Raw genomic sequence first — 57,671 nt, forward strand, 5'->3', positions numbered from 1 at the left:
GCCGAATCCCGCCAGTTGCGCAATCGCTTCGACCGGCTGACGCGTGGTTTCCAGCATGCGTTGCGCATAGGCCAGACGCTGCCCGAGCAACCATTGGCTGACAGTGGTTCCTGTCAGTTCACGAAAGCGCCGCGTGAAATTGCGCCGGCTCATGGCCGCGCGTTCGGCCAGCGAGTCGAGTGAATGCGGCTCCGCCAAGTTGGCCACTGCCCAGTTCAGCAAATCTGACAGTCGATCACCGCCCGGCGCATCGTGCAGCGGTTGCTCGATGTATTGCGCCTGGCCGCCCTGCCTGTGCGGCGCAACCACCAGCCGCCGTGCAATGCGGTTGGCCACCTCCGCGCCATGCCAACGGCGCACGAGGTGCAGGCAGCAGTCCAACCCGGCGGCCGTGCCTGCGGATGTCACCAGACGGCCGCCGCCAGCGTCCAGATAGAGCACATCGGGCACAAGCTTCACACGCGGGTAGCGCTGCGAGAACGCATCGGCGGCGCTCCAATGCGTCGTCGCCTCATGGCCGTCGAGCACGCCTGCTTCGGCCAGCACAAACGCGCCCAGGCACAGGCCGACCACCGTTGCGCCGCGTTCGTAAGCATCCCGTACCGCATTCACCATGGCCGCCGGCGGGCGCTCCTGTGTATCCCGCCAGGACGGCACGATCAGTACGTCGGCGCGGGCGGCATCTTCGAGTGTGAGATCGGTCTGCACGGCAAACCCGGCCGTGGTGCGCAGACCGCCCTTCCTGGCGGGCTCCCCGGCACAGATCCGCAGATTGTAGGACGGCAGCCCGGCCCAGACGCGATCTTCAAACACAAGACACGGCACGGACAGGTGAAACGGGCTGATGTCGTTGAAGGCCAGAACGGCGATTTCCTGGGGATGCTGAGGTTGCAGGGGATGCTGAGGTTGCATACGGGCTCCGCGCTTTGGCCCGATTCTTTCGATAAACGTCTTTCGGGCCACTGTCGGGAAGGATAGTCATCGGCGAAGATGCTGTCCACGGGCCCATGCAAATGCCCGATCCAACCCACCTTGAGGAGTCAGCCATGACCACGAACAATGCCCCGAAACGCGCCCTGATCGTCATTGATGTGCAGAACGAATACTTCACGGGCGGCCTGCCGATCGAGTATCCGGACCCGCAGCAGACGGTCGCAAACATCGGTGCCGCCATGGATGCGGCACGCGAGGCGGGCATTCCGGTGATCGTCGTGCAGCAGACCTCGCCGGCCAGCTCGCCGCTGTTTGCCATCGACACCGACGGCTGGCAACTGCACCCCGTGGTGGCGTCGCGTCCGCATGACCACTATCTGCGCAAGCTGCTGCCCAGCGCCTATCCCGAGACGGACCTGGCGCAATGGTTGGCTGCTCGCGGCATCGATACGCTGACCGTGGTCGGCTACATGACGCACAACTGCGATGCGTCCACCATCAATCACGCCCTGCACAACGGCACGGCGGTGGAGTTTCTGCATGACGCGTCGGGCGCGGTGCCGTATCAAAACCAGGCCGGCTTTGCGAGTGCGGAAGAGATCCACCGCGTGTTCAGCGTGGTGCTGCAATCGCGCTTCGCGGCGGTGATGTCGACCCAGGAATGGGTGCACAGCGTGAAGACCGGCGCGGTGCCGGTGCGTGACAACATCTACAAGTCGAATCAGCGGGCGCGCGGGCTGCTCCAGGACGAGGTGGCGCAGCAGGCTGCCTGATCGGTCAGCCGGCCACGCTGTCTTCGGCCGGCAGAAACCCGCGGAAGGACACTTCTACCTGCTCCACCATCGACGCCGATGTGGCTTCGCGCAGGGCCGCCAGCAATGCATCGAACGCGCCCTCCACCGAGGCGCGGTCGGTGGCCTCGACAAGGCGCTGGCGGATCGGGTGCTCGGCCGAGCTGAATGTGCGCGCCGCAATATCCATGAGGTACATGCGCGCCGCCGCCAGCGAACGCTTGCGCGCCGGTGCGGCAGGTGCAGCGGGCTTGGGCGCCTCGGGTTGCGGCTCGGCCACCTGAACGAAGACGGGCTCGCTGGCAACATCGGTTGCGCGTTGGATGAAACCGGCCTGCACCAGATCGAATACGGCCTGCGCTTCCAGTCCGAGCTGGCCGGCACGCACGGCAAGGTCCTCGCCCGTGACTTGCCCATCCACCATGATGAGAAGCGCGCGGCTTGAGCGACTGAGCGCGCCGCCGCGCGTAGCGATTTCACGTCGCCCCGCGTCGGTTTTTTCGAATCGTGCAGATAACCCTAACCCCTGCATGGCAGCCCCCTATCCTCCCCCGAAGATCGGTCCAACATAGGGCGGGTTGTTTGCAGAATCGTGAAATCGCAACCCTCCCCCACCAGCCGGGGGGCGGCAAACGCTTGCGCTCTGGCAGGTGTCGGCAAATCCAAACACCCTCCCCCGAAGTGGGGCTGACAACACGCGCTATTGCCTGCGCCTTCTTCCGGCTCTACCATGCGTTGTTACCGGTACCAAAATTGCGTCACAGGCTTCCGGAAAGCGCCACGCCAATTCCCCGCAGAGGGAATCCCAGTTGCATATAACGACCGAGACACCATGCCCGCCCAACCTCCCCGCAGACTGCGCAGCCAGCTTTGGTTCGACGATCCGAGCCACGCAGACATGACCGCCCTCTACGTAGAACGCTTCATGAACTACGGCTTGACGCGTGAAGAGCTGCAGTCTGGCCGGCCGATCATCGGCATTGCGCAGACGGGTAATGATCTGGCCCCTTGCAACCGGCACCACCTTGAGCTGGCGCAGCGTGTGAAGGCCGGCATACGCGACGCGGGCGGCATCCCGATGGAGTTTCCGGTTCACCCGCTGGCCGAGCAGAGTCGCCGCCCGACCGCCGCGCTCGATCGCAATCTCGCCTATCTCGGCCTGGTCGAGATCCTGCACGGCTTCCCACTCGACGGCGTGGTACTGACAACGGGTTGCGACAAGACCACGCCCGCCTGCCTGATGGCCGCCGCCACGGTCGACCTGCCGGCAATCGTCCTGTCTGGCGGGCCGATGCTGGACGGCTGGCACGAGGGCAAACGGGTCGGCTCCGGCACCGTGATCTGGCATGCGCGCAACCGGCTGGCCGCAGGCGACATCGACTACGAAGGCTTCATGGAGCTGACCACCGCGTCGTCGCCGTCGATCGGCCACTGCAACACGATGGGCACCGCGCTTTCGATGAACAGCCTGGCCGAAGCGCTGGGCATGTCGCTGCCCGGGTGCGCCAGCATTCCGGCGGCGTATCGCGAGCGTGGGCAGATGGCCTATGCCACGGGCAAGCGCATCGTCGACCTCGTGCACGAAGACATCCGTCCCTCGACGATCATGACGCGCGCGGCGTTCGAAAACGCCATCATGGTGGCCTCGGCGCTTGGCGCGTCGACCAACTGCCCGCCGCACCTTATCGCCATCGCGCGCCACATGGGCGTGGAATTGAGCCTCGAAGACTGGCAGCGCCACGGAGAGTCGGTTCCACTGCTCGTGAACTGCATGCCGGCCGGGGAATACCTGGGGGAGAGCTTCCATCGCTCTGGCGGCGTGCCCGCCGTATTACGCCAGCTTGACGCGGGCGGGTTGCTGCGCCGCGATTGCCCCACCGTATCGGGCCGGACGATCGGTGCAATTGCCGATGCCGCGCCCGACGCCGACCGCGATGTCATCTTCCCTGTGGACGCGCCGCTCAAGCATCGCGCGGGCTTCATCGTGCTGTCGGGCAATTTCTTTGACAGCGCCATCATGAAGATGTCGGTGGTAGGCGAGGCATTCCGGCAGACCTACCTGAGCGAACCCGGCGCGGAAAACGTCTTCGAGACGCGCGATTGTCTTTGATGGCCCCGAGGACTATCACGCCCGCATCAACGATCCGGCGCTGGCGATTGACGAGCGCTGCATCCTCGTCATCCGCGGCTGCGGAACCGTCGGTTATCCGGGCAGCGCGGAGGTCGTCAACATGGCGCCGCCGGCGGCACTGGTCAAGCAGGGGATCGAATCGCTGCCGTGCATGGGCGATGGCCGGCAGAGCGGTACCTCGGCCAGCCCATCGATCTTGAACATGTCTCCGGAGGCTGCTGCCGGTGGCGGGCTTGCGCTGCTGCGCACGGGCGATCGCATCCGCGTGGACCTCAATGCACGCAGGGTCGATGTCTTGGTCGATGCGGAAGAGCTGGAACGCCGCCGTGAAAGCGCGACCTTCAGCGTGCCGCAGTCGCAAACGCCCTGGCAGGAAATCTATCGGCAGTTTGTCGGGCAGCTTTCGACGGGCGGATGCCTGGAGCCGGCAACGCTGTACCTGAACGTCATCGAGACGCGCGGCAATCCACGGCACTCGCATTGACGCTGCGCATGAAGCCGCCGGCTATGCGCTCTCGCGCTCGACAACGCTGAAGTCGATGCGTGAGAGCTTGCGCGTGCTCGTGGCCTCGCCAACGCCGAGCGCATCGAGCAAGACCTCGCCCGTGCGCAGGCCGATGCCATACGCGTCGACGGAAATCGTCGTGATGGTCGGATGGCAGCACCACGCGACCTCAAAATTGCCGAAGCCCGCAACAGCAATGTCACCGGGCACGGACAAGCCGCGCCGGTGGCATTCCATGATGGCGCCAAATGCGGACATGTCGCTCACGCACATCACGGCATCAGTGTCGGGCCAGGCATCGAGCAGCGCGGCCATCGCCGGGCCGCCGTGGCTCATGGTGATGGGCGATTCGCCCAGGCGGATCACACGCGGCTCGCCCAGGCCAAGCGCCTTGATCCCGCTCATGTACCCGCGCATGCGGTCGGTGCCGCGCCGGTCCAGTTCGCTTGCCCCGCACAGGAAACCAATGCGCCGGTAGCCCCGCTGATGCAGGTGATGCAGCATCGCGAGCGAGGCCTTGGCGTTCGAGAACCCGACCGCGCGATCGATCGGGCGTTCAGGCAGATCCCACATCTCGACGATGGGGATGCCGGCGCGCTCCAGCAACGCACGCGTGCCTGGACTGTGATGGCGCCCGGTCAAGGCAATGCCACGCGGCTGATGGCGCAGCAGCGACCGCACCAGCGCCTCCTCCTGATCGAGGTGGTAGTCGGTATCCCCCAGCAGCAGTTGCAGACCATGCGGCGCCAGCGCATCGCTCAGCCCGCGTACAGTATCGGCAAAGTTGGAACTGGCCAGCGAAGGCACCAGCGCGGCGACGAATTCCGATCGGCCGCTGGACAGCATCCCAGCCGCAGCCGTAGCAACGTAGCCGAGTGCATCGATAGCCTCTTGCACGCGCGCCCGGGTCTCGGGCGACACGCTGCCGCCTGCCAGCACCCGCGACACGGTCATCTTCGACACGCCGGCAACGCGCGCAACATCGGCCATGCGAGGAGGAGTGGTGCCGGTGGTCATGAGATACGTCTACGCGCCGAGGGGAGAAAAGAGGAAAGAAAAAGAGGTGTGGCGATCATAGCGGAACCGGCCACGACGCAGCCCGCCGCTATGCCTGCGCGAGCGCGCGGCCGATGCGGTCCGCCATCCCCGCAACACCGACGACGAGGCGTTTCTCCCTGCGGGCGTCCAGTCGGCTGACGGGCACGCTCGAACTCACCGCAACGCGTTTCCCGAGCGGCGTGATGCCCACAAACGCCGCGAAGCAGGCAAGCCCCGCCACCACCTCTTCACGCTCTGTCGCCAGCCCCCGCAGGCGAATGCGCTCAAGCTCGTCGAGCAAATCGGCACGCCGCGTGGTGGTGTGCTCCGTCATGGCGGCAAGACGCGCCGGCAGCAGCGCATACACCGCTTCGTCATCGAGGCTCGCCAGCAGCGCCTTGCCCAGCGCGCAGCAATGTGCCGGCAGGCGCAGACCGACATCCGAGACCAGGCGCACCGGCCGCGGCGCATCTTCCCGCGCGATGTAGACGACTTCCGTGCCGTCAAGCACGGCAAGCTGCACGACTTCGTTGTGCATGGCCACGAAGGCGGCGGATTCGCGCCGGAACGCTGCCAGCAAGCTGTCGTGGCGGAAATAGGCGTTGCCCAGCTCGAACAACGTCAAGCCGATCAGGTAGCCGTCTGCCCGCTTTTCGATCCAGCGACGCCTTTCGAGCGACTCCAGCAGCAGGTACAACGTGCTTCTGGACATGCCCGTCGCCTGCGCCAACGCGGCTGGCCGCAAAGGAGACGTCGCCGCGCAAAGTATCTCCAGCACGTCATGAATGCGCTTGAGCGCTGGCACCTCATAGTCTGTCTTCACTGGAAACCTGCCCTGTTCATGAGTGGCTCGATTGTCCAACAGGTTGGAAATTGCGTCACAGCGTTGGACACCCTGCATCGCCGTCTCTACGATCACGCGGGTTCCCTCGCAACAGGGGTGTCCTACTCACGGAGTGCACATGACCGACATCGCCAACTACTTGCCGCACGATCTTGAGCATGCAACGCTCGTCGGTCGGGTGTGGCGCACAACGGCCAACGGCGAGGGGCCATCCGTCGTGGTGGTACGCAACGGTGTCGTTTTCGATATCACGGAAGCGGTGCGGACCGTGTCGGATCTGTTCGAGCATCCTGACGCACTGGCCGTCGCCCGGCAGGCACCCGGGGAAGACCTGGGCCGCGTCGAAGTGCTCGTCGAACGTTCCTTGGCCGCCGATCGTGCAGGCAACGCGCCCACCCTGCTCGCCCCGAATGATCTGCAGGCGATCAAGGCCTGCGGCGTGACGTTTGCCGTCAGCCTGATCGAGCGAGTGATTGAAGAACAGGCCGGCGGCGACCCGGCCAAGGCCCGCGACGTGCGGGAGTCCATTGTCGGCGTGGTGGGCTCCGATCTCTCGAAGATCAAGCCCGGCTCCGATGCCGCCATGCGGCTCAAGGAAGAACTGCAGCGCCGGGGCGCGTGGTCGCAATACATGGAAGTCGGCATCGGCCCCGATGCGGAAGTGTTTTCCAAATCGCAGCCGATGTCGGCAGTCGGGTTCGGCGCCGATGTGGGCCTGCATCCGGCCTCGCGGTGGAACAACCCCGAGCCGGAAATCGTGCTCGCGGTCAGCAGCGCCGGGCATGTCGTGGGAGCGGCGCTGGGCAACGACGTGAACCTGCGCGACATCGAGGGGCGCTCGGCGCTGCTGCTGGGCAAATGCAAGGACAACAACGGCTCCTGCGCCATCGGCCCGTTTGTGCGCCTGTTTGACGAGCACTTCACGATCGACACGATTCGCACGACGCAGGTATCGCTGCGTGTTGAAGGCGCCGACGACGGCTTCACGCTCGACGGCGTGAGCCACATGAGCGAGATCAGCCGCGACCCGCTCGACCTCGTGGCCCAGACCTGCGGGCCGCACCATCAATACCCGGACGGCTTCATGCTGTTTCTCGGCACGATGTTCTCGCCGATCAAGGACCGCGACGCGCCGGGCGCCGGCTTTACGCACCACCTCGGCGACCGCGTGACGATCAGCGCCCCGCCCCTCGGCGCACTGGTCAACACGGTCCGTCTGTCGACGGAAATCGCGCCGTGGACGTTCGGTGTCCGCGCCCTGTATCGCAACCTCGCGGCACGCGGGCTCGTCCGTCAGGACTGATCGATCATCGCGGCTGAAAAATTCACGGCACATTCCGCGGAAGGCAGACCCTTGACCGGCGCGCGAAACGCAAACAATCCGCCGGCAAGCGGCTGCGCATGCAACGCCTCGTCCGTCAGGCCCTTTCGGGCGGTGGTTGCATAGACCGTCTGCAGGTCATCGCCGCCGAACGCAAGCTTGGTGATGTTGGAACACGGAAAGTCGACACGCCCGATGCATCGGCCGTCGGGCGAGAACCGTTCGATCCGCCCTCCGCCGAACAGCGCGACCCACACGCATCCTTCCTCGTCGACAGCCATGCCGTCCGGGTAGCCGGAGCCGTCGATGTTGGCGAAGACGCGCTTGCGTTCCAGGCTACCGTCGTCGCCAAGGTCGAAGGCATAGACCACACGCTGCAAGGTATCGGTGTGATAGAGCGTGCGGCCGTCCGGGCTCGCGGTCGGGCCATTCGTGATCACGTAGCCCGAATCGCGCACGCTCAGCCCACCATCCGCGCCTACCCGGTAGAGCTGCCCGCTCGGCTCGCGCTCCGCATCGTCCATCGAACCGAACCACAGCGCGCCGCTGCGGTCGACATAACCATCATTGAGACGATTTCCCGGTCTGTCGGTCTCGACCGGCAACACGCGGCTGAAGGTGCCGGTTTCGAAGCTGAACCGATAAAGGCCGCCTTGTACGCCGCAGATCCAGCTGCCGTCAACGCTGGGCAGCGCAAAGCCGATCTGCCCCGGCGCGACCCAGCTGCGCCGCACACCGGTTTCGTGGTCATATCGGTAGACGCGTCTGCTTTTGATATCGACAAAGACGACGCAGCGCGAAGCGGCGTGCCAAACGGCGCCTTCGCCGAGCGTTGCACCTACGCGCCACACGCATTCGGGTATGAGGGGCGCCGTCATCCGCCGTACCATCCGGCATCGACAAAATATTCACGCGCCGTGCACCGCGCGGCATCGTCTGACGCAAGAAACAGCGCCATACGTGCCACATGTTCGGGCTCGACACGCTCATGCAGGCATTGCTCGCCCAGCAGCTTGGCTTCGCTCTCGGGCGATTGCCAGAGCGCCATCTGCCGCGGCGTGCGCACCGCGCCGGGCACGATGCAATTGACGCGAATGCCGAATCCGCCAAGGTCACGCGCAAGGCCGCGCGTGAGGCCCTCGATGCCGGCCTTGGCCGTCATGTAGATGGCGAGGTCCGCCTGGGCAAGGTGCCACGAGATGGACCCAAGGTTCAGGATCACGCCGCGCCCCAGCTTCTTCATGCTGGGCAGCACGGCCTGCGCGCAGAAGAACTGATGGCGCAGGTTCACCTCGATGCGGTTGTCCCAATAGGCCTGGGTCACGGTTCCGATCTGATGGCGGTCATCATTTGCGGCGTTGTTGATCAGGACTTCGATGGGGCCGGCGTCGGCCTCAATGTCCGAGAACGTGGCGTTCAGCACATCGATATCCCGCAAATCGCAGAGGCGGAAGACCGGCGGATGCACGCACTCGCCAAGCGACGCCGCCAGCGCTTCTGACTCCGCACGCGCAATATCCAAAAACGTGACACGCGCGCCCTGTTTGGCAAAGCCTTCGACGATGGCAGCGCCAATGCCGCTACCGCCGCCGGTAATCACAACGTTCTTGTTAACAAGGCTCGGATAAATCGCATAAGACATAAGAGATTCCAGTGACAGCAAAAGAGATAAAGCCTGTAGCGCAGCCTCAGCGGCGGCCCGAGCGCGAGATGACATCGACCCAGACGGCCAGCACGAGGATGCTGCCCTTGACGATCATCTGCCAGTACGCGTCCACGTCGAGCATGGACATGCCGTTGTCGAGGCTCGCCATGACCAGCGCACCGACCAGCGCTCCGTAGACCGTACCCGCACCGCCGCGCATGGACGTGCCGCCGATGAAGCAGGCCGCAATGGCATCCAGTTCGCCCATGGTTCCGGCGGAGGGCGAACCGGCAGCAAGACGCGCCGTATTGACGATGCCGGCAAACGCGCACATCAGGCCCATGAGCCCGAAGATGGCAAGCTTCACGCGATCGGTGTTGATGCCGGACAGGCGCGTGGCCTCGAGGTTTGAACCCACGGAATAGATACGGCGGCCGAAAACCGTCTGGCTGGCGATCCAAGAAAAAATACCGAGCAACGCCAGCACGAGCAGCACGGGCACCGGGATGCCGCCATAGCTGTTGAGCGTGGCGACAAACGCCACGATGACTGCGCCCGCCACAACAAGCTTGGCGGCGTCTTGCCAGAGCGGCGCAACGTCGAGCTCATAGCGGCGATGCTCACGCCGCTGCCGGATCACCACGAAGATCAACAGGCAGAAGATCAGCACCGCCATCAGGTCGCCCACGTGGCGCGGCAGGTAACCCTGGCCGATCAGCACGAAACTGTCCGATACCGGCGCAATCGTCGACCCATGCGTGAGACCCAGCAGAATGCCGCGATACGCCAGCATGCCGCCCAGGCCGACGATGAAGGACGGCACGCCCCGGTAGGTCGACCACCATCCGTTGAACAGGCCCATGGCCACGCCGAGCAGCAGCACCACGGGCACCGTCGCCATGACCGGCCAGCCCAGTCCTTGATCCAGGATGGCCGCCACGCCACCGAGCAAGCCGAGCAACGAACCGACCGATAGATCGATCTCGCCCGCGATGATGACGAACACCATCCCGCAGGCCAGCATCCCCGTGATCGACATCTGGCGCAGCAGGTTGGACAGATTGCGCGGCGAGGTAAAGGCGCCGTTGGTCAGCATCGAAAAGAACAGCCAGATTGCCGCCACGGCGATCAGCAACGCCAGGATCTTGTAGCGTGCGAACAGTTGCCTCAGGCGCTGGCTTGCCTTGAACGTATTGCGCGAATCGCCGACCCCGCCGGCGGCTTGTGGGCTGGTTTGAGAAGTCATGCGTGACCTGCCTGATGGAAAGTGGCTGCGTGCCTGGGTGGGTTCCGGACTGGCTGAATGGCGGCGGTCAGAATGTGTTCCTGCGTCAGTCCGTCGTTCACGAAGTCGCCACGCAGTTCGCCCTCGCCGATCACGAGCACGCGGTCCGAAATGCCAAGCACTTCGGGCAGCTCCGACGAAATCACGATGATGGCCATGCCGCGCTTGGCGAGGTCGCCGATCAGCTTGTAGATTTCGTACTTGGCGCCGACGTCCACGCCGCGGGTCGGCTCATCCAGAATCAGGACGCGCGGCTCCGTGAGCAACATTCGGGTGAGGACCGCCTTCTGCTGATTGCCGCCCGACAGGCTGGCTATGGGAAGCATCGGATGCGCGGCACGCACGGCAAGCCGCCGCATCTCCTTGCGGATCGTGTCGAGTTCGGCCGCGCCGTCAATGCGCCCAAGACGCGCGAAACGCTGCAGGACGGCCAACGTGATGTTGTGCCCCACGCTCATCAGCGAGACGATGCCGTGACGCTTGCGGTCTTCCGGCACCATCGCAATGCCCGCACGAATGGCGTCTAGCGGCGCGCGGATTTTTAGCGGCTTTCCGTCCAGCACCAGCTCCACCTCACTGGCACCTTCGTACGCGCCAAACACCGCCTGCATCAGCTCGGTGCGCCCTGCCCCGACCAATCCCGCCACGCCGAGAATTTCGCCACGCCGCACCGAAAAGGACACATCGTCGACCCGCTTGCGAGCCGGGTTGTTGGCGTCGTAGCAAGTCACATTGCGAGCTTCGAATACAACTTCCCCGATGGGATGGGGCTCGCGCGGAAACAGTTGCGTGATCTCGCGGCCGACCATCTGCGCGATGATGCGGTCGGTCGTCAGATCACGCATCGGCGCGGTCGAAACATGGCGGCCATCGCGGATGACGGTCACGGTGTCGCACACCGCCTCCACCTCATCGAGCTTGTGCGAGATGTAGACGCACGCAATGCCGCGCGCTTTCAGGTCGCGCACGATGTCGAGCAGGATGCGCGTCTCAGCCGCCGTAAGCGACGACGACGGCTCGTCCAGGATCAGCAGCTTGGCGCGCTTGTTGAGCGCCTTGGCGATTTCAATCAACTGCTGATGGCCGCCGCCGTAGTGCATCACGGGCAGCGCCACGTTGATGCCCTGGATGTTCAGGTCGCGCAGCAGCTTGTCGGCGCCCTGGTACATGGCCGCGTAATTCATTCGGCCGCCCGGCAGCGTGATTTCGTTGCCCAGGTAGATGTTTTCGGCCACCGACAATTCCGGCACCAGCATCAGTTCCTGATGGATGATGACGATGCCGGCGCGCTCGGTGTCGCGAATACCGCTCGCGTGCAGCGGCCGCCCCTCCCAAAGGATTTCGCCATCCCAGGTGCCGCTCGGATATACACCGGAAAGCACCTTCATGAGCGTGGACTTTCCGGCGCCGTTCTCGCCGCACAGGCCCACACACTCGCCCGGCCTCACGACCAGGTTGATACCGTCCAGCGCCTTCACACCGTCGAACGTCTTGACGATGCCGCGCATCTGCAACAGTGGTTCAGACATGCCCCGTCCTTGAGGTACGAACGCGGCCGGCGATGCAGCGTTGGCTCATCGCCGGCACAAAGCGGCCCTGGCTGCGGGACCTTACTGGCCGCCGATCTGCGCCTGCGTGTAGAAGCCGTCTTTCACCACCAGGTTGACGTTGTCCTTCGTGAGCTGGGTGGGCTGCAGCAACACCGTGTCGACCTTCTTCTTGCCGTTGTCGTACTGCGAGTTGTATTTCGGCTTGTCACCCTTGGCGAGCGCCACCGAAAGCTGCGCAGCCTCGGTAGCAATCAGCTTGAGCGGCTTGTAGACCGTCATCGTCTGCGTACCGGCAATCACGCGCTTGACGGCGGCAAGGTCGGCATCCTGCCCTGACACCGGCACCTTGCCGGCCAGCTTCTGCGCAGCCAGCGCCTGGATCGCGCCACCGGCCGTGCCGTCGTTGGAGGCGACCACGGCATCGATCTTGTTGTTGTTCGCGGTCAGCGCGTTTTCGACGATACCCAGCGCCGCAGAGGCGCTCCACTCCGGCACCCATTGCGAGCCGACCACCTTGATGTCGCCGCGGTCGATGGCCGGCTGCAGCACCTTCAACTGGCCCTGCCGCAGCATCTTGGCGTTGTTGTCCGTCGGCGCGCCGCCCAGCAGGAAGTAGTTGCCCTTCGGGCGCACGTTGAAGACGCCCTGCGCTTGCAGCTCGCCCACCTTCTCGTTGTCGAACGAAATGTAGGCATCAACGTCGGCATCGAGAATCACACGGTCATACGACACCACCTTGATGCCGGCCTTCTTGGCTTCGGCCACCACGTTGGTCAGCGCCTTGGAGTTGAACGGCACGATGACGATCACGTCGACACCGCGCGAGATCAGGTTCTCGATCTGCGAGATCTGGCGTTGCTCGCTGGCGTCCGCCGATTGCACCGACACCTTGGCACCCAGCTTTTCTGCGGCGGCGACAAAGTAATCGCGGTCGCGCGACCAGCGCTCTACGCGCAGGTCGTCGATACAGAAGCCAATTTCCGGATGCGCCTTGCTGGCGTGCGCCAGCGGCGCGGCCATCGACAGGCTGGCGAGCACTGCACCGCAAAAGGCGGCCCTCAGAACACAACGGCGTTGGTTCGATTTCATGTCTCACTCCATCTTCTTTTGTTGGTGGGTACCGACGTGGCGTCTGCTCCGCCGCAATAGATTTCGGCCGGCTCGACGGCAGTGGCATGGTGCATGCGCCGCCTTGGCACCGGCAATTACGAAATTGCCCAACCGCCCTAACATTTCTTGCCACCCGGCGGGCATCGTCTGACAGCGCCGCACGCAGCCCATAGAATGTGCGGGCGAGCGGCACGCCCCAGCACCGCCGCCATATGGCAAACCCTTGCCACCGCGAGCGCCCAACAGCCCATGCATCGTCAATTGCCCGATCCATCGCAGCACGCGCGGATTCATCGCATTGCGCTGCTGTTCAACGCCAACAAGGTGTACGACCGCGAGATCATCGCGGGCATTGGCGACTACATGCGCTCCACCCGCGTGACGTGGGACTTGTTTCTGGAAGAAGATTTCCGCTGCCGGCTGCCCGGCATCGAGCGCTTTGACGGCGACGGCATCATTGCGGATTTCGACGACCCCGCCGTCGCCGAAGCGCTGCGTGGTTGCCCGCTACCGGTGGTGGCCGTCGGCTCTTCGTATGAAGACCCGGCGCACTACCCGGCAAAGGAGCCGTATGTCGCCACGGACAACGGCAAGCTGGTCGCGCTGGCCTACCGGCACCTGATCGAAGCCGGCCTGCAGCACTTTGCGCTGTACAGCCTGCCCCAGGCGTCGGAAAACCGCTGGGCACAGCAACGCGAACTGGCCTTTACGCGCTTGCGCCGGCAGGACAATCCCGCCGCGCCCGTTGAGCGGGAGATTTACCGGGGCCTATCGACCAGCGCACCGACCTGGCATCAGGCGATCAGCCAGTTGATCGAATGGCTGCGCGGCTTGCCCAAGCCCATCGGCATCATCGCCGTGACGGATGCGCGGGCGCGGCATCTGCTGCAAGCCTGCATGACGGCAGGGTTCGCCGTGCCGGAAGAGATCGCCATCATCGGCATCGACAACGATCCGCTCACGCGCACGCTGAGCCGCATTCCGCTGTCGTCGGTCATTCAGGGCACCGTGGAGATGGGGCGCACCGCCGCACATCTGCTGCACCAGATGCTAGGCGGCGCGCGCCTGGCAGGCCGGCAGATTCTCGTGCCACCCGTGGGCATCAATGTGCTGGCGTCGTCCCGCCATCAGCCGCTTGCCAGCCCGTATGTCATGCGGGCGCGGCACTTCATTCGGCAATACGCCTGCCAAGGGATCAAGACCGAGCAGGTCGCGGACTACGTCGGTATCTCGCGGTCATCGCTCGAAGAACACTTTCGTCGTGAATTGAATTGCACCGTGCACCAGGAAATCCTTCGCCATAAGCTCGACGCAGCCAAGCACATGCTGGCCAGCCGTGATGTCGCCACCGCCGAGGTGGCGGTGCGCTGCGGCTTTACCTCCCCGCAATACATGCATGCCGTATTCCGCCGCGAGCTGGATTGCACGCCGCGCGAATACCAGGAACGCGCCACCATGGAGAGCCAATCATGAGCATCGCGCCCGCGCTGTCCGCACATGCGCCGCTCGACGGCGCCATCTCGTCAGCAACATGGGGGCACTTGCCGGACGGCGAGCCGGTTCGGCTGTTCACGCTGCGCAATGCCTTGGGCATGCGCGTTTCGATCAGCGACCTCGGGGCGACGCTCGTCTCCTGGCAGGCGCCGGACCGCGGCGGGCGTCTGGGCGAAATTCTTCTGAACCATGCGACGCCTGCCGCCTACCTTCAATCTGGGGGCTATCTTGGCGGCTTGATCGGTCGCTGGGCCAACCGGATTGCCGGCGCGCGCTTTACGCTCGACGGCATCGACTACGCGCTCGACCGCAACGAGGGCGGCAACCTGCTGCACGGAGGGGCGAGCGGGTTTCATCGGGCACGATGGGACGCCGACGATCAGGACGGCGCTTTGGTCCTGCGGCTCACGTCTGCGGAAGGCGATGCGGGATTCCCGGGCAATGTCGCCGTGCAGGTTCGCTATGCGCTAGACGACGATGGCACGTTGTCGATCGACTACGAAGCGCGGACCGATGCGCCCACGCCGATCAACCTGACCAGCCACGGGTATTTCAACCTGAGCGGCAAACCCGGCACCGACATCAGGGGCCACATCCTGTCGATCGATGCCGATGCCTATCTGGAAGTCGATGCCAAGCTGATCCCGACACGGGCAGTGAGTGTCGCCGGCACGGCATTCGATTTTCGGCAGGCGGCGCCCATCGGGGCACGGCTGGACTGGCCTAACGCACAGTTGGCGCAGACCGGGGGATTCGACCACTGCTTCGTGCTGCGCAATTCGGCCTCGGACGGTCGTCCGCATGTGCGTCCGGTCGCGCGTCTGTATGAACCCGGCAGCGGCCGCGAGCTGACGGTGCTCACAGACCAACGCGGGCTTCAGTTCTACTCGGGCCACATGCTGGCAGGCACGCACGCGCAACGCAGCGGCTTGTGTCTGGAAGCGAGCGCGTTTCCGAACCAGGTCAACATGCCCGATGCGGAAGCGGTCATGCTGCGCCCGGGCCAGGTCTACCGGCAGCACACCGCATACCGCGTCTCGGTTGCCGGAGAAACCTGAACCGCGTTGAAGCGCGGCGTTGGATGTTCAATGCGCGGCTGCGGCCGCGCCGTGCATGACTTCGTGCGAGCCGCGGATGCCGTTGAACCAGGCGTTCAGCACCACGGCCACCAGCGTGCCCATCACGATGCCGCTGTGGGTGATGGGGCGCATCCAGTCCGGGAAGTGATGGAAGAAGGCCGGCGCCAGCGTCGGCATCATGCCGAAGCCGACCGACACCGCGATGATCAGCAGGTTGTGGCGCTGCTGCTGGAAATCCACCATGCCCAGCATGCGGATACCGGCTGCGGCCACCATGCCGAACATCACGATGCCCGCCCCGCCCAGCACGTATTGCGGCACCGATGCCACCACATACGAGAGCTTCGGAAACAGCCCCAGCACGATCAGCAGCACCCCGCCGGCCGCCGCCACATAGCGCGAGCGCACGCCCGTGATCGACACCAGCCCGATGTTCTGCGAGAACGACGTATGCGGGAACGTGTTGAACACCCCCGCCACCACCGTCGCCAGACCATCGGCACGCAGGCCGTTGGTCAGTTCATTGCGCGAGATCGGCTTGCCCACCACGTGCGCCAGCGCGAGGAACATGCCGGTCGACTCCACCAGCGTGATCACGATCACGATGCACATCGAGATGATGGCCGACAGCTCGAACTTCGGCATGCCGAAGTAGAACGGCGTCACCAGCGTCACCAGGGGTGCGGCGCTCGCGTCGGCGAGCGACACCTTGCCGAACGCCGCCGCCACCAGCGTGCCCGTCACGATACCCAGCAGCACGGCGATATTGCACAGCAGTGCGTTACCGAACTTGGTCAGCAGCAGGATCGTCACCAGCACGAGCGCCGCAATGGCGAGGCCGAACGGATCGCCAAACGCCGGGTTCGGCACCATGTGGCGCACGCCGTCCACCACCTGCGGAATCATCTGCTGGCCGCCCGCAGCCCAGTTGATCCCCACGCTCAGCAGCGAAAAACCGATCAGCATGATGACCGTGCCCGTCACCACGCGCGGGAAGAGGCCGAGCAGCCGCCCCATCAGCGGTGCAACGGCAATGCCGAACACGCCGGAAACGATCGACGCCCCGAAGATGCCGGGCAGCCCCATGCCGGGCTCCACACCGATGGCGATCATCGGGGCAACCGCGGCAAACGTGACGCCCATCATGACCGGCAGGCGGATCCCGAACATCAGGAAACCGAGCGATTGGATCAGCGTGCCGATCCCAGCCGCAAACAGGTCGCAATTGACGAGATAGGAGAGATCGCTCTTTGACAGGCCGAGCGCATTGCCGACAATCAGCGGCACGGCGATCGCCCCGGCGTACATCACCAGCAGGTGTTGCAGCCCCAGCGCGAACAGGCGCGGCAGCGGCAGAAATTCGTTGACGGGATCGGCAGCGGCGCCGGTGATTGTCGACGAAGAGGGCGAGGGTTGGCCGGGGGATTGGCGCATTGTCTGTCTCCTGGGGCCGCCCCCGTGTCAATGCCGGGAGCGTGCTTTAGGCGGATGGCGCGGGTTCCATTCGCCAGCATTCATGCGGCGTGATGCCGCGTATTTGCCGGAATCTTGGAGGGGCGCCATTTTTCTGTCAACAATTACATACGTTTTTTGTGTACATATTTTGCGTTCTGAAACGCATGTGCGCCGTGATCTACCTGTTTCACGCCTCCAAGCGCGCCTCGTAACCGAGGCCCCAAAGAAAAAGCGCGGCCGCGACATGAGTCGCTGACCGCGCAGTAGAAATACCTGGCAGGTAAAGCTGGGACCAAGAGCCGCCATCCAACCCAGTGAAGCAGAGGGTTTTGTTAGCAGCTCTCAGCCGACCTCATATCAGGTCGGCGTCGGCAGCCATGCGCGATCGCGCAGGCGCGAACGGATGCGGGCAATCGCCTGGCTGTGGATCTGGCACACGCGCGATTCCGACACGCCCATCACGGCGCCGATTTCACGCAGGTTCAGATCCTGCTCGTAGTAGAGGCTCATCATGAGCTTTTCGCGCTCGGGCAGTCCCTCGATGGCAGCGACCACCGATTCGCGCAGGTCGTGGTTCAGCAGCTGGTCCAGCGGCGTGGCGTCGTTCTCGGGTGCGCGGTTCTCGATGAAGGCGTCGGCGTCTTCACGGTCGAAATCTTCGTAATACAGCAACTGGCTGCCTTGCAGGTCGACCAGTTGCTTCTGGTATTCGGCCAGCGACATGCCCAGCGCTACGGCAATCTCGGTTTCGGTGGGCGCGCGGCCCTTCTGCTGCTGCAGCTTCTGGATTGCCTGCTCGATCGTGCGCGCGTTGCGGCGCAGGCCGCGCGGCAGCCAATCCGAGCCGCGCAGTTCGTCCAGGATCGCGCCGCGGATACGCTGGGCCGCGTAGAACTCGAACTGCACACCCTGCGTTTCCTCATAGCGCGACAGCGCATCGAGCAAACCCATCATGCCGGCCTGGATCAGGTCGTCCAGCTCAACGCTGGCCGGCAGCTTGACCATCATCTGGTTGGCAATGCGACGCACGAGCGGTGCGTACGTGGCCATCTCGTCGGACTTGGTCTTGCGACCGGTTGCGGTGTACATATCCATGCCTGCCTTTGACGCTTCGTTCATGCTGCGCCTCAATAAACCAATTCGGCCGCGCGTGCGGTGGCGCCGGGTGTCGCTGTCGATGCCGACATTGACGTTGCTTGCGCCGATTCATCTGCCGGCTCCTGAGCCGGTGCCCGCGCCGACATGACCACCCGTGACGGCGCACTGCCATCACCGGCTTGGGCCTCGGCGCTGGCCCAGCTCAACATTTCTTCGGCAAGCTGGCGGAAGGCCATGGCCGAAGGCGATGCGGGAAACGCACTCGCCACGGGCTTGCCGAGCGAGAGCGCGAGTTCTACGTGCCGGTCCTCGGGGAGGTAGCCGGCGAAATCGATCCGGGTGTTCAGGTACTGGCCCACGGTGTTGGCCAGGTTGCCGAACACGCGCACGGCGGAATCCACCGAATGCGCGCCGCATACGACGGTGCGGATGCCTGCGCCGCCTTGCAGCACGGCGGTTTTCTTGAGCAGCGTGTACGCGCTCTTGATGCCTTCCGGGCCATCCGAGAAGGTCAGCAGCACGTCGTCGCACGCTTCGGCCACGGTGCCGAGCGCCCGCGTGCCGAAATGCGCGGCCACCAGCGTCACATCCGCCGTCTCGTCGTGCTGCTCGAGCACACCGGCCATGGCCAGCACGGTCTGCGCGCTCACCACAGCGGTATCGCGGCCCATGCCGGACAGCGCGATGCGCAGGTTGTCGACAAAGTCATCGACCTGCTCTTCCGCGCCGATCACGAGCACGCGGCGGGCAGCGGCATGACCCAGCATGCGCCGCAGCCCTGCGGCTTGATCCTTGGCGAATGGCGTCGTCATGGTCGCCCCCTTGTCAGGCGAAATCGAAAGCGGCCAGGCCGGGTTCGCGGTTGCCTGCGTTGCGTGACACCGCACCCTGGGCCACGAGCAGTGATTCGTCCGAATCCAGCGTGAACGACGACTGCTCCGCACCGGCCCGGAACGAGCGGTGGATCAGCAGCTTCTTGTTCGGCACCGCAATGTCTTCCGGCACTCGCTGGCCGTACGAGACGTAGTGCAGCGGCAGGCGGCGGCGGATCATCACGTCCATCGCGTGGCCCACGGAGGCAGCCTCGTCGATCTTGGTGAGGATGCAGCCGGCCAGGTTGGCGTCGCGGTAGGCACCCACGACTTCATCGAGCGTCTTGCCGTTGCTGGCAGCGTTGAGCAGCAGCAGGCGCTTGATCGACGGGCCCACGGCATGCAGCATCGCCATCTGTTCGGACACGGCGCGGTCGCGCTGGCTCATGCCGATGGTGTCGATCAGCACCACGTGCTTCTCGCGCAGGTCGTTCAGCGCCAGGCTCAGGTCCTGCGCGTCTTTCACGGCATGCACCGAGACGCCCAGAATCTTGCCGTAGATGCGCAGCTGTTCGTGGCCGCCGATCCGGTAGCTGTCGGTTGAGAGCAGTGCCACACGCGATGCGCCATGGCGCAGCACGAAGCGTGCGGCCAGCTTGGCGGTCGTGGTGGTCTTGCCCACGCCGGTCGGGCCCATCAGGGCAAACACGCCGCCCTGGTCGAGCAGGCTGTTCTCGTCCGACACGGTGCTCAGGTTCTTTTCAATCGCACGCTGCACAAAATCCAGCGCGCCTTCGTACGTGTCGTGCTGCGGCATGTTCTCCAGCACGTAGCGCGTGAGCTGTGCCGAGAACCCTGCGTTGAGCATGGTCTGGAACAGGCGCGTACGCACCGGGTCGCCCAGCTTCACGCCCAGCGAGGCCAGGCTCGACATGGCGTCGTTCAGCGTGCTCTTGAGCGTTTCGATCTCGCCGACCATGCGGCGGGTCATCACGTCGGTCTCGGCACGGATGCTTTCCTTCACGTCGGCCTGGAAGGCCGAACGCTGCAGGCTCACGTCATCACGCGGGGCTTCGGGCTTGGCCATCGTGTCCTCCACGCGGACGAAAATGTCGGACGACGTGCCTGCATCGGCTTGCGCATCGATGCGGGCCTTCACAGGCGCTTCGGCCTTCTGCTGTTCTGCACGGAGGTTGCGGGCCTGGGCTTCCACGCGCTCGGCAAAGCTGCGCAGCGTGACCGGGCGCTCGTCCTGTTCGCGACGGGCGGCAAAGCGGGCGGTCGATTCCATCGCCGGCTCGTCGTCTTCCACCGCGGTGCGGCGGGCGATGAACTGGGCGGTGCTGGCCAGGGCCTGCGCCGCGGACTGGGCAACCTCGGCATTGGCGCGGTCGAGCGACAGGCCAGCCAGCATGCGGGTGGACGCTGCCAGCGCATCTTCTTCGCCAAACGCCACGTCGTCGTCCACGCGCGTTTGCAGCGTGCGGCCGGCCGGCTTGGCGGCCTGAGTGACCGGGGCAACCGACGCTGCCGGTGCGTCTTCCTGTGCAGGCGTGCGGCGCGAAGCAATAAAGCGGTTGCGCAGACGGGCCAGCGCGTTGGGTGCAGGGGTCTCGGTTTGCGGGGCTTCTTCAGCAGGTGCCTGAGCGGCCGCCACGGCTGCGGTTGCAGCGGCAATCGGTGCGGGCTCGGGAATCGGAGCCGGAGCCATCGGGCGGCGCTGTGCCGTCTTGGGTGCCGACGACTGCGTATCGACCAGCGCATCCACGTGCGAATCGGATGCCGCGATGATCTCGATGCCGCCGGGAATGGCGCGGTTCGACAGGATCAGAGCGCCATCGCCCAGTTGGTCGCGGACCTTGCGCAACACGTCACGCGACGTCAGTCCGGTAAATCGATGCATTTTCATGCGCGGCCTCCAAGCATGGCGACAACCTTAATCGTTCGGTGATCCGGAATTTCTGCGTGCGACAGCACGCGCAGGCTCGGTGCGGCGCGCTTGAACAGGCGGGCGAGCATCGGGCGCAGTGCGGGCGGCACGAGCAGGACGCCGGTCTGACCCATCTGTTCGTGCTGCCGCGACGAGTCCGCTGCCGCCTGCATGAGCGAGTCGGCCAGTTGCGGTTCGATCGGGCCGGCGTTAGAGCCAACGACGCTTTGCAGCAAGATGTTCTCCAGATTCGGGTCAAGCGTGACGACCTGCATTTCGGTCTTGTTCGGGAAGAGCTGCTGGGCAATCGCCCGGCCCAGCGCCACACGCACGGCGGCGGTGAGTTCGGCGGGGTCTTGCGTCCTGCCTCCGTGCTCCGCCAGCGTCTCGACGATGGTGCGGATATCGCGGATATGCAGGCCTTCGTCCAGCAGGTTCTGCAGCACCTTCTGCACGGTCGCGACGGGCAACAGCTTGGGTACAACGTCTTCGACCAGCTTCGGTGCTTCCTTGCCCAAATGATCGAGCAACTGCTGGACTTCCAAACGGCCGAGAAGCTCGGTGCTATGGGTGTAAATCAACTGATTGACGTGGGTGGCGATGACGGTGCTGCAATCGACCACGGTGTAGCCCTCGGCCTGCGCGCGATCGCGCACATCGGCGGTGATCCACATGGCCGGCAGGCCAAAGGTCGGGTCCACGGTGGGCGTGCCGGGCAGTTGCGTGCCCAGTCGACCACCGAGGCCACCCATGCCGCCATGACCGCCCATGCCATCCTGGCCGCCCGGATTGATGGCCAGGAACTTGCCCTGCTGCACTTCGCCGTGGCCGATTTCCACGCCCTTGAGCGTGATGCGGTACGACGACGGGCCCAGCTCCAGGTTGTCGCGGATGTGCACAACCGGCGCCAGGAAACCCATGTCCTGCGTGAACTTCTTGCGGATGCCCTTGATGCGGCGCAGCAGCTCGCCGTCCTGGCTCTTGTCGACCAGCGGGATCAGGCGGTAGCCGATTTCCAGGCCCAGCACGTCGACCCACGACACGTCGTCCCAGCTCGCCTCGGGCGTATCCACCGGGGCAATCGCCTGCAGCACGGGCTCGACCTCGGGCACTTCGCGCTTCTTCTTGAGGTACCAGCCCAGATAACCCAGACCGCCGCCAAACAGCACGAACGGGATGTGCGGCATGCCCGGCACCAGGCCCAGCAGGCCCAGCACGCCCGCGGTGGTCATCAGCACCATCGGCATGGCAAACAGCTCGCTCGACAGTTGCTGACCGACGTCCTTGTCGGTGGAGACGCGGCTGACCATGATGCCCGCCGCGGTGGAGATCACCAGCGCGGGAATCTGCGCGACCAGGCCGTCACCGATGGTCAGCAGCGTGTAGTTGGTGGCGGCGTGGCCCACGTCCATGCCGTGCTGGAGCACGCCCACGGCCAGGCCGCCGACGATGTTGATCAGCAGGATGGCGATACCCGCCACCGAATCGCCGCGCACGAACTTGCTGGCACCGTCCATGGAGCCGAAGAATTCAGCTTCCTGGGCGATCTCCGTGCGGCGCCTGCGGGCCTCGTCTTCGCGGATGAGGCCGGCGTTCAGGTCGGCGTCGATGGCCATCTGTTTGCCGGGCATCGCATCGAGCGTGAAGCGCGCGCTGACCTCGGCGATACGGCCCGCGCCCTTGCTGATCACCATGAAGTTGATGATCACCAGGATGACGAACAGCACGATGCCGACGGTGTAGTTTCCGCCCACGAGGAAGTGGCCGAACGCCTCGATCACCTTGCCGGCGGCGTCGGGGCCGGTGTGGCCTTCCATCAGCACCACGCGCGTGGACGCCACGTTCAGCGACAGCCGCATCAGCGTGGTGATCAGCAGGATGCTCGGGAACGACGAGAAATCCAGCGGCTTGAGCGTGTGCATGCTGATCAGCAGCACGATGATCGACAGCGCGATGTTGAAGGTGAACAGCAGGTCCAGGATGAACGGCGGCAATGGCAGCACCATCATCGCCAGGATCAGGATGATGAGCACCGGGCCCGCGGCCGAGCGGTAGTCGCCCTTGCGCAGGATGTCGGTGACTCGGAGCAGTGCGGCGTTCATTGGCGGGGCGTGCAGCGGGGGGCTTTTCGATGGATGCCATCTTGCAGGCGGCATCGCCAAATCGAAGAAGCGAGAAAGCCGCCCAAAAGGCGGCTTTTCGTTGAAATACCCTCCCACCGGGGGGTGTGGAAGCGGCCAGTGGCGCCGTTGGGGCGAAATTGCACGCCAAGCGAGACATGCGCGAGCCTCAAACAGCCGTTCGCCGTGCAAAAAGTGTCGAGGGCGAGGCTTTTTGCTCTGCGATCCGAGCTCGGAGCTCGGCGCGTGGAGCTCCTTACTCGGCGGGCGGCACTTTATGCGTCTTCGGGCTCGTCGTCCGGGCCGGGCTGTGGCCCCGGGTCCAACTCGGCAGGCACCGGCAGGTCGGTCGGGCGCACCGGCACTCGGCCGCCTACCTGATGCAGGCGGCGCAACTGGTAGACATAGGCGAGCACTTCGGCCACGGCGGCGTATAGCGCCTCGGGAATCTGGTGGCCGATCTCGGTGTGGCGGTACAGCGCCCGGGCCAGCGGGGGCGCTTCCAGAATGGGAATCTTGTGCTCCGTGCCCAGCTCGCGGATCTTGGCCGCCACCATGTCGGCGCCCTTGGCCAGCACGCGCGGCGCGCCGCCTTCCTTTTCGGAATAGCGCAGCGCCACGGCGTAGTGCGTCGGGTTGGTGACGATCACATCGGCCTTGGGCACGTCGGCCATCATCCGGCGCTGGGCGGCCTGGCGCTGCAGGTTGCGGATGCGGCCCTTGACGTGCGGATCGCCTTCGGACTCGCGGTGCTCCTTGCGCACTTCTTCCTTGGTCATGCGGTGCTTGCGCGCGTATTGCCACAACGACAGCGGCACATCCACGGCCGCCACCAGCATCATCACCGCTGCCATGCAGAGGAAGGCCACGCCGGCCACGTGCAGGGTGTCGCGCATGGCAACGCCCAGGTCCTGCTGCGGGAGTTCGATCAGATCACCGCGGTAATACCGGACCAGCAGCCAGCCCACACCGGCAATCAGGAACAGCTTGATCAGCAGGCGGGGCAGCTCCATCAGCCCCTCCAGCGAGAACATGCGCGTCAGCCCCTGCAGCTTGAACAGGCGCGAAATGTCGGGGGACAGCGGCTTGAACGAGATGGCCCCGCGCGTGAGCGCCAACGGCGACAGCGCGGCAATCACCAGCATCAGCATCAGCCCGCCCAGGGCCATGGCCAGCGGCATGAACTGGCCGGTCACGTAGTTCCACTGGTCCTGCCCGCTGGTGTAGTTGTAGCGGTGGAACTCCAGGCAGCGCGCCAGAAACGCCGATGCGGCGCGCACGATCGAGTCGCCCATCACCCACAAACCGCCCGCGGACACTGCCGTGAGGGCGAACGAAGCCAGTTCCCGTGATCTGGGAACGTCGCCTTCCTCGCGCGCCTGCTCGAGGCGCCTCGGAGAGGCTGGTTCGGTTTTTTCGAGATCGCTTTCTTCGGACATGCCGGCGTGCGAGGGGGGGGTGGGCGGGACATGCCGGCAGGTTGGCCGGCCGTCGCATTATCCAAGGCCGCACCTCCTGTCGAAGCGCAGAAAAACCAGCTTCCGGGCCGGCTTATCGACAGATGGCCGCCAAGCACCACGCCAGCATGGCCCGCACGGTGCAATCTGCGTCGCCCCGCAACCAGACGGGAACGCGCTAGGTGTGCCGACCTGCCGGATGGGGCTGCGAGGGTTCCAACGCCCGGAGGCGTTCTGCGGTAATGCCGGCGGAGCCCGTGACTGATCCGCCGTGGCGCGTAATGAAATCGCGCGCATCCGTGTGATTCCGGAAGGCAGGGAGATTGCCCCTGCGCATTGGCCCCGGCACGTCGGACCCCCACACGTAGACGGCCTGCAGCGCGGCAATCCAGCGCCCGTCGCCAACTGCACGCACGTAGGCGGCGGCAATGTCGGCCGATTTCCGGCCGGCGGCGTAGCGCGGCAGGTTGCGCAAGTAAATGAACAGGCTCAATGGCGAGTCGAAGAAGTACGCGTCGCCATCGGCAAAGATGACCTGGGCTGCCCAATCCGGCGCGCGCGACGGAAACGCGCCGCAGACCGGGCAGCGTGCGTTGGGCGGGATGGCGCGCGGCGCATCGGGCGCCGTGCCCGAGCGCGGGTCATAGGGCGTTGGCGCCGCAACGAAGCAGATTTCGGTGGGAATCTCTGGCTCCACCCGGCGGCTCGCATACACGCCATACCACCAGAGCGAGGCCGCCAGCAAAGCGACTGTCATCCAGCCCGATCGACGCAGCCGCATGGCTACATCCGCCCGTCGTGCAGCGCGCCACCGCTGAGGTCCACCATGTCTGGCGTCACTTCGGCGTAGCGCAGCAGCTTGCCACCGTCGCGGGCAATGAACGCGCGGGCATCGGCTTCCAGCCGGAAGCTCGCGACCGTCGGCCCCATCGAGCCGCGGCGCCGGCTGCCGAACACGTAATAGCCGGTCTTGGCGTCAAACCAGTGGCCACGAGGATGCTCCCAGTCGGCCTGGCCCATGTCCTGCACGAGCGCCGCCCGGATTTCCCGCGCCTGCTCCGGCTTGAGCAGTGTGTTGAACATTTCCACCGTATCGCAGCACCAGTGCGGCGTCGCGTCGCCCTGGTAATAGAGCTGCGCCTTGGGCCCTGGATAATCCGCCACCAGCATGCCGTCCAGATCGCAGGTGGTCGCCGCGTCGGCTTCAGCGGGGACAAGGGTGGCTTCGGCCTGCCGGCCACAGGCAGCCAGACCAATCAGGGCGGCCGATCCGGCCAGGGCAGCCGCCAGCAGGCGGCGACGATCCGGGTTCATGCGCGGAATCTCCAGGCGGCCAGTGCCAGCGGCGCGGCAATCCAAGCCAGCATCGCCGCGCCCATCGCCCACGGGTTGCCCAGGGCAGGCGGCACGATGCTGACGAGGCCATGCAAGCCCCGCAGCTGGTCCAGCGAAAACACGTTGAGGATGCGAAAAATATCGGTGGGATTGAGCAGCAGCAGATATGCCAGCGCCTGGCCGCCAAAGCTGCCGCCGGTGGCGACGAGCAGGCCGAGCAGCAACAGGTCGAATATCAGCACGAAGCCAAACCACAGCGCGATGGCGGCGCCCGAAGCACGCGTGCGCTCACGGCTGACGACAGAGACGAACAGCGCCAGGCTCAGAAAGACCAGCCCCAGCAGCACCGAACTCAGCACGAAGCCAGCCGCCTGATACAGCCCCGCCGAGCCGAACTGGTGCCACAGGAGCACGGCCATCAGCGCGAAGCCACCCAACGTCGACAGGGTGAGCGCTGCGGCGAGCCCGAGGTATTTGCCCAGCAGCAGTTCCACACGCGTCAGCGGGAGGGCCAGCAGCAGATCGAGCGAGCCGCGCTCGCGCTCGCCGACAACGGCGTCGAACCCAAGCAACAGCGCAATCAGCGGGATCAGGTAGATGACGAGGCTGACCAAGCTGGTAATGACGAACTCGATGGAACGCGGCCCGAGCGTGCCCTGCTCGGCGCCGCCAAAATAGCTGATCACGAGCGAGAACACGGCGAAGACGACGGCCACCGCGAGCACCCATCGGTTGCGCAGGCGATCGCGCAGTTCTTTGGCCGCGACGGCGGCCACTTGCCGATATTCGATGCCGATCATGCGGCCTCCGTTTGCCTGAGGCCAAAGAACACGTCTTCGAGCGACGGTTCGTGGATCTGCAGATCGAGCAGGCGCCCGCCCAGCGGCTGCAGTGCCTGAAGTGCGTCCATCTTGAGCGAGCGGCTGCAGCGCAGCATCACCTCGTGCTCGGCCTGCCCGTCGACGATCTCTGCGCCGTGTGCGCGCAAGGGCGCGAGTAGCGCCCACAGTGCGCCACGCGCGCCGGCCTCGACCCGCAAGGCCAGCGTCAGGGGCAGATCGGCCTGTGCGCGCAGTGCAGCGACACTGCCAAGCGCAAGGACACGGCCGTCGGCCAGGATGGCAAGGCGGTCGATGCGCTGCTGCAGCTCGGCCAGGATGTGCGACGTGATCAGGATCGTGACGCCCTGCTCGCGCAGTGCCTGCAGCGTGGCGTAGAAGTCGTGGATTGCCGCCGGATCGAGGCCGTTGGTCGGCTCATCCAGAAAAAGCACGCGTGGCGCACCCAACAGCGCCTGCGCAAACCCGAGGCGCTGCCGCATCCCCTTTGAATACGCCCGCACGGGTTGGTCGACCGCACCCGCCAGCCCGACGCGGGCAAGCAGCGACGCGCAATCGGCTGCCGGCGCGCCCTTGAGCCTGGCGAAAAACCGCAAGGTCTCCAACCCGCTCAGGTTGTCGTATAGAACGAGGTTCTCGGGCAGGTAGCCGATCTGCCTGCGCGCGGCGCGGAATGCAGCCCCACGCACCGATGCCCCGGCCACGCGGATGCTGCCGGCGGTTGCCGGAATCAGCCCAAGCATCATCTTGAACAGCGTGCTCTTGCCGGCACCGTTGTGCCCGATCAGGCCGAACAGTTCGCCGTAGCCGACGTCCAGGTCAACGCCGTCGACGGCGCGCACGGCACCATAGTGTTTGCAGACGCCGCGCAGCGAAATGGCGGCAGTCTCGTCAACGTGAAGGGGATCTGTCACGCCAGGTGCTCCAATGTGGGTTCGCGGGTTGCATGCGCGGATACGCGTCCACCACGCTCGGCACACGCAGGATCGGAAACTGCCGGCTGACGAATCTAAGTGCCTGCACCGCCGGGCTCGCCAACAGCAGTTGCACGCCGGGGTGGCGCCAGATCAGCCGGTCGACAACGTCGTTGGCCTCGTAGGGCACATCGCCGATGCCATCGCCATCGCGGTCCCAGCCCAGGTAGTCGCTCCAGAAGTTGCCCTGCGCGCGCTCGGTGGACGTGCGTGCCCCCCATGCCTCGTCACGCGCGCCCACGTAGCGGACTTGCTCTCGGTTGCCGATGAAGTCGTTGCCTTGCACGACGTTGCGTGTCGAACCTGCCGACAGGTGTACGCCCACCTGGTTGCCGACGATGAGGTTGCCGCGCAGTTGCGTGTATTCCACGTCGTAGATGAAGAAGCCGCGGTCGTTGTCGGCCACCACGTTGTTCTCCACCACCGAGTCCTGCAACGTGCGCAGCATGATCCCGTGGTCGGCATTGCCCCAGGTGCGGTTGTTGCGCACGATCTGGTCGCGCACCTCCATCAAGGCCAGGCCGCCCCGGTTGGCATAGCTGTCGTTGTCCTCCCACAGGTTGTAGTAGGAGTTCATGTAGTGCGTGCCATAGCGGCTGTGGTGGAGCCGATTGCCTTTGAAAACGGCGTGGTGCGACACGTCCACGTAAAGCGCATCCCGTACGAAGCTGATGTTGTTGCCGATGATGCGCGCGCCTTGTGTGTTGTACAGCTCCACGCCATTGCCGCGCTGCGCCGAGTTGTAGTCACGCTTGCCGGTGATGGTGTTGGCCTCGATGCGCACGTCGTTGGCTTTCTCGATCCACAGGCCGAACAGGTTGTAGGTCAGCTCACACTGGCGCACTACGGCGCGATGCGCGCCGGGCAGGATGTTGATGCCTGCGTTCTGCTCTTTCAGGCTGTCGCCCGAATCGCGAACGATCAGGCCCTCGATCACGACGTCCGGTGCGCCGATGCGGATCGTGTCGCCGCGCTGGCCGCCGCTGAGCGTGGGACGATCGAGTCCGCGCAGCGTCAGAGGCTTGTTGACGATGAGGTTGCCGGTATACATGCCGCGCTCGATCTCAAGCACATCGCCCGGATGTGCTGCGTCGATGGCTGCTTGCAGCGACTGCCCCGCCGCAACGCGCACCGTGGTGGCCGCCGATGCGTGAGCGCCCTGCACAGCCGCAAGCGAGCCGCAGACAACGAGCAACACCGGCAGCCACCTCATACCTGCAGCCACCCCAGCGCTTTCAGGGTCAGGAACAGCATGGCGCCAATCAGCAGATTCTTGAAGCCGACGTAGCTCAGCATGTCCATGACGGTTGCGCGCCGATAATTGGCTTGCCACCACGGGCCATCCTTGACGTAGCGACGGCCGGCAAGGCGGATCAGCACTTCATACAGGCTCCAGCCGAACCACCATGCGATGACCGCGCCCGACGACAGGTGGCCCGTCGCCGCCAGGATCCATGCCACGCTCGCTGCCAGCGCAAGCGAAGCCCCCGCGATCTGCAGGCCGCGCGCCGACCTCCACCCGTTGCTGCTCCACGGCCAGAGGTGATCGCGCAATTCCAACATCAGCCAGCGCAGGCCACGCGCACCTTCGCGTCCGGTCGGCACCACGCGGTCGGTCGGCATGCGCGGGTCGGGGCCTTGCGCCACCCGCGGGTTCATGGGCACCGGCACCGGCTGGATGGGAATGAAGTAGCCGTCCTTGCCGATGGGCGTGATCTCCAGCCCATCGCGCTCGCGCCGCTTGCGCTCCTTGGCCAGCGGCGGGCAGCCCTTGACGTCGGTGTACAGCACCATGCAATCGAGGCAGTGCAGGCATTCGCGATGGTCGATACGGCCGTCCGCGTCGATCGCCAAAGACCCGCAACCGACGGCGCAGGCCTTGCAACTGTTGCAGTCTTGCTTGCGGCGCAGGCCAAACCAGCGGAACGTGCTCGGCATGGCAAGCGCGGCACCCAGCGGGCAGATGTACTTGCAGTACGGGCGCTCGACAAACAGCGAGATCCCGAGCAGCGTGCAGACGAACAGCCCGTAGGGCCACGCGCGGTGGCTGATGCCGACCAGGAATGTCGTCTTGAACGGTTCCACCTCGGCAAGCTTTTCTGCCAGCCCCATCGAGAACACCGACACCGTCAACAACCCGAAGAAGATCGCGTACTTGAGCCACTTCAGCTTGTCGTGCCAGGCACGCGGCAGATGACGCTGCCAGCGTTTGAGGCCGAGCCGTCCGCCAATCTTGTAGAGCGCTTCCGACAGCGAGCCGAACGGGCACAGCCATCCGCAGAACAGCCCTCGCCCAAAGAGGAACACCGTCAGGATGATGAAGATCCAGAAGCAGAAGATGAACGGATCCGTCAGGAACAGGGACCACGTCCACTGGAACAGCAGCGAGTGGAACCATGTCAGCACTTGCGTGATCGACGGCTGCGCCATCGCACCAAAACCAACGAAGCCGATGCTCAGTGCCCAGGCGGTGTACTTGAAGGCGTTCACCGGCCACTTGTTCTTGTGCGTCGAACGGCGCGTCAGACGCTCACGCAGCGCATACACCACGCCCACCGAAACGAGCAGCACGATGAAGAGCGCGATCTGCGGCGCGCGCGTACGCCAGACCCGCCGCCAGGGGGCCTCCGGCTCGTCGATATGCGGGTGCCCGCCCTGCAGCAGCGTTTCGGGCAACCAGTACGGGGCATCGAACGTAACGAAGCTGCGCGTGCCGGTCGCCCGATCGACGCGGTTGCCCAGGAAGGACAGCTTCCACGGATACGCCGCCGAAAACGCTGGCGAGCGCACCACGAAGATGGCCGATTCCGTGTAGGCCGGCGCGCCAGGGGCTGCCAGGCCATAGAGGTTCAGGTAGTCCGAATCGCGGAAGGTAAAGGACTCCGCGCCTTGCTTGATCTGGATGCGGTCATAGATGCCGCCGCGCACGAAGCCCGACCCCTTGAACGACGCCGCGCCCGCGGTGCGGATGACGAAGATCGCATGCTCGTTCTGCTTGAGTTGAGCGTGCAGGTCGTTCCAGACGGATTGGCCGAGCAGGCTCGCACCCAGGTCGGGATGATTGAGATCACCGAACCACAGTTCAATGAACGGTTCCGGCGCGCGTTCGAGCCCAAGCTGTTCGGGGCGGATCAGCAAGCGCTGCACGCTGCCCTGCTTGACGAGTTCTGCCCAGCTTGCACGCTGCCCGGTCTGCGCATAGCGCGCGGGCTCATGGCGCGTTGGCGCCAGAATGCCAACCTGACGCGCCACGGAAGATGTGGCTGTGGCCAGCACCTGGTTCTGCGCAATCACGGTCACGGTGGCGCCCGAGATCGCATCGACGCCAAGCACACCCTCGTCTGGCCGTGACTGACCGACTTCGATCTTGTCCTTGACCGACTTGCCGATGTACTGCTTGTTGAAGTTCAGCAGCGCAGATTCGGGAATCCCCAGCAGCAGGATCGGCTCGGAATGCTTCAGGACCTTGATGCCGACATAGCGACCTTGCCGGTCCATGCCGATCAGCGTGACCACGGGCTTGCCCGAATAGGCCGGGATGTCCGTGATGTCGGTGGACAGCATCACGTAGCCCAGCAGCGCCGCCTTACCGCCTTGCGCTGCGCCATAGGCTTCCACATAAGGCGGTTGCCCCATGCGTTCGGAAAAACGCACCGCGCCGGGAAACACGTCGGCGCAAGGTACGAGCGCGCACAGGTCCTTGGCCTCGGCCAGATTGGCGGGCAACTCGGCTTCGTAGGCGCCGCGACCGGCCTGCGCCGGTTGCACGCCCACCAACAGCATCAGGAGGAACACGGCGACCCACGCCGCGAACCCTTGTTTTCGGGATGGCATCTTGGAGTTCATCGGCACGCGCGGGCCCGCACGGGGCACGCGCGCCTCTCCTCGGAATCAGGCCTCAACGATCATGCGACTGCGCATTTCAAGGTGCAGTGCATGACAGAAATGCGTGCAGTAGCACCAGAACACTCCGGGCTTATCGGCAATGAACGTGACCGACGCGGTTTCCTGCGGATTGACGATGAAGTTGATGTTGTATTTCGGAATCGCGAAGCCGTGGGTCAGATCCTCGACCTTGTCCAGATTGGTGAGGATCAGCGTGACCTCGTCGCCCTTCTTCAGCTTGAACTCGCGCAGGCTGTACGCCGGTGCCTGCGAGGTGAGCCGCACCGTCACCTTCTTGCCATTGCGCACCACGCCGGACTGCTTCGGGTCCTTGGTGGCAAGCGGGAAATCGTCCAGCGAATAGACCTGCTTCGGGTGCAGCAGCTCGCGCTTGAAGATGATGAAGTCGTGCGGCTCGCTGCGGATCGGGTGGTCCTGCAGCAGCACCATCTTGTCGCCGGAGATGTCGATGAACTGTTCGTTTTCGGGGTGCAGCGGGCCAACGGGCAGGAAGCGGTCCTTGGAGAACTTGCAGCCCACGGCGAGGAACTTGCCGTCGGCGGCCATAGTTTCGGATTGCGATGCGCTCAGGTGGCCCGGCTGGTAATGCACGTCAAGGCGGTCGACCACGTACTTCGCGTTCTTGTCACCGTTGTGGAACTTGATGGCGGCATCAATGTTCCACTTCACGATCTGGCTGTCGAGGAACAGCGTCGTGTATGCGTTGCCGCGCCCGTCGAACGCAGTGTGCAGTGGCCCCAGGCCAAGTTCGACCTCCGCCACGATGGCGTCGTCGATCTTGGCGAGCTTGCCGTCGAACCAGTCGAGCACGCGAGACAGCTCGATGACCGTACCGGTGGGCGAGAGCTTGCCAGCACAGATGAAGTACTTCTGATCGGGGCTGGCATTGACGCCGTGCGGATTCTTCGGCACCGACACATAGGCCGTCAGTGCTGTCTTCGGATCCTGGTTGGCCGCGTGCGTGCCGTCCACCACCGGCACCTTGGAGTCGCCGATGGTCTTGAACTTGCCGGCCTTGACCGCCGCCTCGATGCGCGCAACGTTGAAGAACAGACAGGCATCGCGCTCCGCAGACATCATGTCTTCGTAGTGCACGCCCATCTCGGTGTTGTACTGGTTGGTCGCGGCCAGCTTGCCGTCGTACGACGTTGCGACGAGGTCGCAATTGCCGTCGATCAGCACCTGCCAGCGCACTTCCATGGTTTCGGCGTCCACGCACGTGAACAGTGAACGGTACTTGGACGGATCATCGATGCCCGCCGTGTTCGGTAGCGGGATGGCAAACTCGCCGCCGCAGAACACGCGCGTCGTGTAGTTGATCTTCGGGTCGAGCGGATCGCGCTTGTCCGGGAAGATGCCGTGGAAGCCCTGCACGTTCGGCAGTTCGGTGATCTTGTCGCAGATGAAGTAGTCGAGCCGCACGCGCCCCAGGCGCGAGTTGATCTTGTCGTTGATCCACGCATAGCGGCCGTCGTAATTCCCATCCTTGTACGACGCGTGCACGTGGTGGGTATCGCCCACCGTGTACCTGAGAGTGCCGTCGGGCTTCGTGCCCATCACCTTCTTCGATTCGTTCGTGATGCCCCAGCCGACCAGTGCATCGGGCACGAACATCGGAATGCGATGGATCTCGCGCCCCGAGGGCATGCCCATGACACGCATGTCGCCGGTATGTCCGCCGCTCCACAGGCCGTAGTAGGTATCGAGTTCACCCGGCTTCGGATGCAAGCCCGCGATGACGTGTTCCCCTGCGGCCGTGGCCGCGGGCGCGCTGGCAGATGCGGCGGGTGCGGCAGCGGGTGTGCCCTTGTCAGTGCATGCCACGACCGTTGCCAACCCGGCAAGCGCTGCGCTATTCATGAAGCGACGCCGCCCCGGTACGCTCAGCGCTTCTTCCTGCTGTGTGGATGGCGATTGTTGGTGCTTGGTCATCATCGATCCCTGTATCGATTCCTCTATCGGTTTTCACAAAGCCGGGCGGAAAGATGCCGGCTCACATCTGCGCTCTGGCCTTCTCGGCAAGTCGCATCTTCGGCTCGCAGGCAGCCGAAGCAATTGACTTTCGTCACACATTCTTGAAAAACATATTTTTTATGCATCTTTATGGCAAGGGAGCGTACAGAATGCGATTCGTGTTCATTTGCGGACCCCGCGCCGACTCAAGGAGATTTCCATGCGCACGAAAACCACCCTAGGGCTGATGTTGATTTGCGGTGCCGTTCTTGCGGCCTGTGGCCAGAAGGAACCCGCCGCGCCCGCGGCCTCCACTGCTGCGGCACCCGCGCCGGTACAAACCAGCACACCCCCCGCCGCAACGACGGTGGCCGCAGCAGCGGAACCGGAGAATGCGCTGGGTAAGCGCACCTTCGGCAACGTCTGCTCGATGTGCCACGCCGCAGGGGTTGCCGGGGCACCAAAGCCGGGCGACAAGGCCGACTGGGGGCCTCGCATCGCACAAGGTAAGGAGACCCTTTACAAGCACGCACTGGAGGGCTTCAACGGCAACAAGGGGGCCATGCCCGCACGCGGTGGATCGACCTTGCCGGACGACGCCATCAAGGCTGCGGTTGACTACATGGTGGCGAAGTCGCAGTAGCGCCATGCATCCGCTGCCCCCTTCCAACCTGGGCCGCCGGCGCTGCCTGGCGGGGGTGCCCCTGCTGGCCGTCGGCATGTTCGTACGGCCGGCCCTGGCAGACCCCTCTGTGGAGCGCGCATCCACTCAATTGCTGGGCACTCAAATCGACATCATTGCGCAAGACGCGAGACCGGGCGCCGCCGGTGCGGCCATGCGCGCTGCCTTTGTGGAGATGGCGCGGCTCGAATGCTTGATGAGCCGCTACCGGCCCGACAGCCAGGTCAGCGCACTGGCACGCGCGGCGGGGCGGAACCCCGTGCCGGTGGCACCTGAAGTCATGGCGGTGTTCAAGCTTGCCCGACAGGTCTCGGAGCAAAGCCGCGGCGCCTTCGATATCACCGTCGGCGCCTACTCCGGCTGGAATTTTGATCCGGAGCACAGCCGCATTCCGAGCAGCAGCGAACTGGCGCGTGAGCGCCGCTTCGTCAACTATCGAGACGTCGTTCTGGAAGAGCGCCACTGCAGCGTCTACTTGCGACGCCCGGGGATGAGGCTGGATCTTGGCGGCATTGCCAAGCTGCCGATCCTGGAGGCAGGCATGCGCGTGCTACGGCAACACGGCATACGCGATGCCATGATCAACGGTGGCGGCGATGTGGTGGCCAGCGGGAAGCTGCAAGGTCACGAATGGCGCGTCGGACTGCGCGATCCGCTTGCGCCGGAGCGACTGCTGGGCGTGGTCACGCTCAGTGACGGGGTTGTGGCGTCATCCGGAGACTACGAGCGTTACTTCATGCACAACGGTCAGCGCTTTCACCACGTTCTCGATCCGGAAACGGGTCTGCCTGCGCATGGGCCCCATGGCGTAACCCTGATCGGTCGCGACGTTGACGACGTCAACGGCCTTGGCGCCGCAATCATGGCAGCAGGCACCGCCACCGGGCAGCGGATGCTTGCACCGATGCTCGCACGCGTGGATGCCCTGATCGTATGTTCTGGAGCTCGGCCGTGGATGTCGGCCGGAATGGCAACGCGCTTGCGGCAGTTCTCTGCAAGCAGTTGACGTTGATGCCGCCCGCTCAGGGTTCGGCAGAAGAAGTACCGGCCCTCGCGACTGCGAGGGCCAGGCAACGCAGGTTCAGAAGCCGAGGCTTTCCAGCAGGTCGTCCACCTGTTCCTGGTTGGCAACCACATCCGGATGGTCCGGATTGATCTGCGGGCCGTTGAGCAACGACGTCGCCACTTGTGCGGCTTCCACGCGAAGGTGTTCCGGCGCGTTGTCGAGCAGGATGCCGACGAGCTGGCTTTCGATGAGCTGGACAACGTCCAGCACCTTCTTGATCACCTGGCCAGTCAAGTCCTGGAAGTCCTGCGCCATCAGGATTTCCATGAGTTGCTGGTTCGTGTCGCGCGTTTTTTCAGGAACGCTGCGCAGGAAGCCATTGGTCTGGCCGACCAGCTCGCGGATCTCGTCGTCGCCCAGTTGGCGGTCCATCCACGACTGCCAGCGGTTGACCAGTGCCTGGGAGTCGGACTCCAGTGCGTCTTGCACGGGCCGCGCCGCGTCGATGGCGTTGAGCACGCGGGTGGCCGCCTGCTCGGTCATGTTGGCGATGTAGTTCAGGCGGTCGCGTGCGTCGGGGATGGCTGATGCGGCCTTCTCGACACCCTTGTCCAGGCCCAGTTCGCGCATGCTTTCGCGCAGCATGCGGGTGAGGTGGCCAATGCGCTGGAGCATTTCGGGCATGTCGCCATGGTCCACGCCTTCTGCGGCCAGCGCCTGGGCGCCATCATGCATCTCGCTCATCACGCCCCCTTTTCGAGCTTCTCGAAAATCTTGCCCAGCTTTTCGTCCAGCGTGGCCGCCGTGAAGGGCTTGACCACGTAGCCGTTGGCTCCTGCCTGGGCGGCGGCGATGATGTTTTCCTTCTTGGCCTCGGCCGTCACCATCAGCACCGGCAGCTTGCTGATGGCGGTGTTGGCGTCAGCCCGGATGCTCTGCAGCATCTGCAGGCCATCCATGTTGGGCATGTTCCAGTCCGAAATCACGAAATCGAACCGGCCTTCCTTGACCTTGGCCAGGCCGGCGGCGCCGTCTTCGGCCTCGTCGACGTTGGCAAAACCGAGTTCCTTGAGCAGGTTACGCACGATCCGGCGCATCGTCGGGAAATCGTCGACGACGAGGAATCGGTACTGGCTCTTGTCCATGGACACAATCTCCGCAAACTTACTGAATTGGGGGGTTTCGGGCTTCCTTGGCAATCTTATCGGCGCCTGGAGCCGATTCTTGAGCGCCGGAATGGTTTGGGGCGCCCGACTGCTGCGCCCCCGCAACCAATGTACCCGCAAAGCGCAGCGTTAAACCCGCGTCACGCGGCCATGTGCCGACAGCTTGGCCAGCACGTGCGGGCCGATCTGCGACAGCGGCAGGACTTCGTGCACGCCGCCGTGGGCCACGGCTTCCTTGGGCATGCCGTAGACCACACAGGACGCCTCGTCCTGCGCGACGTTGTAGGCGCCGGCGTTGCGCATTTCCAGCATGCCCACCGCGCCGTCCTTGCCCATGCCGGTGAGGATGACGCCCAGGGCGTTGGCCCCGGCGTTGCGCGCGGCGGACCGGAACAGCACGTCCACGGCCGGACGATGGCGATTGACCGGCGGGCCCTGATCCAGCTCGGTAACGTAGTTGGCGCCGCTGCGGCCCAGCGACAGGTGCATGTCGCCCGGGGCAATGTAGGCATGGCCCGGCAGCACACGCTCGCCATGCGCGGCTTCCTTCACGCGGATGCGGCACAGGCCGTCCAGCCGCTTGGCGAACGACGTGGTGAAACCCGCCGGCATGTGCTGCACGATCAGGATGCCGGGGCAGTCGGGCGGCATTTCCAGCAGGAAATCCTTGATGGCCTCGGTGCCGCCGGTGGAAGCGCCCACGATGATGAGCTTTTCCGTCGACGAGAAATGGGTACGCGCAAGTGCCGGGGTTGCCGGTGCATGCTCCGCGCGAACGTGTGCGCCGGGCGCCGATGCCGTTGCCGAGCCGGCCGCAGCAACCGGTGCGGCAGCGCGCGGACGCAGCCTTGCCCGGGCCGCTGCCCGAATCTTGTCGGCAATCTGGTCGGCGTATTCGTTCATGCCATCGCGCATGCCCAGCTTGGGCTTGGCGACAAAATCCACCGCGCCCAACTCCAGCGCGCGCAGCGTGGCTTCAGAGCCGCGCTCCGTCAGCGAAGAGATCATGACCACCGGCGTCGGGCGCAGGCGCATGAGCTTTTCCAGGAAGTCGAGGCCGTCCATCTTCGGCATTTCGACGTCCAGCGTGAGCACGTCCGGATTGGTCTGCTTGATGAGGTCGCGCGCGATGATCGGGTCGGGCGCCACACCCACCACTTCCATATCCGGCTGGCTGTTGATGATCTCCTTCAGGATGCTGCGGATCAGTGCGGAATCGTCGATGCACAGCACCTGAATCTTGCGTTTGTCGTTCATGTTCGGGGGGGCAAGTTTCAGGGATTAAGTAAAGAGTTGCAGGCGCGAGGCTGGCTTCGTCGTGATGGACTTCGACAGCTTGCTGGCGTATTGCGCCTCGCTGTCCAGCTCGGCCGCCGTGTTCTGCGAGCGCAGCTTGCGCACCATGATCTGGCCGGTGGACGGTACGAAATACACCTTGCGCGGATGCACGTCGAACAGGTCTTTGGCGGCCACGGTCAGGCCTTCGTTGCGCAGGAATTCGAGCACGAACTTGCCGTTGCGCTCGCCCACGTCGAGTGTGCTCATGCCGGCCAGCACGGCGGCGCCGCCAAACACCTTGATCTCCAGGCGCTCGCGCTTGGCGCCCGCCTTGTAGAGCTGGTTGAGCAGCACTTCCATCGCGTGCGTGCCGTAGCGCATGGAGGGCGACAGGATCGATTCCCCTTCGTTACGCGAGGGCAGCATGAAATGGTTCATGCCGCCAATGCCGAGGGTCTTGTCGCGCACGCAGGCGGACACGCACGAGCCGAGCACCGTGACCAGCATCAGGTCTTCGGTGGTGACGGAATACTCGCCGGGCAGCACTTTCATGGCGCGCCGGCTGAAGGTGGTGTCGTAGTAGGCGTGGGTGCTGGCCGCCGATTGCGCGAGCGTGGCCATGGCGCCAGCGCTCATGCCGCTGGCCATGCCGCTGTCGCCGCGCACGGCATCGGCGGCCGATTGCGGCGTCGCGCGTTTGCCGAATTCGATCATCGTGCCCCCATCCTGGCGCGCAGTTCGGGCGCGACTTCGTACACGGTCTTGCCGCGCAGCGACCACGCCTTGGTGACCTGCAGGAAGCTCTCCGAATGGCCGGCAAACAGCAGGCCATCGGGTTTCATCACGTCGATGAAATGCTCAAGAATCTTGGCCTGCGTGGGCTTGTCGAAATAGATCATCACGTTGCGGCAGAAGATCACGTCGAACTTCTGCTGCAACGGCCAATCGCGTTCGAGCAGGTTGATCTGGCGAAAGTCGATCATGGCCTGCAGTTCGGGCCGCACCCGGGCATAGCCCTCCTGCTTGCCGGTACCGCGCAGGAAGTACTTCTTCAGGCGCTCGGGCGACAGGGCCGCGACGCGCTCCATCGGATAGATGCCGGCGCGGGCGCGGGCCAGCGCGTTGGTATCCACATCCGAGGCGATCACGCTCACCTGGCTGGGCGACATCGAGCCAAAGGCTTCGGCCAGCGTGATGGCGATCGAGTACGGCTCTTCGCCCGTCGACGACGCCGAACACCACACGGTGAACGGCGTGCGCTTGGCCTTGGCGTGCTCGTGCAGGATCGGGAAGTGATGCTGCTCGCGGAAGAACGCGGTGAGGTTGGTGGTCAGCGCGTTGGTAAAGGCCTCCCACTCGTCGGGCAGGTGGCCTTTTTCCAGTGCATCGAGGTAGTCGCGGAACGAGCCGAAGTTGACCACACGCAGGCGGCGGGCCAGCCGGCTGTAGACCATTTCACTCTTGCGGTCGGACAGCGAGATGCCGACGCGCCGGTAGATCAGGTCGCGGATGCGGCCGAAATCTTCGGCGGTGAATGAAAACTCGCGCGACGCGAGCGTCGGCGAAACTGGCGCCAAGTTTTGTGCTGCCATGGATAACTAACCCCGTGTTTGGCGAGTCTTGATGCCCGCTCTCAGTCGTTGGCGGGCACCGTTACCGCAGGCCGCGCCAAGTTTGCTGTGGGCGAGGCTGGCGTCAGAAGGTGCTCCAATCATCTTCATCGGCAGAACCGGTGGTCAGCTTGAGGGCCGGGGCGACGACGGCCTCCGAAGCGGCTGCCGAAACGACGGCGGCAGCCACCGGCACAATCGGTGCATGTGCATCGTGAGGCGCTTTTTCTCCTTGCGCGGCAGCCGGGCCGGCAACCTGCTCGGGGGCAGCCTCCGGTAACACAGCCGGCTTGGCGGCTTTGCGCGAAGCCAAGGCGCGCGCAATCGAGGGCACCACTTCGGTCTTGTGGGGGCGGGCTTCGCCGGGCACGGCTGGCGCCGCAACGGCAATCGGCGCCGCCACGGCCAACTCGGCCGAGGCATCGGTGCGGAACGTCGCCACGGCATTGCGCAGCAGTTGCGCCTGCTCTTCCAGCGACAGGGCGGCGGCGGCGGCTTGCTCCACCAGCGCGGCGTTCTGCTGCGTGACCTCGTCCATCTGGTTCACGGCCTGGTTGACCTGTTCGATGCCGGAGCTTTGCTCGTCCGACGCGGCGGAAATCTCGCCCATGATGTCGGTCACCCGGCGCACGGCCACTACCACCTCCTCGATCACCGTGCCGGCTTCGGCCACCAGGGCCGACCCGTTGCGCACACGGCCCACCGAATCGCCGATCAGCTCCTTGATTTCCTTGGCCGCCGTGGCCGAGCGCTGCGCGAGGCTGCGCACCTCGCCGGCCACCACTGCAAAACCGCGTCCCTGTTCGCCCGCGCGCGCGGCTTCCACCGCTGCATTCAGGGCGAGGATGTTGGTCTGGAAGGCAATGCCTTCGATCACGCCGATGATGTCGGCGATCTTCTTGCTGCTGGCGTTGATGCCGGCCATGGTTTCGACCACGCGGCCCACCACTTCGCCACCCTTGACGGCGATGTCCGACGCGCTGCCGGCCAACTGGCTGGCCTGGCGGGCGTTGTCGGCGTTCTGCTTCACGATGCTGGTCAGCTCTTCCATGCTGGAAGCGGTTTCCTCCAGCGACGAGGCCTGCTCTTCCGTGCGCTGCGACAAGTCTGCGTTGCCGGCCGCGATCTGCTTGGTGGCGCTGGCAATGGAATCGGCGGAACTCTTGATGTTGGTGATCGTGCCGGTCAGTTGCTGCTGCATCTGCGCCATGGCGAAGAGCATGCTGCCATGGTCGCCGGGGCGGGTCTGCACGTGCACGGCCAGATCGCCGGCGGCAATGCGGCGCGCGATCTCGGCCGCGTACGAAGGCTCACCGCCCAACTGGCGCGACAGCCGGCGCGCAATGACCAGGCCCAGCACGATGCCGAGCAGCGCACCTGCACAGGCCATCACCATCATCACCAGGCGCGAGCGGTGTGCATCGTCACGGGCCTTGACGGTGGACGCGGCGGAGACCTCTTCCACACGCTTGACCATCTTGTCGAGCGTCTTTTCAAACGCGGCGGTGTCGTCCAGCAGGCCGACGTTCTCGGCCGTGACGCGACTGTCGAACTGGGTCGGGTCCAGGCCCTGCTTGTCCATCAGTGCAACGAAATCGGTCATGCGCTTGCCCCAGACGGGGTAGATCGCATCGACCTCGCGGATCATCTTCTTGCCTTCGTCCGACGTGAACAGCGGGCGCACGTTCTCCACCCCGTCTTTCAGGTGCTGCATGCTGTCGGCGATCTGCGTGCTGAGCGTCTTGCGCTCGGTGAGCGTGGTGGCAATCAGCAATGCGGTCTGCGCACGGCTGGCATGCGCCAGGCTGTTGGCCGCGCTGCCCATCTGCGTGATGGCGCGCATCTGCTTTTGCGCCAGCTCTTCGCTGGCCTTTGTCAACTGCGTGATCGTATAGATGCCCAACCCGCCGATGGCCGCGCCCATGGCCGCCACGATCAGGAAACCACCGGTGAGTACCGTGGACACCGGCAAACGCTTGATCCAACCCATGTTGTCTACCTCTTCCTGTTTTTATATGCCCCCTACCGCTATCGGCCTGCGGGGGGCGGCTCTTTAGAACCGCCGTGGGGTCATGCCACTTCAGTGGGGGGTCACCCCGGCTTCAGCAGGCACTAGCCCAGGCAAAAAAAAACCTGCCCCGGAGGGCAGGCTGCACACCACAAACACACACGAGAGAGCTTTCGCGAGCAGCGAAGATCCCGTGCATACATGGTCAAAAGGTCTCCCAGTCGCTATCGTCGCCGCCTGCGGCAACGAGCTTGGGTACGGGCAACTTGGGCGCTGACGCAGCCGCTTTGGTCTCGGCAGCGGCGGCGGTGCGCTCGCGTTGTTGTTCCTTGGCGGAGGCCGGCGCTGCAGTTGCAGCCCCGGTCTGCGCGATGGGTTCAGCGGCATTTCGGCCTGCGGCCTTCGGCTTGGCGGCACGGCGGGGCACGGCCTTGGCTTTCAATGCCGGCTTGGCTGCCACGCGCGCGGCCACCGACACTGCGGGTACCACGTTGGCCTGCGCGCCGGCTTGCGTGCGGAACGCCTCCACAGCCTGGCGCAGCCCGCTAGCCTGCTCCTGCAGCGACATCGCGGCGGCAGCAGCCTGCTCCACCAGCGCGGCGTTCTGCTGCGTGCCTTCGTCCATCTGCGTGACGGCCCGATTGACTTGCTCGATACCCGCGCTCTGTTCGTCCGATGCGGAGCTGATCTCGCCCATGATGTCCGTCACGCGCTTGACGGCGACCACCACTTCGTCGATCACGCTGCCCGCTTCCGCCACCAGCGTCGTGCCGTTTTCAACGCGGCCAACCGAATCGCTGATGAGTTCCTTGATTTCCTTCGCAGCCGTGGCCGAGCGCTGGGCCAGGCTGCGCACTTCGCCTGCCACCACCGCAAAGCCGCGGCCCTGCTCGCCTGCGCGGGCGGCTTCGACCGCCGCATTCAGGGCCAGGATGTTCGTCTGAAAGGCAATGCCTTCAATCACGCCGATGATGTCGGCGATCTTCTTGCTGCTGGCGTTGATGCCGGCCATGGTGTCCACCACCCGGCCAACCACTTCACCGCCCTTGACGGCGATGTCCGATGCATTGCCGGCCAGCGTGCTGGCCTGACGTGCGTTGTCGGCGTTCTGACGCACGATGCTCGTCAGTTCTTCCATGCTCGATGCGGTTTCTTCCAGCGCCGAAGCCTGCTGCTCGGTGCGCTGCGAGAGGTCCGCATTGCCGGCAGCAATCTGCTGCGTGGCGCTGGCGATCGAGTCGGAACCCGAGCGCACCTGCCCCACCATCTTCTGCAGGCTGTCCTGCATGCGTTGCAGTGCGCGCAGCAGGCGGCCGGTTTCATCGGCGCGATCCACCTGGATGGTGTGCGTAAGGTCGCCCTGCGTGATGTGCTCGGCCGTTTCGATGGCACGCATCAACGGCAGCGTGATCGAACGGCGTAGCGCCCACGTCAGCAGCCCGCCCACCAGAATGCCGCCCAGCAGCAGGCCTGTGGTGAGGGCGCTGAGATTGTGCTGTTCTGCCTGGCTGGCTTCGTAGCTGGTTTTGGCCACGTCCATCTGCAATCGGTTGAGCGCCGCGACCTTGTCGCCAAGGGGGCGGTACAGCGCCGGCATGACGTCCATGACCGTCTTGTTGATGCGCGCTTCGTCGTGCGCTTGCACGGCTTGCATCAACACCTGTGCGCCATCACGCAGAAACGCTTCACGCAGGCCCTGGGCCTCGTCGGCCAGCTTGCGTTCGTCTGCCGGGGTGGGCAGCGCGCGGTAGCGCTTCCAGGCGGCGTCGGACTTGTCGAGGAACATCTGGGCGCGCTCGATCGTCTTTTCCATGCCGGGCGCATTGGGCGCCATGGCTGCACGATCCAGCACGATGCGGAAGCTCAGGAGATTGGAATCGGATTCGGCCAATGCCACGGTGCCCGCCAGCTGCACGGCATAGCCGTCCTGCACGCGGGTGTTGGCGTGCCGCATGCCGATCAGGCCCGTCACGCCCACGATGACGGCGAGCACACCGATGCCCGCCATCATCAGCCCCAAGCGGAGCCGGATGGTCATTTTGCTGAACATGCTTCCCTCCCCTTACGGCGCCGCACCTGTTGTTACGGTGTCTTGTCGCCCGCTGGGCCCAGTTGGCCCAGCCTTCATATGCCGTGAGCACGTCGCCCGTGCCCCGGCTGGATTCATGTTGCGATCAGGCGGCTTCTGCTTCGTCGCACAGCGCCATGTCGGCCGACATCAGCAGGCGCTCGATGTCCACCAGGATCAGCATGCGCTCGTCGATCGAGCCCAGGCCACGGATGTATTCCGTGTCCAGCGCGCCCGAAAACTCCGGCGCCGGCTTGATCTGCTGGCTTTGCAGCGTCAGCACGTCCGACACGCCATCCACCACGATGCCGACCACACGGTCCTTCAGGTTCAGGATGATGACGACGGTGTACTGGTTGTATTCGACACGATCGAGCTGGAACTTGATGCGCAGATCAACGATCGGCACGATGATGCCGCGCAGGTTGATCACACCCTTGATGAAGTCGGGTGCATTGGCGATGCGCGTGACGGTCTCGTAGCCGCGGATTTCCTGCACCTTCAGGATGTCGATGCCGTATTCCTCGCGGCCCAGCGTGAAGGCCAGGTATTCCTCCCCGCCGGTGTCTTCGCCGATCGCGTGTTCCTTGACTTCCATTGCGGCTCCCCTCGGCCCGTTGGGCCACTAGATTGAATTCATTGCCGGGTGGCCGATCCCACCCTGTCAGACGTGGACGCTTATGCTGCGGCCATCGCCTCGGTCGAGAAACGACCGCCCTGTGCTTCGCCCATGTCGTGCTTTTCGGCAGTAACGGCACGCATCGCGTTTTCTGAATGGCCCGAGCGGGTCTCGCGCATCAGTGCCGACACATCGACGATCAGGGCAACGCTGCCGTCGCCCAGGATGGTCGCGCCCGAAATGCCGGGCACACGGCGGTAGTTGGTCTCGAGGTTCTTGACCACCACCTGCTGCTGACCGACCAGTTCGTCCACCTGCAGCGCAATCTTCTTGCCTTCCGAATCCAGAATCACGACGATGCCTTCCGACGGATTGGGCAGCGACGGCGTGATGCGGAAGCGTTCGTACATCGGCACCAGCGTCAGGTATTCGTTGCGCACCTTCAGCAGGCGACCGCCGCCCGGCACGGCCTTGATGTCTTCCGGACGCGGCTGCAGCGATTCGGCCACGCACGACAGCGGGAGGATGAACACTTCGTCGCCGGTCTTGACCGACATGCCGTCGAGGATCGCCAGCGTGAGCGGCAGCACGATGCGGATCGTGGTGCCCTTGCCCTTTTGCGACTGGATCTCGACGTAGCCGCCCATCGACTGGATGTTCTGCTTGACCACGTCCATGCCGACGCCGCGGCCGGACACATCCGTCACCTGGTCAGCCGTGGAGAAGCCCGGCGCGAAGATCAGCTGGTTGATCTCGTCGTCGGTCATGTTGTCCGACACGGGCAGACCGCGCTCGCGCGCCTTCTTGAGGATCTTGTCGCGGTTCAGGCCCTGGCCGTCGTCGCTCACCTCGATGACGATGTTGCCGCCCTGGTGGGCAGCAGACAGCAGCAGTTGGCCGGTGGCGTCCTTGCCGGCGGCCACGCGGGCCTCAGGCAGTTCGATGCCGTGGTCCAGGCTGTTGCGCACCAGGTGCGTGAGCGGATCGATGATCCGTTCGATCAGGCCCTTGTCCAGTTCGGTCGACTTGCCGAACGTCGACAGCTCGACCTGCTTGCCCAGCTTGTGCGCCAGGTCGCGCACCAGGCGCGGGAAACGGTTGAACACGTAGTCCATCGGCATCATGCGGATGGACATGGCGGCCTCTTGCAGGTCGCGCGCGTTGCGCGTGAGCTGCGACAGGCCGGCAAACAGGCGCTCGTTGAGCACCGGGTCGAAGGCCTGTGCGGTTTGCGCCAGCATGGCCTGCGTGATGACGAGTTCGCCCACCAGGTTGATCAGCTGGTCGACCTTTTCCACGCCCACGCGGATCGACGTTTCGGCAGCCACGGTCGGCTTTTGGTCGGCCGCGGCCGGGCGGGCCGGCACCGGGGCGGCGGCAGCGGCAACGGCCTGGGCCGGCGCAGCTTCGTTGGCAGCCGGGGCGTGCACTTCCGTCTGTGCGGCAGCGGGCGTCGGTGCAGCCACCACCGGCGCAGCGGCCTCAGCGGCCGGCGCCGCGCCACCTACGTGCGGTGTGATGACGATCTGGTCGGCATCGATGATGAAGCAGCTCACCGCGATGATGTCGTCGGCGGTGCAGGTGCTCTGCAGCACGATGTCGCTGTTGCGGCCGGTGCGCGCGTGGCGCAGCACGGTGCCCAGGTGCTTGAGTTCGGTGACGATCAGCTCGCAGTCTTCGTTCGAGACGTCGATGAGCTTGATATCGAGGCCACCTTCGATGTCGCCCACGGCTTCGGCCGCAGCCGCCTCGACCACCACCGGCTCGGGCTGGGGCGCAGCCACCGGTTCGGGCGTCGCCACGGGCGCCGCAGCTGCCGGCGCGGCAGCAACAGGGGCGCCGTCCTCGGCGGTCAGGCTGTTGAGCTTGGCCACCATGTATTCGAGCGTGGCCGTATCGATAGGGTGCTCTTGCCGGTAGGCATCAAGTTGGCTTTTCAACACGTCTTTCGTTTCCAGGAAGGCATCCACCATGTTTTCGCGCAGCTGCAGGGTACCGGTGCGGGCGCGGTCCAGAATCGATTCGGCCACATGCGTGAGTTCCGTCATGTGTGTGAAACCGAACGTTGCAGCACCACCCTTGATGGAGTGCGCGCAGCGGAAGATGGCGTTCAGATCATCAGAAGAAGGATTGGCGACATCGAGGTTGAGCAGCAGCCGCTCCATGTCGACGAGCAGCTCTTCCGCCTCTTCGAAAAAGGCGCCGAAAAACTGGCTAAGGTCGAGGTTCATATCTGTCGTCTCGGTCGTTTAATGCGTCGATGCAGACCCGTGGGTCTGCGCATGCCATTCGAGCAACTGCATCACCGAATCCGTCAGCCCATCCGGGTCGAACGGCTTGGGCAGAAAGCCCGTCGCGCCGGCAGCGCGTGCCTGGTCGCGGATGGTGCTGTCTGCCTCAGTGGTCAGCATGAGGATCGGGGTGTCGGCGTAGGCCGGCAACGTGCGCAGGGCGCGGATGAGGGTCAGGCCGTCCATCGACGGCATCACCTGGTCGGTAATCACAAGGTGGTGGCTGCCCTGGGCCAGTGCGCGCGCGGCTTCCAGCGCGGCGGTGCCGTCCCCGGCTTCCGTCACGGCAAAGCCGCACTCGCGCAGGCACGCGGCAATCATGCGGCGGATCGACGTGGAATCGTCCACCACCAGGATGTGTTTCTCGCTCATTGACTGTTTCCCCCTCGGCGCTCTTTATGGCTTGGCCGCGCTTACCGCATCGGCCACACCTGTGGCACGTGCAGCGGCGTCGGTCAGCGTGTCTTTGCCGTCATTGCGCAGGTCGGCCACCGGCTCGACCCCACCCGAGCGCACGGCTTCAGCGGCGCGCGCGTTGAGCACGACGATGCTGATGCGGCGATTGATCGGGTTGTAGATGTTGGCCTTGTCCAGCGGCACCGATGCTTCCAGGCCCACCACGCGGCTGACCTTCTCGGGCTTCATGCCGCCCGCCACCAGCTCGCGTCGCGATGCGTTGGCACGGTCGGCCGAGAGTTCCCAGTTGCTGTAGCCATGCTGCGTGGCGTACTGCGTGGCGTCGGTGTGGCCCGACAGGCTGATCGGGTTGGGCACGTCGTTCAGTGCCGAACCGAGCTCGCGCAGGATCGTGCGCATGTACGGCTGCACCTCTGCGCTGGCGTTGGCAAACATCGGACGATTCTGCTGGTCGACGATCTGGATGCGCAGGCCTTCGGTGGTCATGTCGATCAGCAACTGGTGCTTGAACTGGCTCATGACCGGGTTCGTCTCGACCATCTCGGCAATCTTCTGCTTGAGCTTGTTCAGCGCCGCATCGTCCGATTCATCGCGGATGTTGCGCTGGCGCTGGACGGTCGGGCTCGGGCTCGGGTTCGGCTGCGGCATGTTCTGCTTGAGCGCCGGGCTGCCCTGCAGGATGCTCGACTGGTCGCCCGAACCGGCGCCACCGAACAGCGCCACCTTCAGCGGCGTGCGGAAATACGTTTCGACCGACGACAGCTCAGCCTTCGTCACCGAGCTGAGCAGCCACATCAGCAGGAAGAACGCCATCATGGCGGTCACGAAATCGGCGTAGGCGATCTTCCACGCGCCACCGTGGTGGCCGTGTCCGCCTTTCTTGTTGCGCCGAATGACAATGAAGGTCGGCGTGCTGGACTTGCTCATGGTCCGTTCCCGTCGGTGTGTACTGTGGTTAGTGGCGCAGCTCGGTGGCTATGCTCTTGTGGTTGTCGTTGTCGTTTTGAACCCGCTCAGGATCCGTAGCGAGCAGGCCCGAGGTAGGCGCGAGGAGCGCAGCCGTACACGGGTACGGCGAGCATCGCAGGGCCAAGATCGGGACGCGCAGTAGGATCATGAGTGGGTTCAGGCTGTCTTGGCACCGCGTACGTGGTCTTCCAGCTCGGCAAAGGACGGGCGCTCGGTCGAGAACAGCACCTTGCGGCCGAACTCCACGGCAATTGCCGGGGCGTAGCCGTTCATGCTGGCCAGCAGTGTCACCTTGATGCACTGGAACAACTTGGTCGACTCTTCTGCGCGCTGCTCCAGCAACGAACCCAGCGGCCCGATAAAGCCGTACGCCAGCAAGATCCCGAGGAACGTGCCGACCAGCGCCGAGGCGATCAGCTTGCCCAGCTCTGCCGGCGGCAGGCCGACCGAGCCCATGGTGTGGACCACGCCCATCACGGCGGCCACGATGCCGAAGGCCGGCATGGCGTCGCCCACTTTGGTGATGATGCGGGCCGGTTGTTCGGCTTCGTGGTGGTGGGTGTCGATTTCCTGATCCATCAGCGCCTCGATCTGGAATGGATTCAGGTTGCCGCCGACCATCAGGCGGAGGTAATCGCAAATGAAATCCAGTGCGTGGTGATCGGCCTGGATGGCGGGGTAATTGGCGAACAGCGCGCTTTCATGCGGGTTCTCGATGTCGGCTTCGATCGACATCATCCCTTCGCGGCGGATCTTGGACAGCACCACATACAGCAGCGCCATCACTTCCATATAGAGGGCCTTGGTGTACTTCGAGCCCTTGAACAGGCCCGGCAGGGCCTTGACGGTGGCGTTGATGGCCTTCTTGTCGTTGCCGACCACGAACGCGCCAATGCCGGCGCCGAAGATGATCAGCAGCTCGGTCGGCTGGAACAAGGGCCCGAGGTGTCCTCCGGCCAGCATGTAGCCGCCGAACACCGACGCGAGAATCACGATGTAACCGATGGCAACTAACACGGGGCGAACTCCTGAATGGGCGATCCTTCGATCAATACAAGGGGAATATCGGCATTCCCCCGGTTAACTGAAGGCTTGAGCGCCGGCTTTTGCTGCTGCGCGGTGCTCGAAAAACCCTGCCGCCGCGCCCTTCTTCCCCAAGAACGGCAACAAATCGGGGGGCTTGAGCGCCACCCGGCTCAGGGAAGGCTTGCCCCTAGGCAAACTCAAAGAAAAAGGGGACGGAAATCGCTTTCCGTCCCCCCTTTTCGCCCTTCTTCTACGCGCGGCGGCAAAAAAATGCCGGTCCGCAGTTTCCCGCGACCGGCCTACCCCCTTCCCCTTTTGTCCTGCCTGAGCCCCTGTGCTTTTCCTGCTCTGTGTTCTTTGCTTTTCTGCTCTTTGTATTGTTATGTGCCGATCTGCGCGGCTATTCCCGTATTTCCCGTACTGCTACCTTCTTTTCCCGTCCGCCCTTTTTTGTCCATCCCCCGGCGGTTCTGCAAGTCCCGTGTTCCCGTGTTCCCGTACCCTGCAATGCCGTTATCAGGCGTCGACCGTCTTTTCCGCGATCGCATCAACCGGAGCAGCGACGCGCTTTTTCTTCCCTGCGCGTGACGGCGGCTGGCACACACCGCACACGAAATCGTGGTGCAGGTCGTCTGCGTGGGCCACGAAATGGCCGGTGCAGCGCTTGCACTTCACGGTGTGCAGCATCTTCCCCTCGAAGAACTTCAGCATCATCCACGCGCGGGTGATCGAGAGCACCTCTTCCTGTTCGTGGACGTGAATATGTTCCTGGTACAGCTTGTAGGCCGAGATCAGGCGGCGCACACCGGTACTGCGGCTGTTCTCGCCCAGAAAACGGTAGATGTTCAGAAAGATCGACGAATGGATGTTCGGCGACCACGTCAGGAACCAGTCTGCCGAAAAGGGCAGCATGCCCTTGGGCGGCGATTCCCCACGAATTTCCTTGTACAGCTTGACCAGACGCTCACGGCTGAGCGTGGTTTCCTGTTCCAGCAATTGCAGACGGGCACCGAGCGAAATCAATTCCGCTGCAAGGTGGATCTGCTCAACTTCGTTCATGACGCTGGTGTGACGCATGGCACTGCTCCCGCTTTCGCTTGCTGCTCATCCAAAGTGCAATCTCTGAACCCGGCGGAACACCCGCCGCAAACGGTTCAGCTGATCTGCTCAACCGCCTGACGTGCCAGCAGAATCGACATTTGCGATTGCTGCAGGCCCTTGTCACGGTGCGGCTGGGTCACCAGACCCAGGATGGCGTGATCGTCGAAGCGGAAGCGGCACAGCATCATGTTCGTGCTGGCCAGCTTGACGATCTGCGCGGGCGACATCGTCAGCAGGATGTCAGCCAGTTCTTCGGAGATGCCGAGGCGAAACAGTGCGGCATCACGATCCTTGGCCAGCATCTGCTGGGCAAGCATCAAATAGGTGAGATTCAGTTCGCTGATCTCGGAAACAATGTCTTGCGTGTCCATGTATGTCCCGTCGTGTGCAGTAAAAGTACAACTTGCATCCGGTCTCGCATGGTGATGTCCGGTTGGCGCTATTTTTTTTGCGCCTACCCTCGCCGGGCTGTTCACCAATCCCCACAGATCGGATGTTTCCTGCAGTCGGCACCGTTGCCGGCACTTCCTGCCCCTTCTTACTCACGTCGCTAAAGACATGGCGAAGTTGTTTTCTGTTGAACACATTGTGGGTTTACGTCCGGGGTAAGTAAAGAAGGGGGGACCCCTACGTCGGAGGGGTGAGGTAGTCCATTTTTTTGTAGGCAATTTTCCTACAAATCTGTTAATAAACGTGGCAGACGAAGCCTTTGCCGACGCAACGGTCCAGGCTGGACGATGCGCTAAAGCGGGCGTTTGACACGTATTTACCCCAATGAACGCCGAAAGATAGCAATTAAATTGCCTAAAGTCGCCATAAATCGACAGTGAAGGCGTCGCACTTCTGCGACTCTGAGCATCGGATGCTGGGTTAACCGCTTGTAGGACACTTCTGACCCACTCCTACACGCCGTGTAGGACAGTTCCGACCGGTTTGGGGCTCGTTTTGTAGGACGGTTCCTACAGTCAAATGACGGTTTTGTAGGACGACTCCTACCCTTTTGTCTCTCTAAAAGATACTTGTACCTCTAATCGATACGAAAATCGCGCGAGGAACGAGCTTGCTCGGGCTGAAAAAGACGCATGCCGCACTTCCTTTGGTGCAGCGCGGCATAAAGTGCCGCATCGCCGTCTCGGGAAGGGAAAAACGTCGGAATTTTGACGATCTGAGGGCCGCCCCGTTTGTAGGACAGCTGTGGGACAACGCGGGTACCCGGGGGCTGCCCCGCGTCTGGGCTCAGCCGTGGCGGGGTGGGGTCCAGCGGGCGCGCAGTACGGTGCCCGTGGCAGATTCGGTAATGACGAGCGATTGCCCGTCCGGCGTGAGAGCAACGTTGGTGGTGGTGCGCCCACGACATGACGCGATACGCGCCAGTGGTTCGCCATGCGGCGAGACAACAAACACCGCGCCCAGCGAGGCATGCGCGACGAACAGGTGCCCGGCAGTATCCATCGCCATGCCGTCGGGGCCGCTGGTGCCATAGAACTGCGCGAAGCGGCCGACCTTGCTGGTGCTGCCGTCGGCAAGCAGCGGCAAACGCCAGACGGCGTTGTCGCGCGTCATGGCAACGAACAGCGCGGATTCGTCAGGAGTGAGCACCAGACCGTTGGGGCTCGGGCCATTGGCGAGCAGGCAATCGAGCCGGCCATCCGTACGCAGCCGATATACGCGGCCGGTGGGGTCGTGCAGGCCGGTCTGGCCTTGGTCGGTGAAATAGACATCGCCGTTGCGGGCGACGATCAGATCGTTGGGGCCCTTGAAGCGTTCGCTGTTGCGGCGGGTCAGGAACGGCGTGACCGCGCCCGTCGCGGGATCCAGCGACAGCAACCCATTCTTATAGTCCGCGATCAGCAGCGTGCCGTCGTGGCACAGCGCCAGGCCGTTCGGTTCGCCGTCGTACTCTGCCACCACATCCCAATCGCCCTGCGGAGAAACACGCAGGATGCGGCCATGCGGAATGTCGACCAGCCACAGATTGCCGCGCGCGTCCCAGCACGGTCCTTCCAGGAAGCAATCGACCGGCGCCCCGCCTTTGTTGGCGCGCGACCATTCTGTCGGCACCGGGCGGCGCAGCGCGGCCGGCATCTCCGTCAAGACGGTGGTTTCGATGATGGGCCAGTTGAAATACGTCATGGCGCGGTGGCGGGTTCGGCTTGCGCCAGGTGCCGCGTGCCGTGGCCGGTATAGCGGTACGGCAACTGGCGCGGCATCGGGCCCTTGTTGCGCTCGCCGCGGCTGCTTTGCTCCCATGCGTGCGCCAGGATGCCGACGGCCCGCGACAGGCAGAACACGCCGCGCGCCAGCGGCGCCGCAAAACCCAGTTCTGCATAGATGACGGCCGTGGCGCCGTCGATGTTCAGCGGAATCGGCTTGCCCTTGCGGTCGGAGAGCATCGCTTCGATGGCGCGGCCGATGGCGGCATAGCGCCCGCCGACCACGCCGTCCTGCGCAGCCTCGTCCACCAGCGCGAGCAACCGACCGGCGCGCGGGTCGACCGGGTGGAAGCGATGTCCGAAGCCCGGCAGGTATTTGCCATGCGCGGCGATAAACGCATCCACACCGGCCGCCGTGGCCGCCTCCAGCGAGGCCCCGTCGAACATGCGCGCCTCGATATCGTGAAGCAGCTCGACGGCCTGCTGCCCCGCCCCGCCGTGCACGTCGTCCAGCGCGTTCAACGCAGACGCCATCGCGCCGTTGAGCGGCAGGCCACAGCTTGTCGCCATCTTGGCTATCGCAATGGATGGCGCATGCGGGCCGTGGTCGACGGATGCGACCAGCGCCGCTTCCAGCAAGGCGGCCTGGCGCTTGGCGGGCAACTCGCCGCGCAGCATCAGCCAGATCATTTCGGCAAAACCGATCTGGCCGATCAGCTCCTGGATGGGGTAGCCGCGCACGTGGATACGGCCCGGTTCGATGTCGATGATGTCGGTGCGCCAGTAATCGGCAGCGAGGCCGGCGGCGTCCAGTGTCGGTGCGGTCGTCATGATCAGATGGCGCCTTCGGCGCGCAAGGCTTCGATTTGGTCGTGGCGGTAGCCGAGCCTGGCGAGCCAGTCGTCGGTATGGGCGGAGAGCAATGGCGCCGGTGTCTGCGGGCACGGATCTTCGCCCGAGAGGCGGAAGCCCGCGCGCGTCACGTGCTGCCCGGCTTCCGGGAAGGAGGTGACGAAGTTGCGGCCCGTCACCTGTTCGTGCGCGAGCACACCTGGCACGTCGAGCACCAACCCCGCCGGAACGCCGGCCTCGATCAGCAGCGGTTCCCATTCGGCAGCCGAGCGCGCCGCCAGAGCGGCCTCCAGTGCGTCATTGAGTTGCTGGCGATGTTCCTTGCGTGCATGGCGTTCGGCAAAGCGCGCATCGGTGGCAAGGTCCGGATGGCCGACCACGCGACACAGCGCGGCAAACTGCTTGTCTTCATTGGCCGCGATGTTGATCAGCCCATCGCCCGTGCGGAACGTGCCGGAGGGTGCCGCCGTGAAGTTCTGATTGCCCATCGGGTGCGGCGTCACACCGGCATTCAGGTAGTTGGAGACGACCCAGCCCATGGTGGCGAGCGTCGATTCCAGCATCGATACATCCACCATGCAGCCCTGCCCCGTGCGTTGCGCGCCGAGCAGGCATGCGGTGACGGCCAGCGCCGCCGTGATGCCGCCCACCGTGTCGCTGATCGGGTAACCCACGCGCAGCGGCGCGGATTCGTCATCGCCCGTGACGCTCATCACGCCGGAAATGCCCTGGATGATCTGGTCGTATGCCGGTCTGCCGCTGAGCGGGCCATCCTTGCCGAAGCCCGAGATGGCACAGTAGACAAGACGCGGATTCACCTCGCGCAGCACGTCGTAGCCGAGTTCCAGGCGGTCCATCACGCCGGGCCGGTAGTTTTCGATCAGCGCATCGGCCTGCGCCACCAGCTTGAGCAGGATCGCGCGCCCTTCCGGGTGCTTCAGGTTGACGGTGACGGACTGCTTGCCCGCATTGACGGCGACGAACGAGGCGCCCATCTTGCGGCGCGCCTGCTCGGGATCGGCCCCCAGACGGCGGGCGAGATCGCCATTACCGGGCACCTCCACCTTGATGACTTCAGCGCCGAGCAAACCCAGCTGATAGCCGCAGAACGGTCCGGCCAGCACGTTCGACAAGTCGAGCACGCGCAAACCCGCGAGAGGCAAAGCCATGAAAACAACTCCTGCTACACAGTCGGCTCCGCCCCTCGCCCCGCTCAGGAGGTTGGGCGCGTTGGCGGAGCCTAGGTTTTAGAGATCAATTGGGCAGCGAGACGCAGCGGCGCGGGGTCGCCACCCAGCGTGGACGTGATTTGCGCGGCGTGCTCCAGCACCGGCACGCGCCACGATTGCAGCAACGCCCCGTCGATGCGCGACGCAGGGCCTGCAAGGCACAGCGCACCCCGCAGCGCCTGCTGCACGCCAAACACCGGCACGGACAAGCCCACCGTTTCCCGATCGCGCTCACCGATCGACACGTAGTAGTGATCGCGCCGGATGGCGTCGTACGTGGCGCCTTGCATGCCCGAGAACGCGCACAGCACGCGCCCGCCCGACCCGCGCTCCAGCGGCAGCACATCGCCCTCGCGCACGTGATCGCGGATCGAATGGTTCGAATCTACGCGGTGCAGGCACACACGCACATCGCGCTCGCGGATGTAGAGCGACACCGCCTCACCCGTGGCCTCGGCCAGCGCGCGCATGTGCGGCAGCACCACGTCGCCCAGGCGCATGCTGCGCTGGTAGAGCGCGCCGAGCATCAACGGTGCGGCCCCGATCTGGTAGCGGCCGTCTTCCAGGCGAAACAGCATGCGATGCTGGATGAGCGAGCCGGCCAGCCGCAGGATCGTGCTCTTGTAGAGCCCGGTGCGCGCGGCCAGCTCGGCCAGCGTCAGCGCGTAATCGCCTGGACGGAACGCAAACAGGATCGAGAACGCCCGGTCCAGCGCGGCTACACCCGACTGCCCCGGCGTGGCGGCATCGCCCTCATTGGCGGCGGGCGTGATCTCGTTCTGGGTGGTTTGGCGCTCTGCGGTCATGGCGTGTTGGGCGAGACGGTTCACTTGACCGTCTTCAGGGCTTGGTCGACGAAGCGGTTAGTGTACGTTTTACTCAAGTCGATCTTGGCGTTGCGGATCTTTTCGTCGTAGCTGGAAAGCACCGTCAGGGCCACCTTGGCATCGGCATCGGTCATCAGGCCGTCCTTCGAAAAAATCGGCTTGGAGTGGCGCAGCGCATCGACAAACACATCACGGCCACCCACCTGCTGCTCCTTGGGCATCTTGTCGGCAATGGTCTCGGGCGTGCTGGCGTCGATCCACTTGAGCGTGCGGATGAAAGCGTTCACCAGACGCTGCACCGTCTCGGGATTCTTCGTCATGAAGTCGCGCGTGACATACAGCGTGGCGGTCGGGTAGCGGCCGCCGAACACGGCGTTGGAGCCGGCATCGGTGCGCGTATCGACGAGGAACTTGGCGGCGCGGCGCTTCTCCAGCAGGCTCGCCACGGGGTCGAAGTTCACCAGCGCATCGATCTCCTTGCGATCGAGCGCCACCATGCCCGGCGCACCAGACCCCACGGCGATGTACGACACGTCGTTCACCTGCAGCCCGCTCTTGATGGCGTAATAGCGGGCGAACAGATCGGTGGACGAACCCGGCGCGGTGATGCCGATCTTCTTGCCCTTCAGATCCTTGCCGCTCTTGATATCCAGGTCGGGCCGCACGGCCAGCACGATGCCTGGCGTAACGTTGAGCAGCGCCACAGACACAATGTCCTTGCCCTGCGCCTGAATGTGGATGGTGTGGTCATAGAAGCCCACCACCGCATCGGTCGAGCCGGCAATCAGCGCCTGCAGCGCCTTGCTGCCGCCGGCCTGGAAGTTCTCCACCTTCACGTTGAGCCCTTCCTTCTGAAAGTTGCCCAGCGACTGCGTAAGCGGCACCGGCATGTAGTTCAGGATCATCGAGCCGACCGACAGGCTCACGTCCTTCTTTTCCGGCTCGGCGGCGTTGGCTGCCGTACAGACGACCGCACACAGCAGGGCCGAAATCCATCGCTTCATGGTTGTCTCCATCATCGTTATAGGTATCGGGGGTCAGGCGCTGGTCTCGGGATCAGCCTTCGGGCGCCACACCAGCAACTTGCCTTCGAGCGCATCGACGCTGCGGTCCAGCGCAATCACGAAGGCCGACAGCACGACGATCCCCGAGAACACGCCGGTGGCATCGAACACGCCTTCGGCCTGCGCGATCAGGTGGCCGAGGCCGGCCGATGAACCGAGGTACTCCGCCACGATCGCGCCCATCACGGCCATGCCGACGGAGGCACGCAGGCTGGAGAGAATCCAGCTCGTGGCGGACGGCACATACACGTGGCGCAGCAGGCTGATGCGGCTGGCCTTGAGCAGGCGCGCGTTGGCCAGGATGACGGGGTTGACCTCGCGCACGCCCTGGTACGTATTGAAGAACGTGATGAACAGCACCATCGTCGCGCCCAGCGCCACCTTGGAGGTGAGCCCCAGCCCGAACCACATCACGAAGATGGGCGCGAGCAGGATGCGCGGGATCGCGTTGAAGACCTTGATGAACGGGTCGAGCACCTCGGCGGCCAGCTTGGACAAGCCGAGCCACAACCCGAGGCTGATGCCGAGCAGCGTGCCGATGCCGAACGAGAGAATCGTCTCGGCCAGGGTGATGGCGAGGTGCGTGTAGATGTCGCCGCCGGTAAACCACTCCCAGATGCGCGCGACGATCGACGACGGCATCGAGAAATAGAACGGGTCGACCACGCCAGAGCGGCCAAAGCCTTCCCACGCGCCGAACATCACCACCACCACGGCCAGCTGGAACAGGCGGATCTTGGTCTTGTGCGCGAGACCGGCGCGCTGCGGGCCCACGGCAGGCATCGTGTTAGTGCTGGACGGCATGGCTCTTCTCCACTTCGGTGCCGAGGATCGACCAGATCTCGCGATACAGGCGGATGAACGCGTCGGACATGTTGATTTCAGAGACGTTACGCGGGCGCGGCAGCGTGATTTCCACATCGCCAACCGGATGGCTCGCAGGCCCGGCGGACATGACGACCACGCGGTCGGCCAAGGCGATGGCCTCTTCCAGGTCGTGCGTAATGAACAGCAGCGATTTGCGGTCTTCCTGCCACAGCCGCAGCAGCTCGCTCTGCATGAGGTGGCGCGTGTGCACATCGAGCGCCGAGAACGGCTCGTCCATCAGCACGATCTTGGGCGAGAGGATCAGCGTCTGCGCCATGCTGATGCGCTTCTTCTGCCCGCCCGAGAGCTGATGCGGATAGCGTGCTTCGAAGCCCGCCAAACCGACCTTCTTCATCCACGGACGGGCGCGCTCGCGGGCCTCGTCCACCGGCATGCCCTGGAACACCAGGCCGAGCGCGACGTTGTCGAGCGCCGTCTTCCAGGGCAGCAGCGAATCCTGCTGCATCATGAAACCGGCATTGCCGTTGAGCCCGGTCAGCGGCTCGCCAAACACCGTGACGCTGCCGCCGGCCGGCTTGAGCAGCCCGGTCACGGCATTCAGCAGCGTGCTCTTGCCGCAACCCGTCGGGCCCACCACGGCCACGAATTCGCCTTCACCAATCGACAGGTCGACGCCCTGCACCGCCGTGAAGCTGCCGAACCGCACCGAAACCTGATTAAGCTGGACCGCCGGCAACCCGGCGTGGAGTCGGCCGCTGGCGGCCGGAGGGGAGGAAAGCATGGGCGTCTCCTTGAACGCGCATGATTCCGTGCGTTCCGTTTGATGGAATTTTGTTCTATTTTACAGACCATCGGCGACGCAGTTAACGGGC

General features: G+C 64.6%; 49 protein-coding genes and 1 pseudogene (1 of these 50 running past the window's edge). 7 read left to right on the top strand and 43 right to left on the bottom strand.

Annotated features, from left to right (window positions below; translation table 11 throughout):
• Positions 1-912: the 5' portion of a GlxA family transcriptional regulator gene (locus AAHM38_RS04315; RefSeq protein ID WP_116575264.1), read on the bottom strand. 84 nt of this gene lie to the left of the window's left edge; only the first 912 of its 996 coding nucleotides appear in the window; the start codon lies at positions 910-912; its stop codon lies beyond the left edge, outside the window.
• A gap of 134 nt (positions 913-1,046) precedes the next feature.
• Here AAHM38_RS04315 and AAHM38_RS04320 point away from each other — a divergent pair, with 134 nt between their 5' ends.
• Positions 1,047-1,706, top strand: coding sequence for a cysteine hydrolase family protein (locus AAHM38_RS04320; RefSeq protein ID WP_009240496.1), 660 nt, complete (start codon positions 1,047-1,049; stop codon positions 1,704-1,706).
• A gap of 4 nt (positions 1,707-1,710) precedes the next feature.
• Here the strand turns inward: AAHM38_RS04320 and AAHM38_RS04325 are convergent, their stop codons facing one another.
• A complete protein-coding gene (locus AAHM38_RS04325; protein ID WP_223293288.1) occupies positions 1,711-2,148 on the bottom strand; it encodes a hypothetical protein in 438 nt (145 codons plus the stop codon).
• 408 nt (positions 2,149-2,556) lie between these two features.
• Here AAHM38_RS04325 and AAHM38_RS04330 point away from each other — a divergent pair.
• A pseudogene (locus AAHM38_RS04330) lies at positions 2,557-4,339 on the top strand (IlvD/Edd family dehydratase).
• A gap of 21 nt (positions 4,340-4,360) precedes the next feature.
• Here AAHM38_RS04330 and AAHM38_RS04335 read toward each other — a convergent pair.
• Positions 4,361-5,377: a LacI family DNA-binding transcriptional regulator gene (locus AAHM38_RS04335; RefSeq protein WP_009240493.1), complete on the bottom strand. Its 1,017-nt coding sequence runs from the start codon at positions 5,375-5,377 to the stop codon at positions 4,361-4,363.
• Positions 5,378-5,465: 88 nt separating this feature from the next.
• Complete coding sequence (locus tag AAHM38_RS04340; RefSeq protein WP_103519180.1) at positions 5,466-6,221, bottom strand: IclR family transcriptional regulator; 756 nt, start codon at positions 6,219-6,221, stop codon at positions 5,466-5,468.
• A 139-nt stretch (positions 6,222-6,360) separates the two neighbouring features.
• Between AAHM38_RS04340 and AAHM38_RS04345 the strand changes: the two genes are divergently transcribed.
• On the top strand, positions 6,361-7,545 hold the full coding sequence (locus AAHM38_RS04345; RefSeq protein ID WP_103519181.1) for a fumarylacetoacetate hydrolase family protein: 1,185 nt from the start codon (positions 6,361-6,363) through the stop codon (positions 7,543-7,545).
• On the opposite strand, the gene AAHM38_RS04350 is transcribed toward AAHM38_RS04345, so the two are convergent.
• The 5 genes from AAHM38_RS04350 to xylF form a co-directional block, all read right to left on the bottom strand.
• Positions 7,536-8,441, bottom strand: coding sequence for an SMP-30/gluconolactonase/LRE family protein (locus AAHM38_RS04350; RefSeq protein ID WP_116575265.1), 906 nt, complete (start codon positions 8,439-8,441; stop codon positions 7,536-7,538). The genes AAHM38_RS04345 and AAHM38_RS04350 overlap by 10 nt on opposite strands.
• Positions 8,438-9,205 carry an SDR family NAD(P)-dependent oxidoreductase gene (locus AAHM38_RS04355; protein ID WP_103519183.1) on the bottom strand — a complete coding sequence of 256 codons (768 nt, stop codon included), beginning with the start codon at positions 9,203-9,205 and terminating at the stop codon, positions 8,438-8,440. Before AAHM38_RS04355 ends, AAHM38_RS04350 begins: the two co-directional genes overlap by 4 nt.
• Positions 9,206-9,251: 46 nt before the next feature.
• Positions 9,252-10,454: a sugar ABC transporter permease gene (locus AAHM38_RS04360; RefSeq protein ID WP_116575266.1), complete on the bottom strand. Its 1,203-nt coding sequence runs from the start codon at positions 10,452-10,454 to the stop codon at positions 9,252-9,254.
• Complete coding sequence (xylG, locus tag AAHM38_RS04365; RefSeq protein ID WP_116575267.1) at positions 10,451-12,022, bottom strand: D-xylose ABC transporter ATP-binding protein; 1,572 nt, start codon at positions 12,020-12,022, stop codon at positions 10,451-10,453. Before xylG ends, AAHM38_RS04360 begins: the two co-directional genes overlap by 4 nt.
• 81 nt (positions 12,023-12,103) lie before the next feature.
• Positions 12,104-13,132, bottom strand: coding sequence for a D-xylose ABC transporter substrate-binding protein (gene xylF, locus AAHM38_RS04370; RefSeq protein ID WP_116575268.1), 1,029 nt, complete (start codon positions 13,130-13,132; stop codon positions 12,104-12,106).
• Between the two features lie 270 nt (positions 13,133-13,402).
• On the opposite strand from xylF, the gene AAHM38_RS04375 reads away from it, so the two are divergent.
• Entirely contained in the window at positions 13,403-14,626 is a 1,224-nt protein-coding gene (locus AAHM38_RS04375) for a XylR family transcriptional regulator (protein WP_116575269.1), read from the top strand.
• Positions 14,623-15,705, top strand: coding sequence for an aldose epimerase family protein (locus AAHM38_RS04380; protein WP_116575270.1), 1,083 nt, complete (start codon positions 14,623-14,625; stop codon positions 15,703-15,705). The genes AAHM38_RS04375 and AAHM38_RS04380 overlap by 4 nt, the downstream gene beginning before the upstream one ends.
• Before the next feature lie 27 nt (positions 15,706-15,732).
• Here AAHM38_RS04380 and AAHM38_RS04385 read toward each other — a convergent pair whose 3' ends face one another.
• The 13 genes from AAHM38_RS04385 to nosZ form a co-directional block, all read right to left on the bottom strand.
• Complete coding sequence (locus AAHM38_RS04385) at positions 15,733-17,160, bottom strand: nucleobase:cation symporter-2 family protein (protein ID WP_116575271.1); 1,428 nt, start codon at positions 17,158-17,160, stop codon at positions 15,733-15,735.
• Positions 17,161-17,538: 378 nt separating this feature from the next.
• On the bottom strand, positions 17,539-18,300 hold the full coding sequence (locus tag AAHM38_RS04390; protein ID WP_116575272.1) for an RNA polymerase sigma factor FliA: 762 nt from the start codon (positions 18,298-18,300) through the stop codon (positions 17,539-17,541).
• An 8-nt stretch (positions 18,301-18,308) separates the two neighbouring features.
• Positions 18,309-19,091: a MinD/ParA family ATP-binding protein gene (locus AAHM38_RS04395; RefSeq protein WP_039373458.1), complete on the bottom strand. Its 783-nt coding sequence runs from the start codon at positions 19,089-19,091 to the stop codon at positions 18,309-18,311.
• A gap of 13 nt (positions 19,092-19,104) precedes the next feature.
• Complete coding sequence (gene flhF / locus AAHM38_RS04400) at positions 19,105-21,000, bottom strand: flagellar biosynthesis protein FlhF (RefSeq protein ID WP_116575273.1); 1,896 nt, start codon at positions 20,998-21,000, stop codon at positions 19,105-19,107.
• Positions 20,997-23,123, bottom strand: coding sequence for a flagellar biosynthesis protein FlhA (gene flhA / locus AAHM38_RS04405; RefSeq protein WP_116575274.1), 2,127 nt, complete (start codon positions 23,121-23,123; stop codon positions 20,997-20,999). The genes flhF and flhA overlap by 4 nt, the downstream gene beginning before the upstream one ends.
• A gap of 293 nt (positions 23,124-23,416) precedes the next feature.
• Entirely contained in the window at positions 23,417-24,580 is a 1,164-nt protein-coding gene (gene flhB, locus AAHM38_RS04410) for a flagellar biosynthesis protein FlhB (RefSeq protein ID WP_004627735.1), read from the bottom strand.
• A gap of 196 nt (positions 24,581-24,776) precedes the next feature.
• Positions 24,777-25,379: a nitrous oxide reductase accessory protein NosL gene (locus tag AAHM38_RS04415; protein ID WP_009240479.1), complete on the bottom strand. Its 603-nt coding sequence runs from the start codon at positions 25,377-25,379 to the stop codon at positions 24,777-24,779.
• A gap of 2 nt (positions 25,380-25,381) precedes the next feature.
• The gene (locus AAHM38_RS04420; RefSeq protein WP_009240478.1) at positions 25,382-25,912 is read right to left on the bottom strand and encodes a nitrous oxide reductase accessory protein NosL; all 531 of its coding nucleotides are present in this window, start codon (positions 25,910-25,912) and stop codon (positions 25,382-25,384) included.
• Positions 25,909-26,733 carry an ABC transporter permease gene (locus tag AAHM38_RS04425; RefSeq protein ID WP_012430157.1) on the bottom strand — a complete coding sequence of 275 codons (825 nt, stop codon included), beginning with the start codon at positions 26,731-26,733 and terminating at the stop codon, positions 25,909-25,911. The genes AAHM38_RS04420 and AAHM38_RS04425 overlap by 4 nt, the downstream gene beginning before the upstream one ends.
• Positions 26,730-27,686: an ABC transporter ATP-binding protein gene (locus AAHM38_RS04430; RefSeq protein ID WP_103519191.1), complete on the bottom strand. Its 957-nt coding sequence runs from the start codon at positions 27,684-27,686 to the stop codon at positions 26,730-26,732. The genes AAHM38_RS04425 and AAHM38_RS04430 overlap by 4 nt, the downstream gene beginning before the upstream one ends.
• The gene (locus tag AAHM38_RS04435) at positions 27,664-28,959 is read right to left on the bottom strand and encodes a nitrous oxide reductase family maturation protein NosD (protein ID WP_039373655.1); all 1,296 of its coding nucleotides are present in this window, start codon (positions 28,957-28,959) and stop codon (positions 27,664-27,666) included. Before AAHM38_RS04435 ends, AAHM38_RS04430 begins: the two co-directional genes overlap by 23 nt.
• Entirely contained in the window at positions 28,956-31,580 is a 2,625-nt protein-coding gene (locus AAHM38_RS04440) for a NosR/NirI family protein (RefSeq protein WP_179817493.1), read from the bottom strand. Before AAHM38_RS04440 ends, AAHM38_RS04435 begins: the two co-directional genes overlap by 4 nt.
• 57 nt (positions 31,581-31,637) lie before the next feature.
• Positions 31,638-33,587 carry a TAT-dependent nitrous-oxide reductase gene (gene nosZ, locus AAHM38_RS04445; RefSeq protein WP_116575276.1) on the bottom strand — a complete coding sequence of 650 codons (1,950 nt, stop codon included), beginning with the start codon at positions 33,585-33,587 and terminating at the stop codon, positions 31,638-31,640.
• A 238-nt stretch (positions 33,588-33,825) separates the two neighbouring features.
• Between nosZ and AAHM38_RS04450 the strand changes: the two genes are divergently transcribed.
• Together AAHM38_RS04450 and AAHM38_RS04455 are read left to right on the top strand one after the other, a co-directional pair.
• Positions 33,826-34,248: a c-type cytochrome gene (locus tag AAHM38_RS04450; protein ID WP_039373659.1), complete on the top strand. Its 423-nt coding sequence runs from the start codon at positions 33,826-33,828 to the stop codon at positions 34,246-34,248.
• Between the two features lie 4 nt (positions 34,249-34,252).
• Positions 34,253-35,293: an FAD:protein FMN transferase gene (locus AAHM38_RS04455; RefSeq protein WP_116575277.1), complete on the top strand. Its 1,041-nt coding sequence runs from the start codon at positions 34,253-34,255 to the stop codon at positions 35,291-35,293.
• 75 nt (positions 35,294-35,368) lie between these two features.
• Here AAHM38_RS04455 and cheZ read toward each other — a convergent pair whose 3' ends face one another.
• From cheZ to AAHM38_RS04560, 21 genes are all read right to left on the bottom strand, one after another.
• Positions 35,369-36,037, bottom strand: coding sequence for a protein phosphatase CheZ (gene cheZ / locus AAHM38_RS04460; protein ID WP_004627757.1), 669 nt, complete (start codon positions 36,035-36,037; stop codon positions 35,369-35,371).
• Entirely contained in the window at positions 36,037-36,438 is a 402-nt protein-coding gene (cheY, locus tag AAHM38_RS04465; RefSeq protein WP_004627759.1) for a chemotaxis response regulator CheY, read from the bottom strand. The genes cheZ and cheY overlap by 1 nt, the downstream gene beginning before the upstream one ends.
• 150 nt (positions 36,439-36,588) lie before the next feature.
• Positions 36,589-37,716, bottom strand: a complete 1,128-nt coding sequence (locus AAHM38_RS04470; protein ID WP_116575278.1) for a protein-glutamate methylesterase/protein-glutamine glutaminase — start codon at positions 37,714-37,716, stop codon at positions 36,589-36,591.
• A 24-nt stretch (positions 37,717-37,740) separates the two neighbouring features.
• Positions 37,741-38,358, bottom strand: a complete 618-nt coding sequence (gene cheD, locus AAHM38_RS04475; RefSeq protein ID WP_037028864.1) for a chemoreceptor glutamine deamidase CheD — start codon at positions 38,356-38,358, stop codon at positions 37,741-37,743.
• Positions 38,359-38,447: 89 nt separating this feature from the next.
• The gene (locus AAHM38_RS04480; RefSeq protein ID WP_009240466.1) at positions 38,448-39,329 is read right to left on the bottom strand and encodes a CheR family methyltransferase; all 882 of its coding nucleotides are present in this window, start codon (positions 39,327-39,329) and stop codon (positions 38,448-38,450) included.
• 103 nt (positions 39,330-39,432) lie between these two features.
• Positions 39,433-41,337, bottom strand: coding sequence for a methyl-accepting chemotaxis protein (locus tag AAHM38_RS04485; protein ID WP_116575279.1), 1,905 nt, complete (start codon positions 41,335-41,337; stop codon positions 39,433-39,435).
• Between the two features lie 223 nt (positions 41,338-41,560).
• Positions 41,561-43,405, bottom strand: coding sequence for a methyl-accepting chemotaxis protein (locus tag AAHM38_RS04490; RefSeq protein WP_009240464.1), 1,845 nt, complete (start codon positions 43,403-43,405; stop codon positions 41,561-41,563).
• A 124-nt stretch (positions 43,406-43,529) separates the two neighbouring features.
• Positions 43,530-44,021: a chemotaxis protein CheW gene (locus AAHM38_RS04495; protein WP_009240463.1), complete on the bottom strand. Its 492-nt coding sequence runs from the start codon at positions 44,019-44,021 to the stop codon at positions 43,530-43,532.
• Between the two features lie 80 nt (positions 44,022-44,101).
• The gene (cheA, locus tag AAHM38_RS04500; protein WP_116575280.1) at positions 44,102-46,273 is read right to left on the bottom strand and encodes a chemotaxis protein CheA; all 2,172 of its coding nucleotides are present in this window, start codon (positions 46,271-46,273) and stop codon (positions 44,102-44,104) included.
• 18 nt (positions 46,274-46,291) lie between these two features.
• On the bottom strand, positions 46,292-46,705 hold the full coding sequence (locus AAHM38_RS04505) for a response regulator (protein ID WP_009240461.1): 414 nt from the start codon (positions 46,703-46,705) through the stop codon (positions 46,292-46,294).
• Positions 46,706-46,729: 24 nt separating this feature from the next.
• Positions 46,730-47,677, bottom strand: coding sequence for a flagellar motor protein MotB (gene motB, locus AAHM38_RS04510; RefSeq protein ID WP_009240460.1), 948 nt, complete (start codon positions 47,675-47,677; stop codon positions 46,730-46,732).
• A gap of 198 nt (positions 47,678-47,875) precedes the next feature.
• Positions 47,876-48,736, bottom strand: a complete 861-nt coding sequence (gene motA, locus AAHM38_RS04515; protein WP_065854235.1) for a flagellar motor stator protein MotA — start codon at positions 48,734-48,736, stop codon at positions 47,876-47,878.
• Between the two features lie 525 nt (positions 48,737-49,261).
• On the bottom strand, positions 49,262-49,822 hold the full coding sequence (gene flhC, locus AAHM38_RS04520) for a flagellar transcriptional regulator FlhC (protein WP_103519201.1): 561 nt from the start codon (positions 49,820-49,822) through the stop codon (positions 49,262-49,264).
• A gap of 77 nt (positions 49,823-49,899) precedes the next feature.
• Positions 49,900-50,217: a flagellar transcriptional regulator FlhD gene (flhD, locus tag AAHM38_RS04525; RefSeq protein ID WP_004627783.1), complete on the bottom strand. Its 318-nt coding sequence runs from the start codon at positions 50,215-50,217 to the stop codon at positions 49,900-49,902.
• 865 nt (positions 50,218-51,082) lie between these two features.
• A complete protein-coding gene (locus tag AAHM38_RS04530) occupies positions 51,083-51,979 on the bottom strand; it encodes an SMP-30/gluconolactonase/LRE family protein (protein ID WP_116575281.1) in 897 nt (298 codons plus the stop codon).
• On the bottom strand, positions 51,976-52,830 hold the full coding sequence (locus AAHM38_RS04535; RefSeq protein ID WP_116575282.1) for a citryl-CoA lyase: 855 nt from the start codon (positions 52,828-52,830) through the stop codon (positions 51,976-51,978). Before AAHM38_RS04535 ends, AAHM38_RS04530 begins: the two co-directional genes overlap by 4 nt.
• Positions 52,831-52,832: 2 nt before the next feature.
• Entirely contained in the window at positions 52,833-54,020 is a 1,188-nt protein-coding gene (locus tag AAHM38_RS04540) for a CaiB/BaiF CoA transferase family protein (RefSeq protein WP_116575283.1), read from the bottom strand.
• 71 nt (positions 54,021-54,091) lie between these two features.
• Positions 54,092-54,886: an IclR family transcriptional regulator gene (locus tag AAHM38_RS04545; RefSeq protein WP_009240454.1), complete on the bottom strand. Its 795-nt coding sequence runs from the start codon at positions 54,884-54,886 to the stop codon at positions 54,092-54,094.
• A gap of 20 nt (positions 54,887-54,906) precedes the next feature.
• Positions 54,907-55,911 (bottom strand): ABC transporter substrate-binding protein, encoded by a 1,005-nt coding sequence (locus tag AAHM38_RS04550; RefSeq protein WP_116575284.1) that lies wholly within the window; start codon positions 55,909-55,911, stop codon positions 54,907-54,909.
• 33 nt (positions 55,912-55,944) lie between these two features.
• Positions 55,945-56,775 carry an ABC transporter permease gene (locus tag AAHM38_RS04555; RefSeq protein WP_009240452.1) on the bottom strand — a complete coding sequence of 277 codons (831 nt, stop codon included), beginning with the start codon at positions 56,773-56,775 and terminating at the stop codon, positions 55,945-55,947.
• The gene (locus AAHM38_RS04560) at positions 56,759-57,580 is read right to left on the bottom strand and encodes an ABC transporter ATP-binding protein (protein ID WP_103519206.1); all 822 of its coding nucleotides are present in this window, start codon (positions 57,578-57,580) and stop codon (positions 56,759-56,761) included. The genes AAHM38_RS04555 and AAHM38_RS04560 overlap by 17 nt, the downstream gene beginning before the upstream one ends.
• Positions 57,581-57,671 lie beyond the last annotated feature (91 nt).

The sequence above is a fragment of the Ralstonia sp. OTU4908 genome (genome assembly GCF_038440115.1).
Taxonomy (GTDB): domain Bacteria; phylum Pseudomonadota; class Gammaproteobacteria; order Burkholderiales; family Burkholderiaceae; genus Ralstonia; species Ralstonia pickettii.

Excerpts from the sequence above, each read along its gene's own strand:
- AAHM38_RS04495 (WP_009240463.1), bottom strand. The coding sequence starts at position 44,021 with ATGGAAGTCAAGGAACACGCGATCGGCGAAGACACCGGCGGGGAGGAA.
- AAHM38_RS04450 (WP_039373659.1), top strand. The coding sequence starts at position 33,826 with ATGCGCACGAAAACCACCCTAGGGCTGATGTTGATTTGCGGTGCCGTT.
- cheZ (WP_004627757.1), bottom strand. The coding sequence starts at position 36,037 with ATGAGCGAGATGCATGATGGCGCCCAGGCGCTGGCCGCAGAAGGCGTG.
- AAHM38_RS04380 (WP_116575270.1), top strand. The coding sequence starts at position 14,623 with ATGAGCATCGCGCCCGCGCTGTCCGCACATGCGCCGCTCGACGGCGCC.
- AAHM38_RS04560 (WP_103519206.1), bottom strand. The coding sequence starts at position 57,580 with ATGCTTTCCTCCCCTCCGGCCGCCAGCGGCCGACTCCACGCCGGGTTG.
- AAHM38_RS04385 (WP_116575271.1), bottom strand. The coding sequence starts at position 17,160 with ATGCGCCAATCCCCCGGCCAACCCTCGCCCTCTTCGTCGACAATCACC.
- AAHM38_RS04455 (WP_116575277.1), top strand. The coding sequence starts at position 34,253 with ATGCATCCGCTGCCCCCTTCCAACCTGGGCCGCCGGCGCTGCCTGGCG.
- xylG (WP_116575267.1), bottom strand. The coding sequence starts at position 12,022 with ATGTCTGAACCACTGTTGCAGATGCGCGGCATCGTCAAGACGTTCGAC.
- AAHM38_RS04360 (WP_116575266.1), bottom strand. The coding sequence starts at position 10,454 with ATGACTTCTCAAACCAGCCCACAAGCCGCCGGCGGGGTCGGCGATTCG.
- motB (WP_009240460.1), bottom strand. The coding sequence starts at position 47,677 with ATGAGCAAGTCCAGCACGCCGACCTTCATTGTCATTCGGCGCAACAAG.
- AAHM38_RS04535 (WP_116575282.1), bottom strand. The coding sequence starts at position 52,830 with ATGACGACCGCACCGACACTGGACGCCGCCGGCCTCGCTGCCGATTAC.
- cheA (WP_116575280.1), bottom strand. The coding sequence starts at position 46,273 with ATGAACCTCGACCTTAGCCAGTTTTTCGGCGCCTTTTTCGAAGAGGCG.
- AAHM38_RS04530 (WP_116575281.1), bottom strand. The coding sequence starts at position 51,979 with ATGACGTATTTCAACTGGCCCATCATCGAAACCACCGTCTTGACGGAG.
- AAHM38_RS04545 (WP_009240454.1), bottom strand. The coding sequence starts at position 54,886 with ATGACCGCAGAGCGCCAAACCACCCAGAACGAGATCACGCCCGCCGCC.
- cheY (WP_004627759.1), bottom strand. The coding sequence starts at position 36,438 with ATGGACAAGAGCCAGTACCGATTCCTCGTCGTCGACGATTTCCCGACG.
- AAHM38_RS04415 (WP_009240479.1), bottom strand. The coding sequence starts at position 25,379 with ATGCGGCTGCGTCGATCGGGCTGGATGACAGTCGCTTTGCTGGCGGCC.
- AAHM38_RS04335 (WP_009240493.1), bottom strand. The coding sequence starts at position 5,377 with ATGACCACCGGCACCACTCCTCCTCGCATGGCCGATGTTGCGCGCGTT.
- AAHM38_RS04440 (WP_179817493.1), bottom strand. The coding sequence starts at position 31,580 with ATGCCATCCCGAAAACAAGGGTTCGCGGCGTGGGTCGCCGTGTTCCTC.
- AAHM38_RS04505 (WP_009240461.1), bottom strand. The coding sequence starts at position 46,705 with ATGAGCGAGAAACACATCCTGGTGGTGGACGATTCCACGTCGATCCGC.
- flhB (WP_004627735.1), bottom strand. The coding sequence starts at position 24,580 with ATGTCCGAAGAAAGCGATCTCGAAAAAACCGAACCAGCCTCTCCGAGG.
- flhA (WP_116575274.1), bottom strand. The coding sequence starts at position 23,123 with ATGAACGCCGCACTGCTCCGAGTCACCGACATCCTGCGCAAGGGCGAC.
- AAHM38_RS04470 (WP_116575278.1), bottom strand. The coding sequence starts at position 37,716 with ATGAACGACAAACGCAAGATTCAGGTGCTGTGCATCGACGATTCCGCA.
- AAHM38_RS04420 (WP_009240478.1), bottom strand. The coding sequence starts at position 25,912 with ATGAACCCGGATCGTCGCCGCCTGCTGGCGGCTGCCCTGGCCGGATCG.
- AAHM38_RS04550 (WP_116575284.1), bottom strand. The coding sequence starts at position 55,911 with ATGAAGCGATGGATTTCGGCCCTGCTGTGTGCGGTCGTCTGTACGGCA.
- AAHM38_RS04390 (WP_116575272.1), bottom strand. The coding sequence starts at position 18,300 with ATGAACGAAGCGTCAAAGGCAGGCATGGATATGTACACCGCAACCGGT.
- AAHM38_RS04355 (WP_103519183.1), bottom strand. The coding sequence starts at position 9,205 with ATGTCTTATGCGATTTATCCGAGCCTTGTTAACAAGAACGTTGTGATT.
- cheD (WP_037028864.1), bottom strand. The coding sequence starts at position 38,358 with ATGGCCACGCTCGCGCAATCGGCGGCCAGCACCCACGCCTACTACGAC.
- AAHM38_RS04480 (WP_009240466.1), bottom strand. The coding sequence starts at position 39,329 with ATGGCAGCACAAAACTTGGCGCCAGTTTCGCCGACGCTCGCGTCGCGC.
- AAHM38_RS04485 (WP_116575279.1), bottom strand. The coding sequence starts at position 41,337 with ATGGGTTGGATCAAGCGTTTGCCGGTGTCCACGGTACTCACCGGTGGT.
- xylF (WP_116575268.1), bottom strand. The coding sequence starts at position 13,132 with ATGAAATCGAACCAACGCCGTTGTGTTCTGAGGGCCGCCTTTTGCGGT.
- AAHM38_RS04555 (WP_009240452.1), bottom strand. The coding sequence starts at position 56,775 with ATGCCGTCCAGCACTAACACGATGCCTGCCGTGGGCCCGCAGCGCGCC.
- AAHM38_RS04375 (WP_116575269.1), top strand. The coding sequence starts at position 13,403 with ATGCATCGTCAATTGCCCGATCCATCGCAGCACGCGCGGATTCATCGC.
- flhC (WP_103519201.1), bottom strand. The coding sequence starts at position 49,822 with ATGCGTCACACCAGCGTCATGAACGAAGTTGAGCAGATCCACCTTGCA.
- AAHM38_RS04325 (WP_223293288.1), bottom strand. The coding sequence starts at position 2,148 with ATGGTGGATGGGCAAGTCACGGGCGAGGACCTTGCCGTGCGTGCCGGC.
- AAHM38_RS04395 (WP_039373458.1), bottom strand. The coding sequence starts at position 19,091 with ATGACGACGCCATTCGCCAAGGATCAAGCCGCAGGGCTGCGGCGCATG.
- AAHM38_RS04350 (WP_116575265.1), bottom strand. The coding sequence starts at position 8,441 with ATGACGGCGCCCCTCATACCCGAATGCGTGTGGCGCGTAGGTGCAACG.
- AAHM38_RS04425 (WP_012430157.1), bottom strand. The coding sequence starts at position 26,733 with ATGATCGGCATCGAATATCGGCAAGTGGCCGCCGTCGCGGCCAAAGAA.
- flhD (WP_004627783.1), bottom strand. The coding sequence starts at position 50,217 with ATGGACACGCAAGACATTGTTTCCGAGATCAGCGAACTGAATCTCACC.
- AAHM38_RS04490 (WP_009240464.1), bottom strand. The coding sequence starts at position 43,405 with ATGTTCAGCAAAATGACCATCCGGCTCCGCTTGGGGCTGATGATGGCG.
- nosZ (WP_116575276.1), bottom strand. The coding sequence starts at position 33,587 with ATGATGACCAAGCACCAACAATCGCCATCCACACAGCAGGAAGAAGCG.
- AAHM38_RS04345 (WP_103519181.1), top strand. The coding sequence starts at position 6,361 with ATGACCGACATCGCCAACTACTTGCCGCACGATCTTGAGCATGCAACG.
- flhF (WP_116575273.1), bottom strand. The coding sequence starts at position 21,000 with ATGAAAATGCATCGATTTACCGGACTGACGTCGCGTGACGTGTTGCGC.
- AAHM38_RS04540 (WP_116575283.1), bottom strand. The coding sequence starts at position 54,020 with ATGGCTTTGCCTCTCGCGGGTTTGCGCGTGCTCGACTTGTCGAACGTG.
- AAHM38_RS04435 (WP_039373655.1), bottom strand. The coding sequence starts at position 28,959 with ATGAGGTGGCTGCCGGTGTTGCTCGTTGTCTGCGGCTCGCTTGCGGCT.
- AAHM38_RS04320 (WP_009240496.1), top strand. The coding sequence starts at position 1,047 with ATGACCACGAACAATGCCCCGAAACGCGCCCTGATCGTCATTGATGTG.